Origin of the sequence: Microcoleus sp. w2-18bC1, from assembly GCF_036700365.1 — a bacterium.
GTDB lineage: Bacteria > Cyanobacteriota > Cyanobacteriia > Cyanobacteriales > Microcoleaceae > Microcoleus.
The window spans coordinates 141,024-198,472 of the sequence record NZ_JAUBOS010000002.1 but is presented as its reverse complement, the minus strand read 5'-3'; the positions used below and the strand labels follow the sequence as shown (position 1 = coordinate 198,472).

General features: G+C 44.7%; 56 protein-coding genes and 3 rRNA genes. 30 read left to right on the top strand and 29 right to left on the bottom strand.

All coding sequences use genetic code 11. The features are described 5' to 3' along the window. Positions 1-329: 329 nt before the first annotated feature. Together QT979_RS03050 and QT979_RS03045 are read right to left on the bottom strand one after the other, a co-directional pair. Complete coding sequence (locus QT979_RS03050) at positions 330-1,460, bottom strand: serine/threonine-protein kinase (RefSeq protein WP_333308070.1); 1,131 nt, start codon at positions 1,458-1,460, stop codon at positions 330-332. A gap of 474 nt (positions 1,461-1,934) precedes the next feature. After that, positions 1,935-2,603 carry a glycosyl hydrolase 108 family protein gene (locus QT979_RS03045; protein ID WP_333213169.1) on the bottom strand — a complete coding sequence of 223 codons (669 nt, stop codon included), beginning with the start codon at positions 2,601-2,603 and terminating at the stop codon, positions 1,935-1,937. A gap of 99 nt (positions 2,604-2,702) precedes the next feature. On the opposite strand from QT979_RS03045, the gene QT979_RS03040 reads away from it, so the two are divergent. The 5 genes from QT979_RS03040 to QT979_RS03020 all read left to right on the top strand — a co-directional run bounded on the left by QT979_RS03040 (position 2,703) and on the right by QT979_RS03020 (position 8,141). Continuing rightward, positions 2,703-4,883, top strand: a complete 2,181-nt coding sequence (locus QT979_RS03040) for a tetratricopeptide repeat protein (protein ID WP_333308068.1) — start codon at positions 2,703-2,705, stop codon at positions 4,881-4,883. A 73-nt stretch (positions 4,884-4,956) separates the two neighbouring features. Beyond that, on the top strand, positions 4,957-5,553 hold the full coding sequence (locus tag QT979_RS03035; RefSeq protein ID WP_333042132.1) for a tRNA isopentenyl-2-thiomethyl-A-37 hydroxylase MiaE: 597 nt from the start codon (positions 4,957-4,959) through the stop codon (positions 5,551-5,553). Positions 5,554-5,640: 87 nt separating this feature from the next. After that, positions 5,641-6,135 (top strand): GNAT family N-acetyltransferase, encoded by a 495-nt coding sequence (locus QT979_RS03030; protein WP_333213155.1) that lies wholly within the window; start codon positions 5,641-5,643, stop codon positions 6,133-6,135. 22 nt (positions 6,136-6,157) lie between these two features. Continuing rightward, the gene (locus tag QT979_RS03025) at positions 6,158-6,676 is read left to right on the top strand and encodes an MAPEG family protein (RefSeq protein WP_333308066.1); all 519 of its coding nucleotides are present in this window, start codon (positions 6,158-6,160) and stop codon (positions 6,674-6,676) included. 76 nt (positions 6,677-6,752) lie between these two features. After that, positions 6,753-8,141 (top strand): cytochrome P450, encoded by a 1,389-nt coding sequence (locus tag QT979_RS03020; protein ID WP_333213157.1) that lies wholly within the window; start codon positions 6,753-6,755, stop codon positions 8,139-8,141. A gap of 66 nt (positions 8,142-8,207) precedes the next feature. Here QT979_RS03020 and QT979_RS03015 read toward each other — a convergent pair whose 3' ends face one another. The 3 genes from QT979_RS03015 to QT979_RS03005 form a co-directional block, all read right to left on the bottom strand. Continuing rightward, positions 8,208-12,050 (bottom strand): PAS domain S-box protein, encoded by a 3,843-nt coding sequence (locus QT979_RS03015; RefSeq protein ID WP_333308064.1) that lies wholly within the window; start codon positions 12,048-12,050, stop codon positions 8,208-8,210. Between the two features lie 121 nt (positions 12,051-12,171). Next, the gene (locus QT979_RS03010; protein ID WP_333213159.1) at positions 12,172-13,563 is read right to left on the bottom strand and encodes a malic enzyme-like NAD(P)-binding protein; all 1,392 of its coding nucleotides are present in this window, start codon (positions 13,561-13,563) and stop codon (positions 12,172-12,174) included. Between the two features lie 853 nt (positions 13,564-14,416). Next, on the bottom strand, positions 14,417-14,812 hold the full coding sequence (locus QT979_RS03005; RefSeq protein WP_333160784.1) for a hypothetical protein: 396 nt from the start codon (positions 14,810-14,812) through the stop codon (positions 14,417-14,419). Positions 14,813-15,161: 349 nt separating this feature from the next. Between QT979_RS03005 and argS the strand changes: the two genes are divergently transcribed. Further along, positions 15,162-16,919: an arginine--tRNA ligase gene (gene argS / locus QT979_RS03000; RefSeq protein ID WP_333308062.1), complete on the top strand. Its 1,758-nt coding sequence runs from the start codon at positions 15,162-15,164 to the stop codon at positions 16,917-16,919. Between the two features lie 173 nt (positions 16,920-17,092). Here argS and QT979_RS02995 read toward each other — a convergent pair whose 3' ends face one another. Both QT979_RS02995 and QT979_RS02990 read right to left on the bottom strand, forming a co-directional pair. Continuing rightward, the gene (locus tag QT979_RS02995; RefSeq protein ID WP_333308060.1) at positions 17,093-17,506 is read right to left on the bottom strand and encodes a hypothetical protein; all 414 of its coding nucleotides are present in this window, start codon (positions 17,504-17,506) and stop codon (positions 17,093-17,095) included. Positions 17,507-17,585: 79 nt separating this feature from the next. Then, positions 17,586-18,608, bottom strand: a complete 1,023-nt coding sequence (locus tag QT979_RS02990) for a hypothetical protein (RefSeq protein ID WP_333308058.1) — start codon at positions 18,606-18,608, stop codon at positions 17,586-17,588. A gap of 91 nt (positions 18,609-18,699) precedes the next feature. On the opposite strand from QT979_RS02990, the gene QT979_RS02985 reads away from it, so the two are divergent. Beyond that, positions 18,700-19,965 (top strand): hypothetical protein, encoded by a 1,266-nt coding sequence (locus QT979_RS02985; protein WP_333308056.1) that lies wholly within the window; start codon positions 18,700-18,702, stop codon positions 19,963-19,965. A gap of 46 nt (positions 19,966-20,011) precedes the next feature. On the opposite strand, the gene QT979_RS02980 is transcribed toward QT979_RS02985, so the two are convergent. The 3 genes from QT979_RS02980 to QT979_RS02970 form a co-directional block, all read right to left on the bottom strand. Continuing rightward, positions 20,012-20,863, bottom strand: coding sequence for a YheC/YheD family protein (locus QT979_RS02980; protein WP_333308054.1), 852 nt, complete (start codon positions 20,861-20,863; stop codon positions 20,012-20,014). Between the two features lie 87 nt (positions 20,864-20,950). Then, positions 20,951-21,640, bottom strand: coding sequence for an ImmA/IrrE family metallo-endopeptidase (locus QT979_RS02975; RefSeq protein ID WP_333308052.1), 690 nt, complete (start codon positions 21,638-21,640; stop codon positions 20,951-20,953). Positions 21,641-21,655: 15 nt separating this feature from the next. Next, a complete protein-coding gene (locus QT979_RS02970) occupies positions 21,656-21,979 on the bottom strand; it encodes a helix-turn-helix transcriptional regulator (RefSeq protein ID WP_333159648.1) in 324 nt (107 codons plus the stop codon). A 254-nt stretch (positions 21,980-22,233) separates the two neighbouring features. Here QT979_RS02970 and QT979_RS02965 point away from each other — a divergent pair, with 254 nt between their 5' ends. The 6 genes from QT979_RS02965 (at position 22,234) to QT979_RS02940 (ending at position 26,554) form a co-directional block, all read left to right on the top strand. Continuing rightward, positions 22,234-22,500 carry a hypothetical protein gene (locus QT979_RS02965; RefSeq protein WP_006634886.1) on the top strand — a complete coding sequence of 89 codons (267 nt, stop codon included), beginning with the start codon at positions 22,234-22,236 and terminating at the stop codon, positions 22,498-22,500. 88 nt (positions 22,501-22,588) lie between these two features. Beyond that, the gene (locus QT979_RS02960) at positions 22,589-23,293 is read left to right on the top strand and encodes a hypothetical protein (protein ID WP_333308050.1); all 705 of its coding nucleotides are present in this window, start codon (positions 22,589-22,591) and stop codon (positions 23,291-23,293) included. A gap of 59 nt (positions 23,294-23,352) precedes the next feature. Next, on the top strand, positions 23,353-23,721 hold the full coding sequence (locus QT979_RS02955; protein ID WP_333213166.1) for a hypothetical protein: 369 nt from the start codon (positions 23,353-23,355) through the stop codon (positions 23,719-23,721). Between the two features lie 56 nt (positions 23,722-23,777). After that, a complete protein-coding gene (locus QT979_RS02950) occupies positions 23,778-24,755 on the top strand; it encodes a hypothetical protein (protein ID WP_333213167.1) in 978 nt (325 codons plus the stop codon). 76 nt (positions 24,756-24,831) lie between these two features. Then, a complete protein-coding gene (locus QT979_RS02945; protein WP_333308047.1) occupies positions 24,832-25,911 on the top strand; it encodes a hypothetical protein in 1,080 nt (359 codons plus the stop codon). Between the two features lie 361 nt (positions 25,912-26,272). Continuing rightward, the gene (locus QT979_RS02940; RefSeq protein WP_333036187.1) at positions 26,273-26,554 is read left to right on the top strand and encodes a YiaA/YiaB family inner membrane protein; all 282 of its coding nucleotides are present in this window, start codon (positions 26,273-26,275) and stop codon (positions 26,552-26,554) included. 94 nt (positions 26,555-26,648) lie between these two features. Here QT979_RS02940 and QT979_RS02935 read toward each other — a convergent pair whose 3' ends face one another. From QT979_RS02935 to QT979_RS02920, 4 genes are all read right to left on the bottom strand, one after another. Further along, on the bottom strand, positions 26,649-27,119 hold the full coding sequence (locus QT979_RS02935; RefSeq protein ID WP_333215491.1) for a ferredoxin: 471 nt from the start codon (positions 27,117-27,119) through the stop codon (positions 26,649-26,651). Positions 27,120-27,196: 77 nt separating this feature from the next. Further along, positions 27,197-27,583: a DUF1257 domain-containing protein gene (locus QT979_RS02930; RefSeq protein ID WP_242716193.1), complete on the bottom strand. Its 387-nt coding sequence runs from the start codon at positions 27,581-27,583 to the stop codon at positions 27,197-27,199. Positions 27,584-27,622: 39 nt separating this feature from the next. Continuing rightward, entirely contained in the window at positions 27,623-27,832 is a 210-nt protein-coding gene (locus QT979_RS02925) for a DUF2997 domain-containing protein (RefSeq protein WP_015176940.1), read from the bottom strand. Between the two features lie 386 nt (positions 27,833-28,218). After that, positions 28,219-29,076: an ABC transporter permease gene (locus QT979_RS02920; RefSeq protein ID WP_333160813.1), complete on the bottom strand. Its 858-nt coding sequence runs from the start codon at positions 29,074-29,076 to the stop codon at positions 28,219-28,221. Positions 29,077-29,317: 241 nt separating this feature from the next. Between QT979_RS02920 and QT979_RS02915 the strand changes: the two genes are divergently transcribed. Together QT979_RS02915 and QT979_RS02910 are read left to right on the top strand one after the other, a co-directional pair. Continuing rightward, positions 29,318-30,646 carry a pitrilysin family protein gene (locus tag QT979_RS02915; protein ID WP_333308045.1) on the top strand — a complete coding sequence of 443 codons (1,329 nt, stop codon included), beginning with the start codon at positions 29,318-29,320 and terminating at the stop codon, positions 30,644-30,646. A 489-nt stretch (positions 30,647-31,135) separates the two neighbouring features. Continuing rightward, positions 31,136-32,164: a C39 family peptidase gene (locus QT979_RS02910; protein ID WP_333308043.1), complete on the top strand. Its 1,029-nt coding sequence runs from the start codon at positions 31,136-31,138 to the stop codon at positions 32,162-32,164. Between the two features lie 192 nt (positions 32,165-32,356). Here QT979_RS02910 and nadC read toward each other — a convergent pair whose 3' ends face one another. Further along, complete coding sequence (gene nadC / locus QT979_RS02905; protein WP_333308042.1) at positions 32,357-33,220, bottom strand: carboxylating nicotinate-nucleotide diphosphorylase; 864 nt, start codon at positions 33,218-33,220, stop codon at positions 32,357-32,359. Between the two features lie 211 nt (positions 33,221-33,431). On the opposite strand from nadC, the gene vapB reads away from it, so the two are divergent. From vapB to QT979_RS02890, 3 genes are all read left to right on the top strand, one after another. After that, a complete protein-coding gene (gene vapB, locus QT979_RS02900; protein ID WP_333215483.1) occupies positions 33,432-33,647 on the top strand; it encodes a type II toxin-antitoxin system VapB family antitoxin in 216 nt (71 codons plus the stop codon). Between the two features lie 2 nt (positions 33,648-33,649). After that, complete coding sequence (locus tag QT979_RS02895; protein ID WP_333308040.1) at positions 33,650-34,036, top strand: type II toxin-antitoxin system VapC family toxin; 387 nt, start codon at positions 33,650-33,652, stop codon at positions 34,034-34,036. A 291-nt stretch (positions 34,037-34,327) separates the two neighbouring features. Next, positions 34,328-34,996 (top strand): hypothetical protein, encoded by a 669-nt coding sequence (locus tag QT979_RS02890; RefSeq protein ID WP_333215479.1) that lies wholly within the window; start codon positions 34,328-34,330, stop codon positions 34,994-34,996. Positions 34,997-35,122: 126 nt separating this feature from the next. Here the strand turns inward: QT979_RS02890 and QT979_RS02885 are convergent, their stop codons facing one another. The 9 genes from QT979_RS02885 to sufR all read right to left on the bottom strand — a co-directional run bounded on the left by QT979_RS02885 (position 35,123) and on the right by sufR (position 39,091). Then, on the bottom strand, positions 35,123-35,524 hold the full coding sequence (locus QT979_RS02885) for a transcriptional regulator (RefSeq protein ID WP_333308038.1): 402 nt from the start codon (positions 35,522-35,524) through the stop codon (positions 35,123-35,125). A gap of 52 nt (positions 35,525-35,576) precedes the next feature. Next, the gene (locus QT979_RS02880; RefSeq protein WP_106332875.1) at positions 35,577-35,795 is read right to left on the bottom strand and encodes a DUF2283 domain-containing protein; all 219 of its coding nucleotides are present in this window, start codon (positions 35,793-35,795) and stop codon (positions 35,577-35,579) included. An 11-nt stretch (positions 35,796-35,806) separates the two neighbouring features. Then, positions 35,807-36,061, bottom strand: a complete 255-nt coding sequence (locus QT979_RS02875) for a DUF4258 domain-containing protein (RefSeq protein ID WP_333215475.1) — start codon at positions 36,059-36,061, stop codon at positions 35,807-35,809. A gap of 323 nt (positions 36,062-36,384) precedes the next feature. After that, positions 36,385-36,501 (bottom strand): 5S ribosomal RNA (rrf, locus tag QT979_RS02870). Positions 36,502-36,603: 102 nt separating this feature from the next. After that, a complete protein-coding gene (locus tag QT979_RS02865; RefSeq protein ID WP_333308036.1) occupies positions 36,604-36,861 on the bottom strand; it encodes a hypothetical protein in 258 nt (85 codons plus the stop codon). Positions 36,862-37,043: 182 nt separating this feature from the next. Further along, positions 37,044-37,160, bottom strand: a 5S ribosomal RNA gene (gene rrf, locus QT979_RS02860). Positions 37,161-37,554: 394 nt separating this feature from the next. After that, positions 37,555-37,671, bottom strand: a 5S ribosomal RNA gene (gene rrf, locus QT979_RS02855). A gap of 195 nt (positions 37,672-37,866) precedes the next feature. Next, positions 37,867-38,274, bottom strand: a complete 408-nt coding sequence (locus QT979_RS02850) for a hypothetical protein (RefSeq protein WP_333308034.1) — start codon at positions 38,272-38,274, stop codon at positions 37,867-37,869. 118 nt (positions 38,275-38,392) lie between these two features. Next, entirely contained in the window at positions 38,393-39,091 is a 699-nt protein-coding gene (gene sufR / locus QT979_RS02845; RefSeq protein WP_333051990.1) for an iron-sulfur cluster biosynthesis transcriptional regulator SufR, read from the bottom strand. Positions 39,092-39,279: 188 nt separating this feature from the next. Between sufR and sufB the strand changes: the two genes are divergently transcribed. From sufB to QT979_RS02810, 7 genes are all read left to right on the top strand, one after another. Continuing rightward, entirely contained in the window at positions 39,280-40,722 is a 1,443-nt protein-coding gene (gene sufB, locus QT979_RS02840; RefSeq protein WP_333103299.1) for a Fe-S cluster assembly protein SufB, read from the top strand. A gap of 333 nt (positions 40,723-41,055) precedes the next feature. Beyond that, positions 41,056-41,847, top strand: coding sequence for a Fe-S cluster assembly ATPase SufC (gene sufC / locus QT979_RS02835; RefSeq protein ID WP_333177138.1), 792 nt, complete (start codon positions 41,056-41,058; stop codon positions 41,845-41,847). Beyond that, positions 41,844-43,187, top strand: coding sequence for a Fe-S cluster assembly protein SufD (sufD, locus tag QT979_RS02830; RefSeq protein ID WP_333308031.1), 1,344 nt, complete (start codon positions 41,844-41,846; stop codon positions 43,185-43,187). The genes sufC and sufD overlap by 4 nt, the downstream gene beginning before the upstream one ends. A 193-nt stretch (positions 43,188-43,380) precedes the next feature. Beyond that, positions 43,381-44,643: a SufS family cysteine desulfurase gene (locus QT979_RS02825; protein ID WP_333215462.1), complete on the top strand. Its 1,263-nt coding sequence runs from the start codon at positions 43,381-43,383 to the stop codon at positions 44,641-44,643. 188 nt (positions 44,644-44,831) lie between these two features. Beyond that, on the top strand, positions 44,832-45,227 hold the full coding sequence (locus tag QT979_RS02820; RefSeq protein ID WP_333215460.1) for a deaminase: 396 nt from the start codon (positions 44,832-44,834) through the stop codon (positions 45,225-45,227). After that, a complete protein-coding gene (locus QT979_RS02815; protein WP_333215458.1) occupies positions 45,227-45,655 on the top strand; it encodes an Imm1 family immunity protein in 429 nt (142 codons plus the stop codon). The genes QT979_RS02820 and QT979_RS02815 overlap by 1 nt, the downstream gene beginning before the upstream one ends. 185 nt (positions 45,656-45,840) lie before the next feature. Beyond that, the gene (locus QT979_RS02810) at positions 45,841-46,473 is read left to right on the top strand and encodes a Uma2 family endonuclease (protein ID WP_333215456.1); all 633 of its coding nucleotides are present in this window, start codon (positions 45,841-45,843) and stop codon (positions 46,471-46,473) included. Positions 46,474-46,570: 97 nt separating this feature from the next. Here QT979_RS02810 and QT979_RS02805 read toward each other — a convergent pair whose 3' ends face one another. Beyond that, positions 46,571-47,395, bottom strand: a complete 825-nt coding sequence (locus tag QT979_RS02805) for an NAD-dependent epimerase/dehydratase family protein (protein ID WP_333308028.1) — start codon at positions 47,393-47,395, stop codon at positions 46,571-46,573. A 108-nt stretch (positions 47,396-47,503) separates the two neighbouring features. Here QT979_RS02805 and QT979_RS02800 point away from each other — a divergent pair, with 108 nt between their 5' ends. Further along, positions 47,504-48,358: a DUF1232 domain-containing protein gene (locus QT979_RS02800; RefSeq protein WP_333308026.1), complete on the top strand. Its 855-nt coding sequence runs from the start codon at positions 47,504-47,506 to the stop codon at positions 48,356-48,358. Between the two features lie 158 nt (positions 48,359-48,516). Here QT979_RS02800 and QT979_RS02795 read toward each other — a convergent pair whose 3' ends face one another. Next, positions 48,517-48,831, bottom strand: a complete 315-nt coding sequence (locus QT979_RS02795) for a zinc ribbon domain-containing protein (protein ID WP_333052014.1) — start codon at positions 48,829-48,831, stop codon at positions 48,517-48,519. A 154-nt stretch (positions 48,832-48,985) separates the two neighbouring features. Here QT979_RS02795 and QT979_RS02790 point away from each other — a divergent pair, with 154 nt between their 5' ends. The 3 genes from QT979_RS02790 (at position 48,986) to QT979_RS02780 (ending at position 50,557) form a co-directional block, all read left to right on the top strand. Beyond that, positions 48,986-49,159 carry a hypothetical protein gene (locus QT979_RS02790; RefSeq protein WP_333308024.1) on the top strand — a complete coding sequence of 58 codons (174 nt, stop codon included), beginning with the start codon at positions 48,986-48,988 and terminating at the stop codon, positions 49,157-49,159. 41 nt (positions 49,160-49,200) lie between these two features. Further along, entirely contained in the window at positions 49,201-49,782 is a 582-nt protein-coding gene (locus QT979_RS02785; protein WP_333084571.1) for a hypothetical protein, read from the top strand. Positions 49,783-50,083: 301 nt separating this feature from the next. Next, positions 50,084-50,557, top strand: a complete 474-nt coding sequence (locus QT979_RS02780) for a TspO/MBR family protein (RefSeq protein WP_333215446.1) — start codon at positions 50,084-50,086, stop codon at positions 50,555-50,557. A gap of 352 nt (positions 50,558-50,909) precedes the next feature. Here QT979_RS02780 and QT979_RS02775 read toward each other — a convergent pair whose 3' ends face one another. Both QT979_RS02775 and hslO read right to left on the bottom strand, forming a co-directional pair. Beyond that, positions 50,910-52,973: a hypothetical protein gene (locus QT979_RS02775; protein ID WP_333308022.1), complete on the bottom strand. Its 2,064-nt coding sequence runs from the start codon at positions 52,971-52,973 to the stop codon at positions 50,910-50,912. A gap of 246 nt (positions 52,974-53,219) precedes the next feature. After that, complete coding sequence (gene hslO / locus QT979_RS02770) at positions 53,220-54,119, bottom strand: Hsp33 family molecular chaperone HslO (protein ID WP_333230499.1); 900 nt, start codon at positions 54,117-54,119, stop codon at positions 53,220-53,222. 581 nt (positions 54,120-54,700) lie between these two features. Between hslO and QT979_RS02765 the strand changes: the two genes are divergently transcribed. Next, the gene (locus QT979_RS02765) at positions 54,701-55,354 is read left to right on the top strand and encodes a Crp/Fnr family transcriptional regulator (protein WP_333215617.1); all 654 of its coding nucleotides are present in this window, start codon (positions 54,701-54,703) and stop codon (positions 55,352-55,354) included. 18 nt (positions 55,355-55,372) lie between these two features. Here QT979_RS02765 and QT979_RS02760 read toward each other — a convergent pair. Next, positions 55,373-57,449 (bottom strand): CHAT domain-containing protein (locus tag QT979_RS02760; protein ID WP_333308019.1); only part of this gene is annotated, 2,077 nt, incomplete at its 5' end.

Here is a 57,449-nt window from a genome sequence, read left to right as displayed (position 1 = left end):
AAATTTTAATAAAAAATTCCTTGTTCCTTGTTCGTTGTCCCTTCGATTTCGGAAATTGGCGGCCGAATCATCGGCAAGACGGAGTGTTTTTACTCAGTATATCGAGGGCTAATGGTAGCGGATGAATCACTGTGCAACAAGATCACTCGCATTGTAAATCGGCTGCTATGGCTGTGGGAAATGTGGCACAACAGAGAAGACTCGGCGGTTGAAACCGCTACTACAAAAACAAAGTCCCAACAGAGAGGGACTATCATAGGGGATATTAAAGTCGGAGTTGGTAACTGTCAACTGTCAACTGTCAACTGTCAACTGACAACTGACAACAGTCAACTAACTCCCAAGTTTTGAAGTGCTTCCAAAGCTTCGGTTGCTGACGGGTAACGCTGGGGGAAAGCGTACAGCACCATCTGGTCTAAAACGCAAGCCAACTCCGGGGTGACAGTTGCATTTTTCTGCCAGATGAGATTCCCTAAATTATCAACTCTGAGTTGTTTCGGGCGCATTCCTGTCAAGGCTTGAATCCCCATAAGCCCGACAGCATAGATGTCACTGCACAATTTCGGGGAACCGATGGCTTGTTCCGGGGGAATATAATCTTGCTGAGTACCGCCACGCGATTTCGTTTGACCGATGCTGTTTTGTGAAGTGTTGATTTCTTTAACGGCCCCAAAATCAATTAATACCATTTTGTTATCAGATGTGCGCCTGATTAAGTTTTGAGGGTGAACGTCGCGGTGAATTACATCTTGTTTGTGAACAAAAACAAGCACTTCCAAGATATCTTTCAACAAAGCAATAACCTGATGCTCTTCCCAGGGTTGACCTTCGATTAGTTCTTGATACAAGGGTTGCCCTTCGATGAATTGATAGACTAAATAAAAATATCCATCTTCTTCAAAACGAGCTAACAATTCTGGTATCCGATCGTGTTGGCCCAATCGATATAAAACCCGCGTTTCTCGATCGAATAACTGGCTGGTTCTCTCAGACTGGCTTTTCAGGCGCTTGACGAGGCACAAAGGTCGATCGGGCAAATTTTCATCTTCAGCCAGATAGGTATCGCTGTACTCGGTGTTCACCAAATGTTCTCTAATTCGGTAACGCATCCGCAGCAGCTTTTGCAACATGGGATCGACAGAATTAGCTGGTTGTGTGCCTTTTTGTACAGCTCTCATGATGCAGTCCCAAAGATTTGCTCCGACTACTCTTTCTTCTTGTCCAATAATTTCTGCTTGCTTCAGTACCTTGGTGAGGTCTTTCCACAAGTTGTAGCCGACATACCGCCCCAGGTAGCCCACTGTGTACCCGCGGGCGATCGGATCGTTTTGCTGAATTTCTTGGTACGTCAAACCCCCTACAACACCTCGAATTATCGACTGTTGCAACCGACTCAGGTGTTTTTCCGTTTGTTCGTATACCAGATTGTCCAAAAAAATTATTGCTTCTTCTACCGTCATAGTTTCATGGCTTAAGTTAGTTGTGCAGCAGCAACACATTTGGTTTTTATATTTCTGTTATAGACGGTTGGGTTAAAATTTACTAGGTTTTTTGATTGGTGAAATATATCTTGATAAATATGACTTTTATGAATCAAGATTGTGAATTATATGAAATTCATTTACTTGACAAATGGTTGATGTGTTAAGTTGAATAAACTGATTTTTCTCAGAGAGGAGCTTAGAGATATAACAATCCTCGCATCATTTGTGAATTTCTTACGGACTCCCAGCGGGTTCGGGGAGGGTTGGGGTGGAGTAAAAAATTTACGACTCCTGCAAGGATTGCTATATAAGGGTTATTTAAGCCGACATGATAATCTGTGGTGCATTGAGATGGGAATTATCGGGCGGGCGCTCCTGGCCACCCGACAATAGTTTAAAGAAACAAGATAGTAAAAATTAGATTCGCGCCTGCTTATTAACAGTTAACTGTTAATTCTTAATCTTGTTCACATAGCCCCACAAACTGTAATCGCGACTCAGCCAACCCCGGAAAAAAGCCATCTGAGTCGGATCTTCTTGCACCCTTTTGTAGCGGTAAATAATTCGTTCATTAATCATTTGCAGCGCGGTATTTCTGTTATTTGCCCCTTTCAGCGCTTCCTTGGTGCGCGGGTCAAAAACTCCCGTTTGTGGCAATCCTAATGCTTGCTGAAGAAAGGTAATTGAGTTATTAATACCGAAATTAACGGCGGTGTCAAACATGACGATCGCCAAAGCCGGCTGCATCGTGCCCGAGAGGCTCGAATCCCAGTAATATTTATAAATTTCTAGGAGCTCTGCTTCCGACATCTGCGTCACGTCAAGGGGCGGAAGCCCACGACTGTAGCGGTAGGCGTTGTATTCCGTTTGCAAGACGCCCCGATAAGTTCTGCCGCCCTTATCGGCAGGGTGATTGCTGAATCCACCCTCAAAATATAGGGTGAAATAAAGAGCAGTTTGAAATAATTTCTGCCGAAAGCTGGCTGTCTGCTGCTGCTGTGCGAAAGTCTTTTGGGCAAAGGGTAAGGGGATTGCTAAGGTTAACAAGAGTATCCCCAGCAGGAGGTTTGGTTTCCACTTGATCTTATGTTGGCGCTGTGTCGCTTGCTTGTCGCTCATAAATTCTCTGTGACGATCGCCCGTAATTCCGCTAAAACTGCTACTCTGCAAAATAATATAGATTCAACCTTTAACTTGATAGCACAGATAGGCCGCAAAATGAATTCCGATTTTCGCAACCAATCCGAAACACCTCAGTTTGAAGATGCTGCATCGCTGACAGTCGCTGCAGAAACCTATTACTCTCAAGGCAATTTAGCAGCAGCCGTCGCTGCTTGTCGCCGAGCTCTGGAATTGCAACCGGATTGGGCGGCGGCTTACGTGACAATGGGCAATGTGCAGCAAGCAAGCGGCCAAATTGAGGAAGCGATGCGGTTTTATTCCGAGGCGATCGCTCTGAATCCGGATTTTGCTGAGGCTTATGCTAATTTGGGCAGTATGCTTTACAAACAAGGGCATTTGGTGGAGGCGGTTGTCAATTACGAAAAGGCGATCGAACTTAAACCGAATTTGGCTGCTGCTTACTGGAATTTGGCAGGGGCACTGAAGCAGCAGGGGCAGCAGGATGCAGCGGTAGCATACGAGCAAAAAGCTCTCGAACTCAATCCCCACCTTGCTCAGGTAGATTTTCACTTAAATTTAGGAGATACATTAGCGCAGCAAGGGAAGTTAGATGAGGCGGTGGCTGCATGGAAGCAGGCGATCGCATTCAAACCCGATTTAGCCGAAGCATACTGTCAAATTGGCCGAGTTTTGCGCCACCAGGGTCAATTTAAAGACGCAATACCCAACCTTCAAAAAGCTCTAGAAATTAAACCCGATTTTATTTCTGCCCACCAACATTTGTGCGACATCCTCAGAGATAGTAGCGATTTAGCTGCCGCGCGGCAAGCCGTGCACCACTACAGCCAAATGTGTGCAGAAACCGATCCAATTATGACCGCGATTTACTTCATCAGCACCTATCAAGTGTCGGGATTAAATCAAATTGCGGGCGATCGATTTTTAGAGCTAGAGTCGTACTTAGAGCAAAACTTAGAAACCGCTAGCCCGGTGGAAATTAAATCGCTTTATGCAAACTTGTTATTCAGCACGCCCTATTTGCGAGATGACTTGGCGGCCAACTCCAAACTTTACAGATTAATTGCCCAAAAGTATATCGACCAATGTATTAAACCTAATTTTTCTCAACCCGCAAATTACAGCTTCAAACCAACGGTTCCATCCAGCAAGTTAAAAATCGGCTTTTTGTCCAATCACTTTAGCCGCCATTCTGTAGGCTGGTGCAGCGCGGACATCATTCGCGAATTGTCCGACATCACACCCAATGTGTACTTGTACGCTTCGGAAAAAATTATTCCTGACGCTCTCACTAAGCAATTTGAAACTTGGGGAAAACTCACTTTTCCGACCACCTACCCGAACGGACTTGCCAATTCCGCAGAAATTATCGACCAAATTCAGCAAGATGAATTGGACGTTTTAGTTGATTTAGATTCTCTCAGCGTACCAGTTCACGCTGATATTCTCTACCAAAAACCCGCACCAGTTTGTGTTTCTTGGCTGGGATTTGACGCCCCTTACATATCGCCGGAAAATTACTTTCTTACAGACTGGCACTCGCACCCTGCAGACAGGGAAAAATATTATGACGAGCAGCTAATTAGGATGCCTGATTCCTTTGTCGCGGTGTCGGGTTTTCAGAGATATGGAGTCGATCCCGTTGCATTGAGAAGATCGCATCGAATCGGTTTGGATCAGATAGTTTACCTGTGCGTCGCTCCCGGCAGAAAATTCAATAGCGAGTTGGTAAAAGCACAAATTGCGATTCTCAAAGAAGTGCCGAACAGTATCTTAATTCACAAAGCTTTAGGCGATGCTGCCGTGTTTGAGGCTGCATATCACCAAGCTTGCGAAGCTGAGAAAGTGAGCAAGCACCGAATTAAGTTTTTGCCGAGGTTTGCTACTGAGGAAGAACACAGAATTATCTATTTGCTGGCAGATGTTTTGTTAGATTCTTATCCTTACAACGGAGGAACTCAAACTTTAGAGGCTTTGTGGTCTAATTTGCCAGTGGTGACTCGCACAGGAGAGCAATTTTTGTCGAGAATGGGTTATTCGTTTTTGCAGACTTTGGGAATTGAAACAGGCGTGGCTTTGTCTTGGTCGGAATATGTGGAAGTGGGTGTAAAATTGGGCAAAGATCGTGAATTGAGAAATGCAATTAAAGCACAGTTGGTGAAATCTAAAGATCCAGCCAATTTGTCGCCACTGTGGAATCCGAAAAAGTTTGCTGGTGATATGTATGCGGTCTTGGAAAAATTATGTAAGATCGGATAAATGCTGGCTAGTGACTGCTGACTAATGACTACTGACTAATGACTAATGACTAATGACTAATGACTAATAACTAATGACTTCAACACTGCCAACTATTAAGTTTTTGAAACAGCCGACTTCGGAAGCTTGGGTGCAACAGGCGATCGCCCATTTGGATACAATCTTATTAGACCATTCTCACTGCGAGCGGAAAGCGGCAGGAGTAGCGTTAAATTTAATGTTTCGCTACCCAGCAAGGGAAAAATTGGTGAGGATGCTAACGGCGATCGCCCGCGAAGAATTAGAGCATTTCGAGCAAGTCAACCAGCGGTTAGAAAAGCGCAGCATCGCTTTGGGCCCTTTGGCCGCACCTCCCTACGGTGCAGGTTTGTCCGCCCAAATTCGCAAGCAGGAACCGGAGAGACTTTTGGATTCTTTGTTAGTTTCTGGTTTGATAGAAGCGCGCAGTCACGAACGGTTGGGGCTGCTGGGCGATCGCTGTCCCGACGCAGAATTAGCTAAGTTTTACCGCAGTTTGATGGCTTCGGAAGCGCGCCATTACGGGGTATATTGGATTTTGGCAACAACTTATTTCGATCGGGATATTGTGATGCAGAGGTTGGAGGAATTATCATTAGTAGAGAGCGAGTTGCTGGCAAGTCTTCATCCTGAACCGAGAATTCACAGTTAAAAGCTAGGTGCATTTAAAAACTGTAAAAAAAATTAGTAAGTTTACAGTTGCTAAAGTCAACAAATAAATATTAAGTTGCAACCACCCATGAAAACCCAACATCTGGATTTTTTAATTCGTTCCTGGGAAACGCGCGATCGCGCTGAGGCGTTCTATTTAATTAGGGATGTTTTAGCAGAGTACGGTTTAAAATGCGAACCTCACGGGGCAGATCGAGATGTCTATGATGTAGAACTACATTATCATAATCAAGGCGGCGAATTTTGGGTAGTTGAACGGCAGGATAAAATAGTGGGTACGGCGGCTTACTATCCGATTGAGCGCGGAAATCATGCTGTGGAAATTCGCAAAATGTATATTTTGCCAGCAGCAAGGGGACAGGGTTTGGGGAAATTTTTACTGAAAGAATTGGAAAGTAAAATTATCGCTCGTGGCTTTGAGGAAATCTGGATAGAAACTGCTAGCATTCTCAAAGAAGCTGTGAAAATGTACGAAAATAGCGGATATCTACCGACAACTGGTGTGGAGACGCCAAGGTGCGATCGGGTTTACGTAAAATATCTAGGTATACAAAATATATAATAAGGTTGGGTTTCTGTAAACAATGATTAATTTACTCAGTTTCAATGCACAACAGCAAAGAGTTGTTTGGCGAGGCATTTCTGCCTTAATCTTCTGCCTTACTTTCGTACTGATTAGTTATTTTGTGATAGCGCTGCCCCTACCGCCCTTCCATAGCGCAGAGTCGCGCCTAATCTTCGCCCTTCGCTGCCCAATTTTTCCGGTACTGATGTTATTGGCCGGCATAGTTGCAGTTGGTAATGGTAGATTTAGCAGCCCAGCCATCAACCCTTTAGCAAATGCCGAATCAGAAGCAATGCGGATTAATTTACGTTGTCTGAGCAACACTCTAGAGCAATTTGTGCTGTTTTTTGTAGGCAGTTTAATCCTTTCTACCTTTTTAGATACTTACAGCATCAAGCTGATGCCAATTTTGGCAATTGTGTTTGTTTTGGGAAGAATGGCGTTTTGGATAGGCTATCTCAAAGAGCCGATAGAACGAGCTTTTGGCCTGGGAGTTACTCTGTATCCTACTATTGCCGTACTATTTTTCAATAGCTGAGGGATTTGAGATTTTTTTGAAATAAGACTTATGCTTTGATTCGTCCTGTGAAACCATAAAATTAGGAGAAAAACAAATGACTATCCTCACCAACAACTCTCCATCTCAAAATCATGAGACCAACAAAGTTTTAGACGGCCCTAAAGATAATAGATTTGTTCAGACAGTGCGGGGGATTTTAAATCCTCTGTATTATTTAGAACGAAACTATAAAAGCTACGGTGACATTTTTACCAGCAAATTCAGCAATTTTCCGCCCCAGGTAATTATTAGCAATCCTCAAGCTATTCAAGAAATTTTTACAGCGGATTCCAAACTTTTTGAATCCGGTACGGGAAACCAGATAGCGCTACCTTTAGTAGGCCCCAATTCGTTATTGTTGTTAGATGGCGATCGACATTTGCAGCAGCGCAAACTTTTAATGCCACCTTTTCACGGTGAACGCATGAAAGCTTACGGACAAATCATCCGCAATACCACCGAAAAAGTAATTAATAATTGGACTCCAGGTAACTCGGTTATCGCGCAATCAACTATGCAGGAGATTTCCTTGGAAGTGATTTTGCACGCGGTGTTTGGGCTGAGCGAAGGAGAACGCTACCAGCAAATCCAGCAACTTTTTGTTAAGATGTTAAATTTTTTTAGCAATCCTTTGAGCGCGACATTTTTGTTTGTGAAGTCGTTACAACAAGATTTAGGTGCTTGGAGTCCTTGGGGAGGATTTCTGCGACAAAGACAGCGTTTAGATGAACTGATTTATCAAGAAATACGCGATCGCAAAACTCTATCTCAACCACTGGGAGAAGACATCCTGAGCTTGTTAATTTCAGCTCGTGACGAAGCGGGACAGCCGATGAGCGACGTTGAATTGCGGGATGAATTAATGACGATGTTATTCGCAGGACACGAAACTACAGCCACAGCTTTAGCCTGGGCTTTGTATTGGATTCACTACCTCCCAGAAGTCCGCGAGAAACTGCTGCAAGAACTCAATTCTATTGATTTGAAAAATTCCGATCCGGCGGAAATAACTAAACTCCCGTATTTGAATGCTGTCTGTTGCGAAACGCTGCGGATTTATCCGATCGTATTTTTTGCATTTCCGCGCATTCTGCAAGCTCCGATGCAGTTAATGGGTTATAATCTTCCCAAAGGAATGATAGTTTCTTCCTGTATTTATTTGGTTCACCACCGTCATGATATTTACCCGGAACCAAATTGTTTTAAACCAGAACGTTTTCTCGAACGTCAATTTTCGCCTTACGAATATTTGCCGTTTGGGGGAGGAAACCGCCGCTGTATTGGGGCGGCATTTGCCATGTTTGAAATGAAGTTAGTATTGGCAAAAGTGCTGTCACGATACTCTTTAGAACTTACAGAAAATAGTCCCGTGGTGCCAGTACGTCGCGGTTTGACAATGGCACCCGCTGGTGGTGTGCATCTGACGGTAAAGAATCGGATTTGAATCATATCAAATCCCATCGCTCGATGGGATTTGATATGATATGATATGATACCGATACAACGGGTTTTAATTTAATTTTTGCTGCAGAGGAATCTCGATCGCAAATTCGGAACCTTCTCCCACTACAGAATTGCAAGAAAGCTTGCCGCCGTGTTTTTCTACTATAATAGAGTGCGAAATGGCCAACCCTAAGCCAGTTCCTTTGCCAATGGGTTTAGTAGTAAAAAACGGGTCAAACAAGCGCTTCTGGACATCTTCGCTCATCCCAGGCCCGCTGTCAGCTATCCATATGGCAACGCTGTTATTGTCGGTTACTTGGGTGCGAATCGTAATTGCGAGATTTTTGGCGGTGCGATTGGATTCCTTCATCTCCATTTCCAATGCGTCTAACGCATTGCTCAACAAATTCATAAATACTTGATTTAACTGACCGGGATAACATTCAACTAAAGGCAAATTACCGTATTCTTTAATCACATTAATTGTCGGGTGATCAGCTTTATGTTTCAGGCGGTTTTGCAAAATTAGCAGCGTGCTTTCAATACCTTCGTGAATGTCAACTTGTTTTTTTTCGGCTTCGTCAAGTCTTGAAAAAGTTCGCAGGCTCAAAACTATGTCGCGGATGCGATCGGCTCCGACTTTCATAGATGCTAAAATTTTTGGTAAATCTTCAATGAGATAATCAATTTCAAAGTCATCCCTTGCATCTACAATTCTTGCGCTAGGCTGTGGGTATTCTTTCTGGTAAAGTCGCAGCATTTTTAGCAAGTTTTGAGTGTACTCGCTGGTGTAGCTGAGATTGCCGTAGATAAAATTAACTGGGTTGTTAATTTCGTGGGCGACACCTGCTACTAACTGTCCCAAACTTGACATTTTTTCACTTTGAATTAATTGAGTTTGGGTACGTTTTAGTTCGCGCAAAGTTTCTTCTAGCTGTTGAGTTTGAGCTTGAGCTAGTCGGGCCGCTTTGCGGGTTTGGGTGTACAGTTCAGCGTGGTCGATCGCGATCGCAATTTGATCGACCACCGCTTGCATCAGTTCGACTTCAGAGTCGCTCCAATTTCGCATGGACACAGCCTCATAGCAGGTAATTGCCCCAATATCGCCTGAAGCAGTTTGAACTGGCAGCGACAGCACTGAGTTAATTTTTAAGGCCTGGAAATTTTCGCGCACTTCTAAATCTTCAAAAGTGCTGACATCATCAATTCGCAGGATGTGTCGCTGCAAAATCTGTGGCAGGGCGACACTAGATTGATCCTCTACAGAATAAGTACCGAGCAAACTCGGCAAAGCTTCATTCTTCGCTTCGCAAACTATTTCCCAAACCGGAGGATTGCGGTTTGGGCGATACCAAGTGAACAGGCACCAATCTATGTGCATCAAATTGCGAATTTTTTGAACTGCGGTTTCTAAAATTGTGTCTAAATCTAAAGATGTGCGAATCTGGTTGGCAATTTGATTGAGCAGTTGTTGTCGTCTTGCTTGCTGTCTAAGGGCTTGTTCCGATCGCACTAATGTTTCTTCTGCAAGTTTGCGATCGGTTAAATCTTGGACGACTGCTTGGATCATTCTTTCATTTCCAACCTCGATGATTGTCAGCACGACTTCTGCGGGAAAATCAGTACCGTCTAAACGCTGATGAACCCAATCAAAACGGTGCTTTCCCCGCTCAAAAGCGATCGCTATCATGTCGTCAGCCATGCTCAAAGAATCTTTGCCGTTGGGTTGGAAAAGAGGTGAGAGTGTGCCAGGGTTTTGGCAGTACAACTGTTGCGGGGTAGTACAGCCGAATAGTTTTAGGGTGGCTGTGTTAGCATCGGTGATGGCATTGTCACATAGCATAAAAACAGGCAAACTGGTTAATTCGTAGAGCGATCGAAATTTGACTTCCGACTGCTGCAATGCGGCTTCTGTTTGCTTGCGATCGGTAATATCAGCAACCATTGCCAAGGCACCCACATAGCGTCCCTGTTTGTCGGCCAAGGAATTAGTAGAAACCATCGCCCACAAGTCCCTCCCGTCTCGGCGACGGAACTTAAAATCGAGCTGTTCGCGAATTCCTTCACGGCGGCGTTCGAGACTGATTTGTGCGATCGCCATGCCTTCTGCATCCATGAAAGCAAATAGCGACTGCCCGATCATTTCCTCTGGGCTGCAGCAGAGCAGATCGGCCATTTTTTTGTTGACAAAAGTAGTTTTACCCTCCGCATCTATGATCCAAATTCCTTCGTCCGCTGTCTCGACAATGCACCTATATTTCTCCTCGCTTTCTCTGAGTGCTTCTTCTGCTAATTGGCGAGCGGTAATGTTTTGAGTCATTAGCAATCCGCCGATAATTTCTTGCCGTTCGTTTCTGACTGGCAAAGCATAACCGAGGTAAACGCGATCGCTGTAAAAAAATTCTGTAACAACTGTTTCTCCTGCCAGTGCCGCCCGATAAGTTGGCTCGATATCAGTACAAACATCTGGCTCGAATACTTCCCAGATTGTCTTGCCTTCCATCAATTCTTTGACAAGCCCCACTGCTGCTAATTCTGTACCTTCTACTAGCGTGTAGCGCAGTTCTGGATCGAACAACATCACCGCACCGTTAGGAAAGTTGCTTGCCATAGTGCGGTAAAGCTGTTCGCTTTTTTGCAGCGCAGCTTCTGCTTGTTTGCGATCGCTAATGTCAACTACAACTGCACCGATGCCGATCGCCTCGCCATCTTTGTCTAGCAAGGGAAAATAAGAGCCTGTCAGGTGTCGGACAAACCCCGGCTTTCTTGGATTATCACCACTGATCTCGATATTAATTAGGGGTTGTTTCGTCCTCAAAATTTCTGCGTACAAATGCTCTATTATTGGAGCCATATTCGGCAATATTTCGCGTACAGTCTTGCCAATGTGTTCTACTGGACTCAGGCAATTTATTTCTGCGAGAAATTGATTAACTTGCACATACTGCAGTTGGGAGTCCAAAATGCAAAGTCCCGCCGGCGCCTCCTTCAAAAAGGCATCAAATAGTGCTTGTCTCTGTGCTAATTCTTGTTCTAAAGCTTTGCAAACGCTCAGATCTGTCAAAGATCCCATCATCCCCACAACTGCTCCCGTTTTGTCTTTCAATAGCGACAGCATCAGGTTCGAGGAAAATTTTTCTCCTGATTTACGGTGTGTTATAACTTCAATTTCATGCTCGCCTTTTTCTTGTAGCGGCTTGATGACTTGCTCTAACAAAAATTCTTGCTGTTCTGGCGGGTAAATTAGAGAAATGTGCTGTCCGATAGCCTCAGTTGCTTGATAGCCGTATAACTTTTGGCAGGCTTGATTCCAAATGGTGATCGAGCCGTCCATATCTGTAGAAATTACCGCCTCATGAATTTGGTCAATAATTTGACTTTGGAGACGTAATTTTTCTTGAGTTTGCTCCAGTTCGGAGATTTTTTCTGCGAGTAGCTTCTGAGTTTTTTCTAGTTCGGCAGTCTGCTTTGTCAGCAATTTTTCTAGATGTGAATTGCTGTGTGGCGACGCTGATTCCAGCGGAGCGCTATTTTGATCCCGATTATTAAAGATTTCTTCAACACTTAGCCAAATCGCGGACAGTCCCTCTGCTTCAATGGCCCGCTCGGAAACTCGCACGGGTACGAGATGCTGGTTTTTATGTTTGTATGCTGCTTCGCACAGGTGCGTGTGGCTATTTTTTGCTTGACATTCTAGATATTTTTCTGGGCCCGCGCACTGTGTTTGCTGAATTTCCCAGTAGTTGAGGTGGAGAGTTTCTGCAACTGTGCGGCCGATAATACTTGCAAAAGCTGGATTTACGTCGAGAAAAGTCCCGTCCGTCCGGCACAATGCCAGCCCTATCGGGCACAGTTCTAACAATTGGCAACAGGAGCGATTGCGCTTGGCTTTTCCTAACTGGCTTTGCATCTGACCTAGCTGGACTTGGTTTATTTAATTATATCTTTATTATCTTGTTTATTGCTGTGAGTTTTATCCTTGATTAAGGAAGAGAGAAGAAGGAAGAAGGAAGACTTCCTTCTTCCTTCTATTAATCGCGGGCAATACCTTCGGATCGGGCAGCCAACTGCACTGCACCGGCGACTGCAATGGCAACTCTTTCGTCAAAAACAGACGGTATAATGTGTTCTTTGTCAAGCTGAGAAGGACTGACTAAAGAGGCGATCGCATAAGCTGCTTCCAAATACATACTGGGCGTAATCGTGGTTGCTTTGCAGTCCAAAGCACCTCGAAATATCCCTGGAAATGCCAAAACATTGTTAATTTGATTCGGGTAATCGCTGCGTCCGGTTGCTATAATCGCTGCATCTTCCATAATTAATTCTGGCTGAATTTCGGGAATGGGATTAGCCATTGCAAAAACAATGGGATTTTCGGCCATCGAACGCACCATCGATCGGGTGAGTACGCCGGGGGCGCTGACGCCTAAAAATACATCGGCACCGGCGATCGCATCTTCCAAAGTACCGCTCGAAGGCACAGCAAATTCTAGTTTTTCTGGGTTCATATCCGTGCGGTCTTGGGAGAGGACGCCTTTGGAGTCACACATGATGATGTTTTGGGCACCTGCTTTACGCAGCAAGCGGGCGATCGCGACTCCGGCCGCACCGGCTCCGTTAATCACGATACACACTTCTGCGATGGTTTTTTTGACGATTTTCAAGGCATTAATTAATGCTGCCAAACTAACAATCGCAGTGCCGTGCTGGTCGTCGTGAAAAATCGGAATATCTAAGGTTTCCCGCAATCTTGCTTCGATTTCAAAGCAGCGGGGAGAAGAAATATCTTCGAGGTTAACGCCGCCAAAAACCGGGGCGATATTCTGCACTGTGCGAATAATTTCCTCGGTATCTTGGGTATTCAAACAGATAGGAAAGGCGTCAATACCTGCAAATTCTTTAAATAGCATGGCTTTGCCTTCCATGACTGGCAGTGCGGCGGCTGGGCCGAGGTTTCCCAGTCCCAAAACTGCGCTACCGTCGGTAACAATGGCAACAGTATTTTGTTTGATTGTGAGGTTATAAACTTGTTGCGGGTCATTGGCGATCGCAGTGCAGATGCGGCCGACTCCTGGAGTGTATGCCATGGCCAAATCCGACTGGCGTTTGAGGGAAATTTTGCTAACTACGCTGATTTTTCCGCCGCGGTGCAAGTTGAAAGTGCGATCGTACACGTCGATCACTCTGATATCTGGCAGTCCTTTCACTGCTTGCACTATTTCTTCGTTGTGTTCGAGGCTGGAGGCATCGACGTTGATATCGCGAACGGTAGTGGCGCGGGTTTGCTCGATCAAGTCGATTTGGCCGAAGTTGCCGCCGACAGATGCGATCGCGCTGGTGACTCTTGCCAGCATTCCCGGCTGGTTCGGCAGAGCAACCCGAATTGTTAAACTAAAGCTGGGGTTCGGTGTCAGTTTTACCATGATGTCTTGATTTCAGATTTGAGAATTTCAATCTTAGATTTTATCCCCAATGTTAGGCATAAAATTTAATAATTCAAATTTTCAACTGAAATTTTTAACAAATTCTATGAGCTTGTGGTACGATCGCTCTGCACTGCCAGGGGTGGCGCTGGAAAACAGCTCTTTTTTTCAGTAAAGCTTTGCTTTTTTTCTAGCTGGTTACCAGGAATTTCTTGATGGTACCCGCCACGTGATTTATCCGTGGAATCAATCCAAAATCAAAAATCAAAAATCCTCAAGCCCCCGCATTTATCCGTGGGGTCAATCTAAAATCTAAAATCTAAAATCTAAAATTGATTGACTCTCCTACAAACAGTCTATTTTCTGTCAATTTCCCAGCGAACCGCGAATATGAAGCGCGGGGGTAGAAACCTGGTTTCTGAGGTAAACCTGCGGAACTATTATCTATTTTTGAGAATATTTCTGCTTATTCTGAACCTCAGCAGATATTTCGCAAAAATCTATTTTCCAGCGATACCGCCAAATTCCTGCTGCTGTCTTTTGAAGCGAGACACCGAGGAGAGTTGATGCGGCTTTTTGGTGGCCTTTATTGGGAATGTAAAAAGTAGATGCACGGCTGTTTGAGCCGGCAGGTAAAAATCTGAGCTACTGACAAGCGGGCCTTTGATATATATTTTGTCTGCTTGTTTAACACTTGCCAAGGATTGCGAGTGCAACCTTGCAAACGATCGAATTACCTACACGCTTTGCCCGATAATTCCAGGGACTGTAACTAACAGACAATCTACCCCGCGCCACCACGAGCACAGCTTGGGCCGAACCGTGTTGAGTTGCTGGTTGCTAACTGTCAATTTTACCGATCGGCCGCAGCATCGGCCCATATAATTGTAAAGAATTTGCAAGCCAGACAATCTGGGGGAACTTTTTCTAAGTCTTGCAGATCTACCGGTTGCTCTGCTTCGCTGCCGGGGGGAACTATGCACAGGGCAACTTGTCCGACTCCAGCCATGAGTTCGGCAACTCGCTCCAAAATACTGTCCATTTTTTTCATTAGTTGCTCTGCTGCATCGAGACTCGGCGCGATAATGAAAAAGGTTTTGACTCCATCGGGACAGGGAGCGAAGCCGAGGGTACAGTCTCGTAATAGTGCTTCGGTGGAGAGACTGAAACCGTTGTAGAAGCGATCGATTACTGCTTGATAAAAGGCGATTGTCAGAGAGCGATCGCCAAAAATTGGTTGAGATAACATAACTACTTCCTTTCGTAGGATTTTCGGGTGCATTGAAAAAATTTTAACATACCTTAATGTAAGCGATTTAACTAAATGATCTAGCGATCGAGATCATGGACTTGATGTGACATTTTTTAATTTGTGTAGCGATCGCAACTGTGATAAAATGTACTCTGTGCTATCACGGCTAATGATTTTGATCGCATCCGCAGCTCAAAGCTAAGTACAAAATTTCCTACTAGGTGAGGAGAGGGGGATAGGCCCAGAGGGAGAGAACCAGAGGGAAATTACCTAAGTAGTAAGAGTATTATTGCCACAAAGTGCTTAATCTAGAGTTTAAAATAAACATCCAATCAAAATATTCAAGATGAACTCGATCGCCCAACAGTTAAAAGCAAAATTTGAAAAAGCATTCACCGCTGCATTCGGCGAAAGTTATGCAGGTGCAGATCCGATGCTAGCCGCCGCCAGCAATCCCAACTTTGGGGACTTTCAGTGCAACGCCGCGATGAGTTTGGGGAAAAAGTTAGGAAAGCCGCCACGGGCGATCGCCTCGACAATTATCGAAAACCTAGATATTACGGACATCTGCGAAACCCCAGAAATCGCCGGGCCAGGTTTTATCAATTTGAAGCTGAAACCGGCTTATTTGGAAGCGCAAATTAGTGCGATCGCCGGCGACTCGCGTTTGGGGATTGAACCGGCGAAAACGCCTCAGACAATCGCGATCGACTTTTCGAGTCCGAATATAGCAAAAGAAATGCACGTCGGACACTTGCGATCGACAATCATCGGAGATGCGATCGCCCGCATCCTCGAATTTCAAGGCCACGACGTACTGAGAATCAACCACATCGGCGACTGGGGCACGCAATTCGGTATGCTGATCGCATACTTGCGCGAAGTTCACCCCGAAGCCCTCACAACCGCTGACGCCCTAGATTTAGGCGATTTAGTCGCATTTTACCGCCAAGCAAAACAGCGCTTTGACACAGACGAAACCTTCAAAGAAACCGCCCGCCAAGAAGTAGTAAAACTGCAAGCAGGCGCCGAAGACACCCGCCGCGCTTGGAAATTGCTGTGCGATCAATCGCGCCGCGAATTTCAAGTAATATACGACTTGCTCGATATCAAATTAACCGAACGCGGCGAATCGTTTTACAATCCATTATTGCCCGCCGTAGTGGAAGATTTAACCAATCTAGGTTTGCTAGTAGAAAGTGACGGCGCAAAATGCGTTTTTGTAGATGGTTTCACCAATAAAGAAGGCGAACCGCTGCCGCTAATCGTGCAGAAAACCGACGGCGGCTACAATTACGCCACAACAGATTTAGCAGCAGTGCGCTACCGGATACAAAAAGACAATGCAAAGCGCTTAATTTATGTTACAGATTCGGGACAAGCGAACCATTTTGCCCAAGTATTTGCAGTAGCGAGAAAAGCCGGTTGGATTCCTGATGATGTCGAAATTGTCCACGTCCCCTTCGGTTTGGTATTGGGAGAAGACGGCAAAAGAGCCAAAACTCGTTCTGGGGATACAGTACGATTGCGAGATTTGCTCGATGAAGCGATCGTCCGCGCCACCAAAGATTTGGAAGACAGATTAGTCACAGAAGAAAGACAGGAAACTAAAGAGTTTATAGCTAACGTAGGTCGCGTAGTTGGTTTGAGTGCAGTTAAGTATGCAGATTTGAGTCAAAACCGCGCCAGCAACTATGTATTTAGTTACGACAAAATGCTCGCATTGCAGGGAAATACGGCTCCTTATATGCTATATGCTTACGCGCGCGTGCAGGGAATTCGCCGCAAAGGTGAGATTAATTTTGATAATTTAGATGCTGGTGCGAAAGTGATTTTGCAGTCTGATGCAGAGTTGGTTTTAGCCAAACATTTATTGCAGTTGAGTGCAGTGATAAATGCGGTTGAGGGCGATTTGTTGCCGAATCGGATTTGTCAGTATTTGTTTGAATTGAGTCAAAAGTTCAATCAATTTTTTGAGCAATGTCCGGTTTTGAAAGCTGAGGAACCGTTGCGGACATCGCGGTTAATTTTGTGCGATTTGACGGCGAGGACTTTGAAATTGGGTTTGGAGTTGTTGGGGATTAAGGTATTGGAAAGAATGTAAGTTTTTAACTCTTGTGAAACAGGCAAGATTCAGGCGATGTAGGGGCGGGTTCACTAACAATAATTGCCTGAAACCAACCATCTCGAAAACCCGCCCCGGCCTGATTACTTGCTCTTTTATTTTAATGTCAAGAGAATTGTATTTTTCCCAAAAGGAAGGAAGGGTGGCAGATTTCATAACTCATTGAGTCTCATTTCCTGTGCCTTTCCTTCAGCAATTTCTTGTTTTGCGCGTTGGGCAGCAGCCACAAGTTGTGGTTGCGTTTTCTCGAAAGATTCCTCCCATTGAAGCTCATCTTTTAAGTCTGCGATATACTCTTTCAAGTATTCTGCTACTTGCTGCTGTAAAGTTTCTGGCAGAGACTGCATCATCTCGATCGCTGCATCAATTCCTTCCCACAGTTCAGAAAGCGGTACAGTCTCTCCTGTCATTGCTTCGTGCCATCCTTGGCGAAAACAGTCTTCGGTTGACTTCAGCGGTTCCTCATCCGCAAGAACAATAACGCGAACTCGGCGATCGGCAAATCTGGATGATTGGGCGAGAATTTCTTCCCACGTTCCCTCTAGTTCGAGTATTTTTGCTGTCATTTTTTTCATGGAATTGTGACTAAGTTTATTTTAGCGTGTGAAGAAGTGCGATCTAGTATAATGACAGTAGCTTAAGGAATTAGGGAGAAGAATTTAGAATTACTTTAATACCTTTTTCCAGTCTCTGAATTTCTGTCCATTGCGAATCAATCCAGTTTCTTTCAGCCTGACGTTGTGCAGGTGTTTCTTTCTGATATCTATCTTGCTTTTCGAGAAATTCATTGTAAAATCTCATGGCTTTAACTAAAGCTCTACTTCCATGGTATAATCTGTCATCAAAGATTGAATTGATGCAATTATCGACCGCGGTTGAAACCTGCTTTTTGAAATTTACAACCTCTTCCCAAAAAAGATCGCCTAAACGGTATTTCGATAAATCATCCAGAGCCGAAATAAGTGCAGACCTCAGTGATTGGGTATTCCCAGGCAAGTAAACATTCGGCTGCTCAAATTTATTTGCTATCTGGCTAAAAGTTGAATTCATCTGATGATTCCACACATCTTTTGTCTGCTTATCTAAATTTTGGAAATACTGGGTAAGCACTTTTAAGTTAATCGTGCTAAGGTCTTGATAAACCAGATCCAGGCTGCGCTTAATGATTTGATCTATTTCCATACAAACAAGATTCATCACGATGGGAATATCTTTAATAAAATCATCTTTTTCTTTCCAGCCAATTCCTTTTTTTTGTTTTTTGGCTGCATCAATAAACCACTTCTGTTTCACGCGGACATCAAATATTTTATCCCAATAATCTTGAGATTGAGCGAGCGCCGAACTTTGACATTGACGACCTAGTTCATTAATTCTGACATGACAGCCGCTCAGTTCCCCAAGCTGTTGCCATATTTCCTGTTTTGAAGCTTGGATAATCCCAAGTTTGCAAGTCCAAACGTCTTCAGCGTGATCGATATCGTTTCGGCATTTTTGCACAACTTTCTCAAGTCTGGTGGCTGATTCCCTCAATTCATCAAACCCAGGCTGGACAGACTTAATTACGGTTGTAGCAGATTTCTTAATTTCTAAGGATTTATCATCATCCGCCGCGACGAGAGCCGAATATTGGGCGATGTTCTGAAATGCTTGCATGAATTCGTTCATTTAAATAATTCCACTGTAGACTGACAGAGTTAACCATAATCAGATAATATATTATAATGTGTAATATTAATCGCTATTCAGGTAAAAAAATATGGTTTTTGTGTTTCCTCCTCACATACAGGCGGGTATTATCTCCGGCACTTATGAAGTCGTGAAGAATAGTGCAGGAGTATTATTGGGAATAGCTAGAGACAGGGCAACAGGTCACTTTGTAGGTGCCGCAATTGGGATGGTTGCCGAGCCGTTGTTAGCTATTCCAGATTTTGTATTAGGTGTAGGGCAAATGGTTCAAACAGATATGGGTTTTAAAGAAACTTACAGAAGACTAGATGTGATTGAGTATGGCTTAAAATCTCTTTCGGCTAATGTGGGCATTCTGTCAGCCTCTACTGCCGTCATTGGTGTCGGCGTGGTGGCCATCGCGGCATTGTCAGCCGTCAACCTTCATCAGACCTTGAAAATGAGGGAAGATATTAAGGAATTGAAGCTAACAGTTACACACGGCTTTATTGATATAGCGGCACTGCTGAAAGACGAGAAAGCAGAAGTTATTGCTGAAATTAAACTGTTAGCTGACAGCATTAATTTTGAGCAACATCGTTTAATCTTAAGTCGAGCTTATGAGAGATTTGCGATGGCACAGAGACTAATTCAAGATGCTTTATTAATGGAAGATAAACATACCAGAAATTCTACCTTAACAAGTGCACAACACATTTTAGCTAATGCTTTAGCTGACTATAATAATCCTGAGTTATTCAAAGCCACTTGTGCCGTGGGCTATCTTCGTAGAGTTGAATGTGCTTGGGCAATTGAGCAGACAATTTCATTAACTTATCAATTGCTGAACGAGCCTGCGTCTGTAAGTAATTCCCTTTCCCACCTCCAAGAAAGAATACGCCAAGACATTCTCACTGTGATTGAGCGCTGCACAAAAGATGAAATTGATTTTATATTTCCAGAAATCATACGAATTTACAATCAGGATCTAGCAGTTTTAAACTCTTGGCAAAATCAGGTAGATTGGATGCTAAGTTTATCGGCTGATGAGCGTAAACAATTGGCTAGTTTAAATATGGAAACGACACCAGTTTCAAATACTAATCAAGAAGTTGCTATAGTGGCAGAACCAGAAGAAATTGCGCTCTACGAAAACTTGCAGCAAAAATCCCACTTTAAATCACTACGCGATCAATTGCGATTTTTGATAAAACCTAGCTTGCGTCAACATCACGAGTTTTATATCAGTCAAAAAGCCAATACCTCTGGCTATAAAGCTTTAGCCCCCTCAAATTGGCAAGAAGTCAATGATTTAACTATTGCTAACCTCTACTGGTATTTTCAAGGAATGGAGTGAAGTTCAAAATATGTAGGTTGGGTTAAGGTTCTCGTTACTCAACTCTTCATTTCAAATAAGGCGTTTTGTTAACAACCAAGCTATCCAGAATGCCTTTAAACATTGTTACGACAATTTGGCGATCGTTATCTCTGACAAAAATATCGTAATTGGGACTTGAGTTAATTTCAATTAACCAATATGCTCCGTTTTTATCTAGCGCGATGTCAAACCCAGCATAATTAATCGCAATTTCTGCAAAAACAGGTTTAACAAAATCTTCAATCTCAGACATGAGATTGGGATTAATTATATGTTTGGCTTTTGCACCTTCCCAGTGCAGCGGGCTTAAATTGCCCGCAAATTTAGCCTGAGATTTGTCCTTATCGTACAGCAAAACTAGCTTTTCTTTACAGAATACAGCCCGATATTCGTGGGCAATTTCGATATATTCTTGAGCTAGCGCCACATGGTCATAATCTTTGCTGTTGACGTTAAATATAATTTCTAGGGCTTCTTTAATTTGCTCTGTAGTTTTACACAAAAAAACATTGTTGCCACCAGCACCGCGATTTCTTTTGAGAATCACCGGGAAAGCGAATTTTTGGTTTACTTCTAAAACAATTGATTCAATATCTGGGAAACTCAAATACTTTTTATACTTCTCCTCGCAGCGAGGCGAGACAAAACCGAGAGTTCTGGGAGTATTTATTTTGCCGTTTAATAGTTGATAGGTATATTCTTTGTCTTTAAAAATCTCTGCTACTGACGCGCTGTTAAATGGCGTCATGTAATTAACAAAATAATATTCTTCGCCGCCCTGTTTGAGTCTAATCAAGTTTTGGGAAGGATGCAGGATTTCGTAAGGGATATTTAATTCCTCACAAGCTGCCAGCAAGATTTCAATATTGGTTAGCATAAAATGTAACTTAATTAAAAATTAATTTTAAAGATTTGAGATTAGAGAATCGCTTCCAAATCTCAAACCTCAAATTAGATCGCACTTTTATCCAAACAACCGCTGCTGTCCGTTGGCGGCATCTTTCCCGGCATAAATCTCCCGCGTTCCCTTGGGAATGTAAATCCAATCGAATTCTTGCAAGCGGTTTGTTAAATTGGAAATGCTCACTCCCAATTCATCTCTCATTTTGTATAAATGCGACCACTTTGTTAAATCGCGTCCCTGTCTTTTTTCCTCCAAAATACAGCGAGGCATCAACAAACAGCTTGCAAAATATTGCGCTTGCCATTCGATCGACAAAACCTTATTATCAGCACTCGCACCCCGACAAACAAACGGTTCCTCGACATCCTGGGCGGTTTTTTCTTGATCGCCCAAGTTTAATTCCAACTGTTCCACAGTGCCGTCTGCTTCGTCTTGATTGACGTGTAGCACCCAGTGGCCGATTTCGTGGGCGATCGTCGATTCGATGAACCCCGGCGGTTTTTCGAGAATCTGTTCGTTGATTTCGATTAACCGCTGCTGCGGCAAAATCCTCGCCGCGATCGCACCTTCTTCATCCGGCTCAATGCACTCCCAAACTACGCCCAAATCCAGAAAATCAGCAACCGTTGTCGCATCAAAAGGCCATCTCGGAGCAAAATTTTGCGTTTTCTGCATCTGCATCAAGATGTCATTTGCCAAACGCTCGATCGTTTCTTTGGGATAGAAGCAATACGGTTTAAAAATACTCACTATGAGGGGCCTCTCTTACGCTTCAAAAGATTGTTTGAGCCAATCTGGATTTTCTTGCATCCGGCGGAAAAGAGCCTGCATTTCCTTTGGATTCTGCTTCAGCAGCGCTTCGTACTGCTGCGGCAGCCTCCCCGCCAAGAAAATCAATTCCTCTTCGTTTATGTCTAGATTCCGCGCTAGCGATCGGATTACCTCCTCTTTTGGCGCATAATCCGCTCGATCGTTCTCCAACTTCGACAAATAAGTAAAGTCCACACTTAGCATAGCTGCTAGCTCACGTTGTGAGTAAGCTTTGTCCTTGCGAGCTTGACGGATCAGTCTTCCAAATGTTTGTTCCACGGTTTTTCGCCTCCTGACAAGCATTCTAGCCTGTTTTGATGAAAAGTTCAACAAAATACTTGACGGGAAAATCAACCCGCGCTACCATGAGGTTAGTTGACGGTTTAATCAACCAATTAACCCGGACTGGTAGGGTTAAGGGTGCAAATTAGCCTAGCTCACACGCTACATATAGCGTCGTCAACTTCAGAGGAGTGAGAAGCGCTGGGCGTCAAAACGCTTGTACGCAGCAAATAAGGAGGAGCAGATCGCAAATGCTGAGAACCTGGACAGACACGCATTACAAGCTCGAAGACGATGACTGGCTATACATCGCCACCCACGAAGAACAAAGCTCAGCCTCACTGGTTTGTCCCGGCTACGCGCGGGATGGCGAAGGCTTCAGCATCCACTTCACCCCAGCGCACTTAGAAACGTTAGAGCATTTGCTCGCCGCGCTGCGGATTATTAAAGCTCAACAAGAGGCGATGCTTGAGTATACCTATCCAGAACCAAAAGCAACAACACATCTTATTAGGTAATCGAAGTTCGGCCACGAGCAATGTACAAGATTTAACGGATTACCAGTTCCCCGTAAAGCAGCAATAAATAACTAAGGAAAAACGAACAATGACTACTAAAACACAAGAAAGACCTACATTTTCAGTATTTGGTGCCAAACCGAGCAATGCTTTGCTAGTACCAGAAATTCCGATCGCAGTACGTAACAATTGCCAAAGTGGCCAGTGGGCGATCGGCGATACAGACTACGGTTCCAAGTGTTCCATGACAATCCTCAAATTCTCCAAATTCTTCGGTTCCCTCGGTCAAACTTCGCACACATTGTGGGGTCAACTGTGGTTTGTCGCAGAAAGTGGCGAATTACCGCAAGGAGTAGTCATGGTGACATACATCAAAAACCGCAGCTTGAACGATTTTAACCGCTTGGTAGCATCAGTTCAATCTCGCGGCGTAGAACCTGCAACCGGAATTTTTGTTCCCGAATTTGTTAAGCATTCCGGTCAGAAACCAGACGACAGCGGAGTAGTAAAACCGATAAACTACTACAGCTTGAAATGGTCTTGGAACGAGCGGAAAGATTGGGCTGTGATCGACCAAGCTGCAGCAGTTTTGTCAGATTCTAGCAATCAATCGCGGATGATTGACTTAGAAGGAACAAAAGCTATGGTGTGTTTAGATAACCTGCCGGCGCAGCAAGTAGCCTGCTTGATGGCTGCTCACGCTGGCGGTGAAAGCGATGCTATGGCTTTGAATTCCAACGGCAGTATGTCGCTACCGCCAGCCGAAGACCAATTAACTGCTGACTTGTTCTAATTTTGTTGTAAAGGCGCGATTTAATCGCGCCTTTGCCATAACTGTTACAACCGACTGAAATGAAGAAATTAACCAAGCTGAAAACCAAACCAAACCTGCAAGAAAGTCGTTTGCAAGAGAATCTTGAGCTGCTCGACCAAATTCGGGCAGATGCAGTTAACGACATCGAAAGTCTCACAGAAGACTTCCAGCACATGACTTTAGTTGCCGAATCAGTGCAGCGGAATTACCGAGCTTTGTTAGCCGAAAATCAATTGCTAAAAGGCACACTTTTAAGTATAATTGATGAGTGCGGCTGCTGGGAAGGAAATCGGTGTGATCGCTGCTGGAAACTTCTCAAAATGCTAGCCAGCGATAATTCAGAAGAAAAACCCGACGCAGCCAGCAAGTACCGTTCCATTCTCAGCCAACTCCGCAACTTAGAATAACTGAAAACGTTTCAGTCACAAGTGTCGAAAAGTTATAATCAGGAGAAGCCAACATTATGACAATAGCAACTGCCAAAGATAGCAAAGCCCAAATTTTGCAAAACTTTCAGCAGATTTTAGCCGACAAAAAAAAGATCGAATCCAAAGTCGAAACCAAAGAACAGTCAGCCGAAAAAGCCAAAAACAAACAACTCCTAGAAGTCGCTTCTACCTACACAATTGACAGCATCGTCAAAGGCTTGGCTGACTTGCAATTAGATTTTGGCAGTACCATCAGCGGACTTTCGGAAAAACTAAAGGCAGAATCTTCAAAATTAGACGAATTAAAACGCGCGATCGAAATTGAAGCCACACAATTGCAAGAGTTACAGCAAATCAGAGTTGTAGCAGACGCCCTCCACATTTTAACTCAAGAGCACCGAGAAAAACTGACCCTGCTCGAACAAAACAGCGCCAACCAGCGCGAAATAATCGAAAAAGACACGACCCAAAAACGCAAGGTTTGGGAAAAAGAACAGCAAGAATTTGATGCAGCAGTTCAAGAAGAAACTGCACTCCTCACTAAAAAGCGCCAAGAAGAAACAGCAGATTATCAATACGAATTACAGCGCACTCACAAAATAGAAATCGACGAATACGAAGAAACGAAGCGCAAACTAGAACGGGACTTGCAAGAATCTACCCGCGAAAAAGAGAAAAATTGGGTGGAACGGGAAAAAGTCCTCAGCGACAATCAAGCGGAGTTTGAAGAGAATCAAAGAAAAGCCGCCGGATTTGAAGAAGAGCTCAAACAGGCTTATGTCAAAGCCAAAGAAGAAGCAATTCAAGAAGTTTCCCGCGAAGCTAAAGTCAAGGCAGATTTAGTGGATAAAGAATGGGAAAGCACTAAGCAAGGATATGAATTGAAAGTGCAATCTCTACAGCAGACAATTGAGCGACAAACCCAACAAATTGCCGAAATATCCGCGCAACTGCAAGCCACGATGAACCAAGCGCAAGATTTGGCAATGAAAGCTTTTGCCAGCAAAGCTTAAAACCTAGTAGGGTGTGCAATACACACCTTACGAAAAAATGACATAAATTTTCCACCTTATTAAGAAATGAAAAGTCATGAACAAAAAAGTTAGCGACAAAAGCACCAAGGCGGAAATCTTAGAAGCGTACAAGGAAGCAGCGCAAGAAAAAGCGCAGTTAGAATTGCAAATCCAACAGCTAAACGCTTCCCAAAAGCAAACATCAGTCCCCGAAAAACCTATTGGGGAGGCACAAAAATCAATGGCTTTAACTCAAAATTCACAAAAAATGCAGTCTACAATCGACAATTTGATTTTGCTGCAATTTGGCTTTGGTGGTGCTGTCAGCGAGTTGTCGGAAAAATTAACTTCGGAAGCTGCTAAAGTCGAAGAATTGCGGCGCACAGTGGGTGAGGAAATTCAACAACTGCAAGAGTTGCACAGTTTAGAAGATGTTGCAGAGGATACGCTGGACAATTTAATTCAACAGTACGAAGAAAGCGCGAAAACTTTTGCTGGCGAACTCAGCGAACAGCGCGAAACTGTTGAACAGGAATTGTTGGAACGCCGACAAGCTTGGGAAAAAGAGCAGGAACTCCACAAGTTGGCTATTAAAGAACGCAATGAGCATCACCAAAAAGCTCGCCAGCGGGATGAAGAGTTGTATGATTATGAGTTGAATCTTCAGCGAAATCTGGACATCGAAGAATACCAACAGCGCCAGAAAAGGCTGTATCAAGAAATCGAAGAGTTTCAGCAAGAACAGGAGAAACAGTGGGCGGAACGCGAAAAATCTATTTCGGAACGAGAAAAACTTTATGCTGAGGTTAAAGCGAAGGTAGAAGCTTTCCCGAAAGAACTGGAAGCTAATATCAAGAACGGGAAAGATAACGGCCGCAATATTGGCAATTATCAAGCTAAAGTTAAGGCGGATTTGTCTGCTAAAGATATCGAAGGGCAAAAGCAAAATTATGAACTGCAAATTCAAGGGATGTTGCAGACAATTCAAAATCAAGATGCGCGCCTTGCTAGCTTGTCGAAACAACTGGATTCTGCTTTGAAACAGGTTCAAGATTTGGCGGTGAAGGCGATTGAGGGTTCATCGAATTTGAGTTCTTTCCAAGCAGTGAGGGAAATTGCGATCGAACAAGCGAAGACTCAGCAGAAAAATAAGTAGATCTAACTCGGCGGTTTAAACCGGGGCTACACAAACCAAGTAGATAAGAGTCGGGGCTTGAAACCGCTCAAAAGTCAAATTCTCGTCAGCGGAGGCGGAGTGGGAGAAGTAAGGTGCCGCCCGGCGCACCTTACGCTATTTTGAGAAAAAACTAGCTTTCCTTAGTGGAGTTTTCCAACTGTCTACTCCCACCCTGTCTTCCTTGAGCCTTAAACCCTATCTACAGCGTTCTAATTTTTAGTAAAAAGCCCGATCGCACTGTTCACTTATCGAAACTGTCCCTTCCTCTCCTGACCGCTTCACTCACGCTATCTATTCTTTAAGTTAATCAACCAAAAGATATATTTGACTTCGAGGCACTATGCAGAAACAAATCATACGCCAAAAAGATACTAATGCTTGGATACTTCAGTGCTGGGTTTCTTTTATTCTTGCCCTTTCCGCAACTACTGTAGGTATCATTTATTTACAGGTAGACCCCTGGCAAAAAGCTTTTATGGGTATGGGTTTAACTTTTTCAGTCGGCTCGTCTTTTACTTTAGCAAAAACCATTCGCGATAACAACGAGGCAACAACATTAACTGCCAGAATCGACGAAGCTAGAGTTGAGAAAATTCTCGCTGAGCACCATCCTCTCAAATAAATTTGACTATATAATGTATACAAAAAACAGCCCGCGCGGGCTGTTTTTGTTGTTTGAGCCACAGGTTTCAAGCTGCGGATGTGAATTGGGGATTTCAATGGCTACCTTTGAACTTACGATCGCCCAACTTATTCTTTTGTCGCTGGCGAATACCGGCCTTAACCATCGCAAAATCCACCGGAAAACCAACGACAGGAATCACCTGATCCTTGCGTTCTTCTTCCAGATTCTTGAGTTCGGTGTAATCAACCCAGTGAATGCAATTCACCGGACAAGTGTCGATCGCCTCAGCAATCAACTCTTCAGAATCCCCGTCTTGTCGAACTACGCGCGATCGACCGTAATCCGGTTCAATATAAAAAGTATTGCGAGCAACGTGAGCGCAGTGCTTGCAGCCAATGCAGGTAATTTCATCAACATAGACACCTTTTTGGCGCAACACCCCGCCCAACTCCGGTTCCAAACCAGAGCGATCGGGCGCATCCCGCAAAAATCCCCCCAACTCCGGCTCTAAACCAGAGCGATCGATTGCTGTATCTATTCCGAGTCCAGAAAGCTCAGACATTTAGACCCCCACAATAGTAAATAAGTCCGCGCAGGCGGACTTTGATGAAACAAGATTGCAAAAATCTCGAAAAATTATTAAGCGCACCAGCGTTGCACCACCAAGCGGAGCGAACCGTCTTGATTTTGCTTTTGCTCAGAAATTTGGAAACCCTGCTTAGCGCTTTCATTCACCACAGTATGGTAAGCGTAGCGCTGAGTCACCTTATTCAGAAAACGGTCTACAGACCAAGCTTGCTGCCAAAATTGCAAGTCAGCCACCAATTCATACTCAGTCCCGTTCCAGCTAAAACCTACGTCGTAGCCGTTTTTTTGCTCAATCACGACCTCAGCGGTGCTGGTTAAGCCGCGATAGCCACGCACCTCAGTTGGGCCAGACTTCCAGTCAATACCCAAGTCAGTTAAAGCAGCTTCCAAAGAATTCAAATTGCGGATCTGGGTCTTAATTTGGCTAAAATGTGACATGGTGGTTCCAAAAAAATTTAAGTGAACTCAACAAAAAAATTACCAATCGCTAAAAGCCACTTGGGCGGTCGCTTCGGCTGACTGATGCAGCGCTTGCGTGAAATATTCAGATGTTGACTCTTGATGAAGCACCACGCCGAGCTGAGCTTCAATTGCAGCCGTTACCTCAGCACAGGAAGCACCGACAATGCCGGTGACGGTTTCCTGTACGCGGCCATCTGGATAGATCACAAACTCTAGTGTTTCCATAATGCGGGCTGACTGAATAGGAATATTGAGAACAGACACCGACACCAGCAAGCCAGGGACGATGCCTCCTGAAGTAGCTTCTTGAGAGTTGGCTGACTGACAAAGCGCTATATCAATTTTGACTAATTGATAGGTTTTGAGTCACAACTTAACAGAACTTATTAATAGGTAGAAGCAATACATCAGTTGTATGTAAAGTTTCGCGTAGATCGTGACAGCAGTCAAGTCGGTCGATTTTAGATTTTAGATTTTAGATTTTAGATTTTAGAGGGAGGAGGAAGGAAGAGGGGATGAACCGCAGAGGGCGCAGAGGGCGCAGAGGGAAGAAGGCAGAAGGTAAAAGGCAGAAGGCAAAACGAAAAAGTATAAATTCCCCCACTCCCTCTCTAATTCCCTCTGGGATCTAAAACGTCTCGCAGGCCATCGCCCAAAAGGTTGAAACCAAGAACAGTCAAGGTAATCAGCAAACCTGGAAACACGATCGTCCAAGGAGAAGAAAGAGCGTATCCGCCCTTAAAAGCATCCGAAAGCATCGTCCCCAACTCAGGAACCGGCGGCTGTGCGCCCAAACCCAAAAAACCCAAACCAGCAGCTTCTAGTGTCGCCGTACCAGTAGAAAGAGTTGCTTGTACAACTAGAGGCGCCAGACTTCCCGGCAAAATGTGGCGAAAAATAATCCGCAAGTCGCTGGCGCCCAAGGCCTTGACAGCCAAAACAAATTCTTGTTCCCGCAGAGACAGCACCATACTGCGAGTTAAACGGATGTAAATCGGAATTTGCACGAGGCTGACGGCGATAATTACGCTTTGCAGGCTCGGCCCGGTGACCGTAACAACGCCGATCGCCAGTAAAATCGAAGGAAAAGCTAGCAAAATATCCGCCAAAGTGCCGATCGCAATTTCCAGCAACCCCCGAAAATACCCGGCCACCAGCCCCAAAAGCGCTCCCAAAATTAAACCCACACCCACAGAAACCAGGCTGACGAGTAAAGATATTCCCAATCCGTGCCACACCCGCACTAACAAATCTCGCCCCAAACCGTCGGTGCCCAACCAATGCTTAGCGCTAGGAGCCACTAAGCGCGACAAATAATCTCGATCGACCGCCGGATCGTAAGGAGCAAGTACGGGGGCTAACAGTGCCGATATCATCAGCGCTAGAGTCAAAATTAAGCCGATTTTCCCCGAAGTTGATCGCCAAAATCGTTGAAAAGCTGCTTGTGGAAATACTAAGTTGTTATTCAATCTTCGATTTTCCATCGAATGCTGTCACCAAAAAAACTGAGGACTTGGGCAACTATTAGGATAAATTAACGATCGCGCTCGCAGAAATACGTTAACAGGACTTGCTCTAGGGATACGAAAAACTCGGTGCGTGCATTACCCTCCATACCCAAAGTCGCATTTTTTGCCCCAATGCCCAATGCCTGAGCTCTTCCTTAAAGACCCTTTAAGATATAGAGAACAAGATCAATTTAAAAGCCAAATGACATCAACCCTGCTCAAAACCTCAGCCCGATCGCCCCTCAACGCCCCAACAATCCGCCATTTCCCCAACGGCCTCACCGTTATAGCCGAACACTTGCCGGTCGATGCTGTTAACCTCAGCGTGTGGCTCAATTTAGGCTCAGCCGTCGAACCAGACGACATTAACGGCATGGCTCACTTTTTAGAACACATGATTTTTAAGGGAACTCCGAGCATTCCCAGTGGAGAATTTGAGCGCGCGATCGAACAGCGTGGCGCTGTCACCAATGCTGCCACCAGCCAAGATTACACTAACTATTACATCACCACAGCTCCTAAAGATTTTGCCGAACTAGCTCCCCTGCAAGTCGATGTGTTGCTCAACGCCAGCATTCCCGACGACGCCTTCGATCGCGAACGGCTGGTAGTCTTAGAAGAAATTAGACGATCCGAAGACAATCCCCGCCGCCGCACCTATCAGCGATCGATGGAATTAGCATTTGAAGTTTTGCCCTACAAGCGACCGGTACTCGGCCCGACTGCGGTAATCGAACAGTTGACAGCCCAACAAATGCGGGATTTCCACAGCAGCAGATATCACCCAGGGGCCATGACAGCCGTAGCTGTCGGCAATTTGCCAGTCGAGCAACTAATAGAAATTGTCGCAGACAGTTTTGCAGCAAAAAGTACAGCACAAAACAACAAAATAAATGTGCCTGCTGTCGGCAAATTTCACCCAGAACCCGAAATCCTGAACTACGGCCAAGAATCTCCATTTACAGAAACAGTCCGCCGCGAATTTGTAGACTCTGCCCTTCAGCAAGCCCGACTGATCGTGATGTGGCGCGTGCCAGGTTTCATGGAAATGTCCGAAACTTATGCCCTCGACGTTTTGGCGACAATATTGGGTCACGGCCGCACAACTCGCTTGGTTCATGATTTGCGCGAAGAAAAAGGGCTAGTTTCGTCAATTTCGGTCAGCAACATGACTCAGCGACTCGGTGGCATCTTCTCCATTTCCGCTCAACTACCGACAGAAAACTTGGCAGCAGTGGAAGCTGCGATCGTCCAACACATCCGCACTCTCCAAACCGAACTGGTGACAGATGCCGAAATTTCCCGCATCCGCACTCAAGTAGCAAATCGGTTTATCTTTGGTAACGAAACTCCGAGCGATCGAGCAAGTTTGTACGGTTACTATCAGTCGATGGTAGGAGATATCGCTCCCGCCCTCAACTATGCCGCTTGCATCCAAGCTCAGACTGCCGAGGATCTCCGAGAAGCCGCCGTCAAATATCTCTCTCCCGACGCAATGGGTGTTGTGGTAATTCGCCCCGACGAAGCATAAATCTGACTTCGCCTCAACAGGGAAATTCTGCCATCCCTCTGCTTTTGAGGCATCCAACAGCATTCGGGATTCGGCAGAAACAATGTCAACTCGCACGAGGGATTTTTAGTCAATAGTGCGTGAAATTCGATCGGCCCGCGCCTTGAAGGTTTTGTATCAAATAATTAATATGAAGCCTTTAAGGTACGTGCGATCGGCAAAATTACCGTAATTTTAGGAGACGATAAACTGGGAATTTTTGACGAGCAAGCAATTTAGTCGAGGGAAACCGGGTTTATCGGCGATCTAAAATTTAAAATCTAAAATCTAAAATCTAAAATCTAAAATCTAAAATCGAGTGAGCGGCAAAATTACCGTAATTTTATGAGACGATAAACGGGGAATTATTGACGACTCAGCAATGTAGTCTCGGAAAACCGGATTGATCGGCATCGTAATTCTAAAATCTAAAATCTAAAATCTAAAATCGATTGACAGGGGCACGCAAGCATGAAATTACAAAACTTTCTCAACTCAAACATTAGGTACGATGCCAAAGCAATTGCTGCAGACGACGAACTCAGTGCCCAAATTCAAAGCCGCCTCATTGACCTGGGTTTACTGAAGCCTCCCGTAGACGGAATTTTTGGCCCTCTCTCTACCGCCACCCTCCACCGATTTCAAACTCTGATGAAGTGCGGCGAAGCGGGTTTTTTGGGAGCAGTCACAGCCAAAAAGCTGATTGAAACCAAACCAGAGGAGATTCCCACACATCCCCTGATCCTGAAAACGCTCAGAGACACTATTTTTAAATCAAAACCGCTGGCGTCTTCTCAACTTCAGGACTCGGAAAAACAAGTAATACCAGCCGGAAAAGAGTTTGAAATCTTGGCTTTTGCCCCGGCTCGCGGTCACATCAGAGTTGCTCTCCGCAACGAGTCTTTCAAAGATTCAGGAATTTGGTATGTTTTCGGAGCACACGCTCAAGTTACTCAAGACAGCGTTCTGTTTTATCCCAAACCGAATCCTCCAACGGTCAGGCTTGGCATTCCTTATCTATCGCAACTGGATAACTTGAATAATCCTACAGGTTCTTGCAATGTAACTTCATTAGCGATGTGTATGGACTTTTTGAGGGTGCCACGGCGCAAACAAACCGGGCAATATGAAGACGAACTTTACGAATATGCGATCGCCAAAGGTTACAGTCGCTGGGACCCCTACGATTTAGCAAAGATTGTTAGAGATTACGGCGCTCAAGATTTCTTTACCGAGAATGCAACTATTGATGACGTTCAAGATTGGCTCGCCACCGGAAATCCCGCTGTCATCCACGGATACTTTACGTCTTTCGGTCACATTATAGTTGCATCAGGCTACGACAGCGAGGGATTCTTCGTCCACGATCCCTATGGTGAGTGGTTAGGAAGTGGCTACGATACAAGTGTCAGCGGTGCCTACTTGCACTATCCCTATCGCTTAATCCGCAGCGTGTGTATGCCTGACGGGAATTTTTGGGTTCATTTTATCTCTAAGTAATCGTTAAGAGTCATTAGTCCTTAGTCATTAGTCATTAGCTAAGAGATAAGTTGCCTCTTGAATTTTTCGGCGATTCAAATCGCTTAAGAGTCCACGAAATCCGAGCAGAAGGGGGCTAAAGAGTAAAATGGGTATTAAATCCTGATTTGGTATTAGCCATATTTTCTCTCACTAATGACTGCTGACTAATGACTAATGACTATTAATTTTCATGCTCAAATCCAGCCAAGTCGATCGCGTAATCGGAGCACTGGTAGAAATATAGTCAACTCCGGTTTCGGCTACACTTCTAATTGTTTCTAAAGTAACATTGCCGGAAGCTTCAATTTTTACCCGATCGCTCTTTTCGCGAATTATTGCCACAGCCTGCCGCATCAAATCAAAGGACATATTATCTAACATGATAATATCCGCCTTGTGCTGCAAAGCTGTCTCTACCTCAGCCAGAGTTTCTGTTTCGACTTCGATCGTCAGCGGATAGGGGATAGAATTGCGAATTAGGGCAATCGCCTCTGCAATTCCCCCAGCCGCCGCAATGTGATTGTCTTTAATCATCACCGCGTCATCTAATCCCATCCGGTGATTGCTAGCACCGCCGACTTGAGTTGCGTATTTTTCCAACAATCTCAATCCGGGCGTTGTCTTGCGCGTATCCACTAATTGCACGGGCAAATCGGCAATTTTGTCAACATATTTCTGAGTCAAAGTAGCGATGCCGCTCAAACGCATTGCCAAGTTTAATGCTACTCTTTCTCCGGTTAGCAGCGCATCGAAATTGCCGGAAATCTCGGCGATTACTTCTCCTTTTTCGCACAGTTTCCCTTCTGGTACTTGGGGGATGAAACTGAGGCTGCTGTCTAAAAGTTTAAATGTGCGATCGGCAATTGGCAATCCGGCAATGACTCCAGCTTCTTTGACAATCCATTTAGCTGTACCCTGGATGCTGTTTGCGGGAAATAAGGCCGATGTTGTGCGATCGCCCCTACCGATATCTTCTAGTAGCCAGTTGTGCAATAGGGAGTCTAAAACTATCCAAGGCGGTAATATTGCTGTCATGTTTTTGTCGGTTGTTATATCAAGATGATATCTACTAGGAACAATAGTCGATCGGGTAATTTTAGGCAAGTTGCACAATTATGATGGTGTTAGTGCGATCGGGATTTGGGTAGAGTGAGGGCGATCGGGCTAGATAATGGGGTATTCTGTTGCTGACTTTGGGTGTTAGTGCTTTAATGGAGTAGATGGGTATCGATCGCGAGAAGAAATCATGATACAGCCAGTCATTTTAGAAAAATTAGCAGAACTCCCTGAGTCTCTTCAGACAGAAGTGCTTCATTACATTGAGTTTTTGATTGAAAAGCAGGCTAAAAACTCAACCCAAGAAAAGCCGACAAAGCGAGGCGGACTTGGTATTTGGAAAGGTAAAATCTGGATGTCTGATGATTTTGATGAACCTCTTGAAGATTTAAAGGATTATATGTAAACATGAATATTCTACTGGATACCCATACTTTTCTCTGGTACTTGGAAGACAGTAAACAATTAAGTTCTCAAGCAGGAGAAATTATTGAAGATCCAAGTAACGCTCTCAGGTTGAGTATCGCCAGCTTATGGGAAATTTCCATTAAGCTTGGTTTAGGAAAACTTAGCTTGCAAAACTCATTCTCTGAGTTAGAGGAAGTGTTGCAACAATTAAAAATAGAGGTTTTGCCTATCACATTCTCTGATACAGAGTGCTATCTTAACTTGCCGCTGCATCATCGAGATCCTTTCGATCGCATTTTGGTAGCACAGGCGATTAATCGTTCCCTTGTTTTGGTTAGTCGCGATGTGGCTTTTGATGCCTATGACCTTCAGCGGTTATGGTCATAGCTGCGGCAGGTATTCTGTTGCTGACATTGGGTATTTGTGCTTTAATGGACTATAGCAAAACCATTTGATTTGTAAACAATCGATTCAATCATCACAAGCGTTTCAGGTTGTTTTACATTCACGACTCAAATAGACTTGCTATAGATGAGTATGGATTAATAGTTAGACCTTTGAGCTGGGGGCTTAGTTAAGAAGGCTATCTGTGGGCAGCAAGGCTCAAGTAGGCGGAAGCTTTTGGTTTATGGAGTTAAATTATTCAAGTGTGAAGCATTCCTAAAGGAGAATCATTAAATGGTGGAGCTTTCTGACAAAATAATTGAATTAGTTATTGACAAAGTTTTAATTGGCGGTATCGTTTTAGCAGCAGGTTATTGGCTCAATAAAAGATTCGAGATATTTAAGAACGAGACTAACGAAAAATATCACCAGAGACAATTAATTGCTGAACTTGAAAATCAACAAAAGCAACAAATCTCTATATTAGAAGATCAGATTGCTATAGCCCAATACAATGCAGAACTGGAACTTATAGAAAGACAGATTTCCGAGTTTTACTGGCCTATATATTTAAGATTAGAAAAAGATAATGTAATGTGGAAACGAATAAAGTCTTTGAGCGCTGAAAAAAATGTTTTACCCGAATCTGCAAGTGAAGCTATAGAAAAAGAGTTCATCCTTAAGAATCACCAAGAAATAGTTGAGATTATAGAATCTAAAATACATTTAGCAGAAAATTCCAATGACAGCAAAGAGTTGATAAATGAGTTGCTGAAGTATATCAAGCACGTTGCAATTTATAAAACAATCCGTTCTATAAAGGAACTTCAAAGATTTAACCCAATTGACCTGAATGAGCCATTTCCTGAAAGAATTCATCCCTTGATTGAAAATAAATTTCGAGAATTGCAGAATAGATATGAACACCTTAAAAAGGTTAAGTTTGGAGAGCTTAGGAAATAAAATTACTTGCACAGGTAGCGATCACCTTAGTTATCACTTAAATCGATCACGAACGCTTAAAACAAATGATTAATCAGCAGGAGAGCGAATATCAGCAACTCCTACTCAACAAGTAGCAGCTCGCCCTTAAAGAAACAAACTAATATCAACTTGGAAAAAATCGGCTAATTTTCTGGCTTCATCTATTTCGATCGCCCTTCCGCTAACAAAAACTTTATCAACCTCTGTTTCCGTTCCTAAAACAGGAATCAAATCAGATTTGTCCAAATTTCTCGCATCCATTAAATGTTGCAACATTGAAGCAGCATTTCCTGCAGGAATTGGATAATTTTCAGATTCAAATTTTTCAATCAGCGTTATCAAAAGCTCCAGAAATAGCTCTTCCTCCAGCGATCGCATAGGGCGGTGTTCCAGTTCGCAAGCGAGAGCGATCGCGGCCTCGTTTTCTGCTTCATTTGCGATCGGTTTTGGTTGATACCGAACAAGTAAATCTGTATAAGATTTTGCATCATCAAAAGTACGGATCATTTTTCCACTCATCCTTACTTATATTTACACAGGTAGCGATTGATTTCCCTATTTAAGCTACAGTAAAAGCTATATTTTCTAGCACTACATTAGGTACATTTCCACTACCTAAAACCTGTGTAGCATCTAAAACTTCTATCCCTACCAATAACTCATTTTCCCCAATATTTAAAGCGATTTCGTCAGTTAACTGTAAAGTACGACACTGATGCTTACCTTCTACAAGTCTAATGTAGAGAGCATCAATTTCGGAATCATAACTAATCTTCATAAACTTTTACCTCAAAAATAAAATGTATACACTGTGATAACAACTAACTCAGTATCAGTCTCGGCAACAATAGGTACTACTTTCTTGAGAGAATAGAACTTATCCTGCCAATCATTATTATACTGAAAAGTAGCTTGATATTTGTACCTACCATTTTTAGCAAGTTGTCGATTACCTGTCATAATGGTATCAATAATTTCGGCTTCATTAGTACCTCTTTCAATCGCTTGTTCCTGGGCATGATTAGTTAATCTAATAGGTTTCACTATTTCTTGTCCAATAAATTAAAATTTTAAACTCCTAATTCACATGGATATTTACAGTTTCCATGCTCTTAAAAAACTAAGTCCATAAACTAACTTTAGTCCAAGGCGGATGGTTGTGCAAGAGCTAGTTCATCAGCGATACTTGCAGGAGATGATACCAAATCCTGATTTAATAACCTCTTTATTCTTTAGTCCGCGGAGGCGGACTTCGTTTGTTTAGCAGCGGTTTCAACCGCTAAGCCATAAAGAGAATGACTAATAACTCACCAAAAAACTAAAGCCCTTTTCCGTTGTTGCGGGAAAAGAGCTTTAATTTATTATTAACCTGGCACTGAGCTATTTTACCGGGCAGTGACCCGCCGAGTATCTTCGCCATAGCAACGTTTAACAACCGAGTTCGGGATGGATCGGAGTGGTTCCATTACATCATAAGCACCAGGAAAGCTTTGAAAACTTTTAATCCTGTGTCTGCGTTTAGCTTAATTCTAAGCTTGATGCGCTGCATCTCTTTCGCTCGACTTAATTACCTTATCAAGTTTTCCCTAGTCTGTCAACCCCTTTGTCAAAACTTTTTTTCGATCGCCCGAAACAGCCCCCAATAGCCGAGTTCGACGTATTATTTGCCAGTGGGGCCGATCGACCTTTAACTCACAAGTCCAAAAAAGCCGCCTCGGTTCCCTGGTGCGAATCTTCCCATCCTTCACAAACCACACCACAACCTGCTTAACTGTTAATTGTTCGATCGCGCTTTCAGATTCTGTCGCAATTTGCCTCAACGGCCGCAAAGACGCAATTACCAAATTCGTAAAAAAGTTTTCAAAACTCGAATCAAGTTCGATCGACCCAAAATCTGTTCCTGGTAGAGAATATTGAGATTTCTACAAAGGGCGCAAGACTTGCTGTGGTATAGATGCTTAATAACTCACCAAAAAACTAAAGCCCTTTTCCGTTGTTGCGGGAAAAGAGCTTTAATTTATTATTAACCTGGCACTGAGCTATTTTACCGGGCAGTGACCCGCCGAGTATCTTCGCCATAGCAACGTTTAACAACCGAGTTCGGGATGGATCGGAGTGGTTCCATTACATCATAAGCACCAGGAAAGCTTTGAAAACTTTTAATCCTGTGTCTGCGTTTAGCTTAATTTTAAGCTTGATGCGCTGCATCTCTTTCGCTCGACTTAATTACCTTATCAAGTTTTCCCCGGTCTGTCAACCCCTTTGTCAAAAGTTTTTTTGCTCGCCCGAAACAGCCTCCAATAGCGGAGCTTCTGTCGCAATTTGCCTCTCATGCCGCAAAGACGCAATTACCAAATTCGTAAAAAAGTTTTCAAAACTCGAATCAAGTTCGATCGACCCAAAATCTGTTCCTGGTAGAGAATATTGAGATTTCTACAAAGGGCGCAAGACTTGCTGTGGTATAGATGCTTAATAACTCACCAAAAAACTAAAGCCCTTTTCCGTTGTTGCGGGAAAAGAGCTTTAATTTATTATTAACCTGGCACTGAGCTATTTTACCGGGCAGTGACCCGCCGAGTATCTTCGCCATAGCAACGTTTAACAACCGAGTTCGGGATGGATCGGAGTGGTTCCATTACATCATAAGCACCAGGAAAGCTTTGAAAACTTTTAATCCTGTGTCTGCGTTTAGTTTGATGCGCTGCATCTCTTTCGCTCGACTTAATTACCTTATCAAGTTTTCCCCAGGCTGTCAACCCCTTTGTCAAAAGTTTTTTTTGATCGCCCGAAACCGCTGGAATTATAGGGGTTTGAGGCCTGGTTTGGGGGTGGGCCGCTCGACCTTTAACTCACAAATCCAAAAACGCCGCCTCGGTTCCCTGCTCTCTGCGAATCTTCCCGTCCTTCACAAACCACGCCACGACCTGCTTAACTGTTAATTGTTCTATCGGGAGCTCGGCTTCTGTCGCAATTTGCCTCAAAGGCCGCAAAGACGCCACCACCAAATTCGTAAAAAAGTTTTCAAAACTCGCATCAAGTTCGATCGACCCTTTAATACTCTCATCATTCTTAATCCAATCCATCACCTGCCCATTAGTCACCTCAGCCACCGGCTTCCCAGTCTCCCCAGCAATTTGCTTGAGCACCCTCAAAGCATAAATTGCCAGCCGCGCCGAAAACTTTTCCTTCGACGACAGCAGCGCCATATCAACTTCGGCGCACTCTTCCGGCTTTAAAAAATCTGCTAGCGGTTCCATATATTAAAAATTAGTAATTGCTAATCGGTAATCGGTAATCCGTGACATCCGTGACATCCGTGACATCCGTTACACTCATCCGTTGTCGAACTTCCATGCGTGACATCCGTTACATCCGTTACAAAATCCGTTGCCGAACTTCTTCCTTCCTTCTGGCAATCAAATAACCGCAGCGGTGTTCCCCATCAATAATCCAGTGAGTTCGCTCCACAATACAATCCGGCAAAACCGCTGCAAACATTTCCAACTCATTACCGCAGACACTCGGAAAAGTTTCAGCAACATTAGAAATCGCGCAATTGTGTTCCATCAACACAAATCGATCGCCCAAACCAGTGCGATCGCAGATCCCAACCTCTACCGATTCTACAGGATAACACTCAGCCATATAACCTTCAGCCCTGCGGAGTTCCATTAACTTAGTCACCCTCTCTTGCAGCGAACCCGCACCCACCAGCCGCCGATACTCCGTCGCCTTGCGCTGCCACTGTTTTTGCAAGATAGTAATCACTTGCTCGCGGCCGACGGTTTCCGCCAACGTATCCAGAAAAGAGACAGCAAAATCACCATAACGATTCGGGAATCGATCGCGCCCCTGACTGGTAAGCTCATAAATGTGCTGCGGCCGCCCCATCCCAGCCTGAACCGACTGATACTGAATCAGCCCCTCCGCTTCCAAATCCTTCAAGTGACGGCGAATCGCCTGCGGACTGATATCCAAAGACTCCGCCAACTCAAGAGCCGTCCCCTGCCCCCCCTTGAGCAAATATTGCAGGATGTCTTGTTTCGTGGAAGTCTGCTGAGTAGTCTCCATCATCTTCACAAAAAATTATTAATTTGACTTTGACAATATCACTATTGTTAATGTAGCTTAAAATATAGTAAAGCAACAAAATTGTTGTTTAACTTCCCAGAGCAGTCCAGCAGAACTCGCTCAAGCCCAGACAGGCATTGCCCCGTCTGCCATCCAGAGAGCATTATCTAGAACACTGAACACGCAAAATAATGAGTTCTACCACAGTCAAAACCTTAGTCAACCAGCCGTATAAATACGGTTTCGTCACCGACATCGAGTCAGACACCATCCCCCGCGGCTTGAGCGAAGATGTAGTCCGCCTGATTTCCGCCAAGAAAAACGAACCGGAATTCATGCTGCAATTCCGCCTCAAAGCATACCGGAAGTGGCTGACAATGACTGAGCCCACCTGGCCCCACGTCAACTATCCCGCGATCGACTACCAACAAATTATCTACTATTCCGCGCCCAAACAAAAGCCCAAAAAGCTCAACAGTTTGGACGAAGTAGACCCGACACTGCTAGAAACCTTCGAGAAACTAGGCATTCCCCTCTCCGAACAAAAACGGCTCGGAAATGTTGCCGTCGATGCCGTTTTCGACAGCGTTTCAATTGCCACAACATTTAGAGAAAAGTTAGCCAAAGATGGTGTTATTTTCTGTTCCATTTCAGAAGCCGTCAAAGATTATCCCGAATTAATAGAAAAATATCTCGGCAGCGTCGTACCAGTCGGCGATAACTTTTTCGCAGCCCTCAACTCCGCCGTATTCAGCGACGGTTCCTTTGTTTACATTCCCAAAGGCGTCAAATGCCCAATGGAATTGTCAACCTATTTCCGCATCAACAACGGAGATTCCGGCCAGTTCGAGCGCACCCTAATTGTTGCAGAAGAAAACAGCTCAGTGTCTTACCTAGAAGGCTGCACCGCCCCGATGTTTGACACTAATCAACTGCACGCGGCTGTCGTGGAATTGGTAACAATGGACAATGCGGATATCAAATACTCCACAGTGCAAAACTGGTACGCTGGCGACGCCAACGGCAAAGGCGGCATTTACAACTTCGTGACGAAACGGGGTTTGTGTCAAGGAGTCAATTCTAAGATTTCTTGGACACAAGTAGAAACCGGTTCCGCGATTACTTGGAAATATCCCAGTTGCGTGTTAGTCGGCGACAACTCGGTGGGCGAATTTTACTCCGTAGCGCTGACAAATAACAAGCAGCAAGCTGACACCGGTACCAAAATGATCCACGTTGGCAAAAACACTCGCAGCACGATTATTTCTAAGGGAATTTCGGCGGGAAATTCATCCAACAGCTATCGCGGCTTGGTGAAAATGGGGCCCAATGCTAAAGGCTCTCGAAATTACTCTCAGTGCGATTCGATGCTGATTGGGGATAACGCTCAGGCGAATACTTTCCCTTATATTCAAGTGCAGAACCACACTGCTAAAGTGGAACACGAAGCTTCTACTTCTAAAATTGGGGAAGAGCAATTGTTCTTCTTCGCACAGCGGGGAATTTCCGCCGAAAATGCTATTTCGATGATGATTAGCGGTTTCTGTAAAGATGTTTTCAATCAGTTACCGATGGAATTTGCGGCGGAAGCTGATAAGCTGTTGAGTCTGAAGCTAGAAGGAAGTGTCGGATAATTTTCGCGCGCAAGAAACCCTTCCAGGCCGAGTCCAGCGGTGACAACTTAAGACTGCAAGCCATAATAAATGTCGCTTTTATTCGAGTCTAGATCCCCCTTAAAAAGGGGGACTTTGAGAAGACTTCTTGTGTCCCCCCTTCCTTATTAAGGGGTACTTTAAGAACACTCTTGTCCCCCCCTTATTAAGGGGGGTTAGGGGGGATCGAGACTTCGATACAAACAAGAGAGACGGTAGGTTTAACGTTAAGTGGTCAGTAATAGCCAGAGCCTAGGAACGAGAAGAACGAGAAGAAAAAACTGTAAAGTGCATTGAGGAAAAGGAAAAAAATAGATGATTGTTGAAAATAGTCAAGTGGTGCTATCCGTCCGCGATTTAACTGCGAATGTGGAAGATACCCAAATCCTTAAGGGTTTGAATCTGGAAATTAAATCGGGTGAAATTCACGCGATTATGGGTCCGAACGGTTCTGGAAAAAGCACTTTATCTAAGATATTAGCGGGTCATCCTGCTTATACAGTAACGGGCGGAGAAGTTACTTTTCTAGGTCAAAATTTGCTGGAATTACCGCCGGAAGAACGCTCTTTAGCTGGCGTGTTCCTAGCTTTCCAATATCCTTTAGAAATTCCCGGCGTTAGCAATCTGGATTTCTTGCGCGTGGCTTACAATTCTCACCGCAAACATCGCGGCTTGGAAGAATTGGATGCTTTTGATTTCCAAGATTTAATCGAGGACAAGCTGGATATTGTCAAGATGAATGATTCTTTTTTAGGCCGCAGCGTAAATGAGGGTTTTTCCGGCGGCGAGAAAAAGCGGAATGAAATTTTGCAAATGGCGCTGTTGGAACCGAGGTTAGCTATTTTAGACGAAACTGATTCGGGTTTGGATATCGACGCTCTCAAGATTGTCGCCGGCGGTGTGAATCAGTTGTCAACTGCTGAAAATTCGATGTTGGTAATTACTCACTATCAGCGGTTGCTGAATTACATTATTCCTGATTTTATTCACGTCATGGAAGCCGGTAGAATTATCTTGACTGGCCCGAAAGAGTTGGCGCTGGAATTGGAAGAGCGCGGTTATGACTGGGTTGTGGAAGAGGAAGCTGCAGGAGTGGGCGCGCGATGATGAATACGCAAGTTGCTAGTAGGGAAATGTTTTTGACTGATTTGGTTAATCAGTGCGGCAAGTTGGGCGCAGCTAATAACGAAAGTTCTGCTTACGGGTTGCAGGATTTGCGGGATGCGGCGACGGAATACGTGCTTTCTTCGAGTTTTCCGACGGTGAGGGATGAAGAATGGCGCTTTACTGATTTGTCGTCGGTGTTGCAAATTCCTTTTCATATACCGCAGATCAATCAGTCAAAAATTAAGCTGGCTGATATCATTATGCCAGTGAAAAATCGGGATGATTTACCATTAAGATTGGTATTTGTCAACGGTTTTTATGCGCCGGATTTGTCAACGGTGGAGTCGTCGGTTTTTCCCAATTTGCCGATCGACTTTTATGCAGGTAATCTATCCCATGTACCCGAAAAACATCAGGCGCGCATCAGGGATGTTTTGAGCAAGCACAGACAGCAAACCGAGGTGTTTACCGCGCTGAATACTGCGGGTTTGGCGGATTCTGCGGTGGTGTTCGTGCCGGCCAATATGTCGATCGACCTTCCGATTCACTTGCTGTTCCTGACAGCACCAGGTACATCTCCTACGATGTCCCAGCCGCACTGCTTAGTCATAGCTGAGCCTGGAAGCAATGTGACGCTGGTTGAGGATTATGCAACTATCGGGAATGTCGCTGCATTTACGAATGCTGTAACGGATGTTGTTGTCGCCGAAAATGCCACTGTGAATCACGTTCGGCTGCAGCGGGAAGGTGGAGAGGTTGTTCATATCGGCAAAAGTGCGATCGAGCAATCTCGTAATAGCCGTTACACTTGCCATGCTATCAACTTGGGAGGCAAAATATCGCGGCACAATTTAGAAGTTTTTCAGCGCGGCGAAGCCACTGAAACAACGTTAAACGGCTTAAGCGTAGCCTTTGGGGAACAGTTGTCGGACACTCACAGTTTAATCGATTTTAATCACCCTCACGGTACAAGTCGCCAATTACATAAGTGCATTGTCGGGAACAAAGCTCGCGCTGTATTTAACGGCAAAGTTTTCGTTCGCAAAGCCGCCCAATTGACAGATGCCGGACAATTGAGCCGAAATTTGTTGCTGTCGCCGAGAGCTCGCGTAGATACCAAACCGCAGTTGGAAATTGTCGCCGATAACGTTAAATGTTCCCACGGTGCAACTGTCAGTCAATTAGAAGATGATGAACTTTTCTACTTGCAAAGTCGCGGTTTGGATTTAGAAAGAAGTCGCTATTTGCTAATCGATGCTTTTGCGGCGGAAATGCTCAATCAATTACCGATTATGGGCGTGGCCAAAATGCTTTCTACCTGCGTGGCTATTCAAGAATAAAAGAATCACCAACAGACTGGGGGTGTTTTCTTACCTTTGCAATCAAACCCGGAGATCCCCCCTAGCCCCCCTTAATAAGGGGGGAACAAGAGTATTCTTAAAGTCCCCCTTATTAAGGGGATTTAGGGGGATCTCCGGGTTCAACAATACGCCCTAGAAGCGAGTTTCACAACAATACTAACTTCTGAAAAATATGACACTTATTCAAGAAAAAACACTTGCCTCAAAAGTTCGTGGCGACTTCCCAATTTTGAATGAAAAAGTAAATGGTAAACCGCTAGTTTATTTAGACAATGCAGCTACCTCTCAAAAACCCCTAGCTGTACTCAACGCTTGGCGTGATTACTACGGACAATATAATGCAAACGTGCACCGCGGCGCTCACACTCTCAGCGCCAAAGCCACTGATGCTTACGAAGGTGCGAGAGACAAAGTTGCCGCGTTTGTGAATGCGGCGTCTCGGCAAGAAATTGTCTATACTCGCAACGCCACCGAAGCGATTAATTTGGTTGCTTATTCTTGGGGTTTGAGCAATCTGCAAGCTGGAGATGAAATTATCCTGTCGGTGATGGAACACCACAGCAATCTCGTTCCCTGGCAAATGATTGCTCAAAGAACCGGTGCTGTGCTGAAGTTTGTCGAGTTAACGGAAACTAACGAGTTTGATTTGGAACAGTTTAAAACGCTAATTTCCCATAAAACTAAATTGGTGTCAACCGTTCATGTTTCTAATACTTTGGGCTGCATCAGTCCAGTCAAAGAAATCTGCAAAATTGCCCACAGTTTCGGCGCAAGAGTTTTAATAGATGCTTGCCAAAGCGTCCCGCACATGATAGTAGACGTGCAAGCAATTGATTGCGATTGGCTGGTTGCTTCCGGGCACAAAATGTGCGCTCCGACTGGCATCGGTTTTCTGTACGGTAAACTGGACTTGCTGAGAGAAATGCCTCCGTTTTTCGGTGGTGGGGAGATGATTGCTGACGTGTTTCTCGATTATTCCACCTATGCCGATTTGCCACACAAATTTGAAGCCGGCACGCCTGCAATCGGCGAGGCGATCGCCCTTGGTGCAGCAATCGATTATCTTAGTAAGATTGGCATGGATAAGATTCACGCTTGCGAAGCAGAATTGACTGCTTATATGTTCCAACAATTGTGGCAAATTCCAGAAATTAAAATCTACGGGCCACAACCAGACAGCAACGGCGAAGGTAGGGCAGCTTTGGCGGCATTTACAGCAGGAGAAATTCACCCTCAAGACTTGTCTACCATGTTAGACCAGGAGGGAGTCGCGATTCGTTCCGGGCATCACTGCACGCAAGCTTTGCACCGCTATTTGAACGTTTCATCTACTGCCAGAGCGAGTTTGTATTTTTACAATACTCGCGAGGAGATTGATGTGTTTGTGAAAGCGTTGAAAGAGACGATCGACTTTTTTGCTGGGATTATGGGATAATTTGGTGGGTGATGGTGCGCGGGTAGAAATTGAGAAGCGATCGCCCTTTTTTTAACCGCAGATGCAGGCGGATAGACGCTGATGAACGCGGATGAAGAAGAGAGCGATCGCAATCCCAAATCCCAAAACCAGAACACAATCTGGTAAAATTGGGCTGTCAACCCAAAGGAAAGGCAAAAATACAAAGTGTGTTTGATGAACTAGGTGCATATAGACAAAGCCTAGGTTTACCATCGGCTGGCAGCGAAACCGATAAATCAACCATAGCTAAACTAGAAATAGCGGGTCAAAGTTTTTTTGGCATCAACTCTGGCAGCAACCCCAATCGTCGGCAAATAACCTTTAATGTCAATCCTATCACCAAAACCCACGCTGAAGCCGATGCTTTTCAACAAGCAGCCGATGCGGGAATTAGAGGAGGTAAAGCACGTTTGATTTGCGATCGCGAACTTTGTGCAGCCTGCGGCTTAAGAGGTGGAGTAAACTCTATGGCTTGGCAGTTAAATATAGAAGAATTAGAAATTATTACTCCCAATGGAAGTAAAACAATAACCGTTAAACTCCCAAATACAAGGAGGCGATAATGTTTGTGTTAAACCTATCAGCAGAAAATTGGGTTGGCAACCAGGATGAAGGTGACTTAATAGAAAGTCCTACTTGGAGTCAAATAGAACAAGCCATCCGCGAGTTAAATGGGACAACTAAAACTTTAGTTACCTTGGGTGCAGATGACGAGTGTTATATGAGCATTGGTGGCGGCGAATCCGGCAAATATATTGTTAACGTAACTTTTGATAACGTTAGCTTCCATAATTTAGTAGATCCATCAAAACCCGATGCAATAGAAAAGCTAGTTATCGGCGGACAAGAAGGTAATTATTCCGCCCGGATGTGTGTAAATTTAGAGACGGCACTGTTGGCAGCTCACACATTTACAGTATCAGGACAACTTCAAATATCACTGTCTTGGGAAGAAGAGAAAGAATTAGCGGTGTCATCAAATAAGATTTAACACAACCTAAGTGAAGTGCGATCGCTCTTTCTTCATCCGCGTTCATCCGCGTCAATCCGCCTGCATCTGCGGTAAAAAAAAAAGACCGGGAAGCCGAGCTATCCCGTAAAAAATCGCCCATTTCATAGTATCGGGGCCTGTGGTAAAATAAAACTAGAGTTTTCTCAGCTCAAGGAGATTTTGAGATGATTGCTACTACTTCAAGTTTAGCCGAACAAAGAACACTGCTAGAAAACATTAGCTGGTCAACCTTTGAAACGTTGCTCAAAGAAATAGGCGATCGCCGAGGTTATCGCATAGCTTATGATAACGGGATGTTGGAAATTATGAGTCCTTTATACGAACATGAAAATCCCAAGATTCAGTCTGATCGCTTCATTTTCATTTTAGCAGAAGAACTCGGCAGTGAAATCAAAAGTGCTGGCTCAATGACTCTCAAGCAAGAACAGGCTAAAAAGGGTATAGAACCTGACAATTGTTATTATATTCAAAGTGAACCAGCAGTCAGAGGCAGGCAAGAACTAGACTTAGAAACTGCCCCACCGCCCGACTTGGCAATTGAAATAGATATTACCAGTAGTTCAATTAATAAGTCAGGAATTTACTCGGCACTTGGCGTACCCGAACTCTGGAGATATAACGGGCGAGTTTTAAAATTTTATCAGTTAGCTTCCGAGGACTATGTTGAATGCAATTTCAGTATTGCTTTTCCCTTTTTATCATCAACAGAAATGAGTAGGTTTTTTGAGCAGACTAAAACAATGGGAGAAATTGCATTACTGAAATCATTTAGAATTTGGGTTAGGGAAAAAATCTAAAGCGGTGAATATCGCCCTTTAGTCCATCCGCGTTCATTGTGGCACGGGCGTCCCGCCTGTGAAAAAGATGCGGTTTAACAAAAGAGCGATCGCCCAACTAAAACTCCCTAATCTCAGGATGAACAAACTGATAACCCGCCGCCTTAATCTTTTGATTCGACACCCTCGCATTATAAGGCCGCACGCTAGGACTTCCATCCCAAGAAACTTTAGGCAAATTATTAGCTTCAAAAATGCGATCGAGCAATTCGCCACTGGATAGCGACACATCCCCGACTAAATTGTAAATTCCCTGCAATCGATTTTCCAAAGCAAAGGTTAACCCCCCAACAATATCATCTCGATGCACCCAATTAGTAGCATCTTCCCCCCTACCGGGACGAGTGCTCCCAGCCCAGCCTCCAAAGATTTTAACTAATTCTCGCCCAGGCCCATAAATTCCTCCCAAACGGAGAATGCAGACGTGAAGATTTGGACTAGATGCTGCTAATAAAACCCGTTCTGTTTCTGCGAGAATTTCACCGTTTGGATTAGCAGGCGCGACAGGTGAATCTTCATTTACCAATTCACCTTGGCGATCGCCATAGATAGAATAAGTACCCGTATAAATAACCTGCTTGACTGTCGGTATCTGCTGTAAAACAGCTACTAAAGTTGTCGCAGTATCTAAATAACTCTCCCGATAAGTCTGAGAATTTGGAGCACCGACGCACAGCATAACAGCATCTTGTTCTTGCAATACAGCCGTCATTGCCTCTTTGTCATTTCCCTTGATCACGGCTACCCGCTGGGCGACACCCTCCAACTCAACTACTCGCGTCGCCGTCGTAGTTGTCGCCGTCACGGTATAATCAGATTTGCCGCGTAAATGTTTGGCTGTCGCAGTACCCACATAGCCACAGCCGACGATCGCAACTTTCATAAAAAATTCTCCATTGTGTCATGCTCTCTAAAATTATTGCCGGTTTCTGAAATCATGGCGCGCTGAGTTTTGTGGTAAAATGCAAAGCGTCGCGATCGAAGTACCATCATGTCCGAGAGAGATATTTTTGCCACCTCCTCAGAAAGTGAACTTTTAGCTTTTTATGGTTCTTTGTTTGCGATCGCAGCCGCCGATGGTTCCGTTGATATTGACGAACTAGATTTGTTGTTTAAAACCATAAATTTAGACAAATTTTCTGACTCTGCAAAGACTCAAATCCACTCCTACACAGCCAGTCCCCCATCACTCAGCGACTGTTTGCAAACACTCAGCAAGTCAGAAGAACCGCTGCGTTTGGGAGTCATGTATTTTTTAATTAACATTGCTGGGGCAAATAAGACGCTGCATCCCGCAGAAAATGAGGCTATCCAATCTGCAAAAAAACTGCTGGCGGTTTCCGACTTGCAAATCCAAGCCATGCAGGAATTCATCGCAGACATGAAACACATACGGGAGGGCGCGCCTAATAAAAATCAGGCATCAGCATCCTTCAATTCTGCTGTTTCCCAGGTTAAAAATAAGGGCATTCCTCTCGATTTAATCTACCGGAAAGGAGCCACAACAAACCTCAGCATCCCCAAAATCAACTATTCAGATGAAAGTTTTTGGACTAAACTTAAAAACTTTGCTTTAACCGCAGGAAGAGAAGTAGTTGAAAAAGCTTTGATTCTCTACTATACGGCTCAGAACCCAAACGTGCCTGCTTGGGCAAAAGGAGTTGTAGTTGGAGCTTTGACCTATTTTATATCTCCTGTTGATGCCATTCCCGATATATTAGTCGGTGTTGGATTTACAGATGATTTGGGAGTGTTACTGGCGGCGATCGCTACTGTTTCAGTATACATTAATGCTGATACTAAAGAACAAGCCAAACAAAAAATGAAAGATTGGTTTGGTCAATAATATTATGTCTAATTGAGCGTTTTGTGGTGTCGGCGTCGGACTAATATAATCTGAATAATATAGCTGTTTTTTATAGATAAAATAAAGGACACTGCGCTGCCGTGTCCCTACATAATATCTATAATTCACTCAACTAAAAACTTGATAATTATGGATTCTCAGTCTTTAATCGGCTTACCATCTCGATTGACAATACGGCTTTCACCATCCTTAGCCGTGACATTTTCATAAACCCCTTCATCCCGCTTCACGTACTTGCTGAACCCCTGATTTTTATAATCGGTGTCCGATGTCGGCTTCATCAACCTCGGAGCGCTCAGCAGTCGGCGTACTGGAGCATCTGCGGGAGTCTCCCCGGGTTCGCGCTTAGCCAACTCGCACAGTTGGCCCCAAGTCGAAACTTCCAGGTTCATGCTGTGCCAAACTTCTAACTGCTGGTTGTTTTCGGGACACAAATAATCGTATACAGGCATACTAAGAATCTCGTTTGCAACTACTAAAATTACTAATTGCACGGTTATTCAGAAAATTATAGCTCAACATTACTAAGAATTCAAGGCCAACAATCAAACTTTACTATTTTTAACGGTTGTTGAAACCTTAAATCAGCTATATTATTAACCCTGTGTGCTTGCTCCCGGATGCGATCGAGACAATGCCCAAAAGTACGCTACCCTGAAATCCTCTGACTCGATCCAACGATCGCACGATCGACGGTTAGCAAATGCCCGCAAGACTTACCTCAATGCCGTCACAGGATTGATCATCATTTTCAGACTGTACGCCAATCACAGATTCTAAGTTTCAATTTTATTTATTTACTCACCAGCGAGGATTTACCGATGAGCGATTTCAAAGTTACGCCAGAAGTAGAGCTGAACACAGCTCAAATGTTGGAGCGATATCAACTGCAAGATGAGACAACTCTGCGGCGTTGGGCAAAACTGCACGGCATCAATAGCACCCGTGGTTTCTTCTATCCCAGTGAAGTAGATTTGATGGATCACGCTCACCACCATCTCTACAATTTGGGAATGAGCATTGCGGATTACCAAAGTCTTTTAGATCGGCGCCGCAGCCATTCCCAGACACCGGGCGACCAAAATAAAACAGTAGCAAGTCAAGTTGCTGACGAAGCATACGATGCCATAGAAACGCTAACCGATCAGTATGCTGAAGCTATTGATTTAATGGGAGAACGTATAGCAGACCATTTCATCGATGAACTCGATTTATCTGTGATGAGGCACCTTTCTAAAAAAGTGCAAGACCGGCGCACTCTCAACGGTCAAACCAAAAAGCCTAACCGTTTTCTCCAAGTGATTAAAGCCGTGTTGCAACCGAGCAGCGAAAATACGCTTCTGGTTCCGAAAAAAGAGGATGACTCTAGTTTAGAATTAGAACAGCATCACCGCCTCGGCTAGTAGCCGATTTTTTTGAAAGACTAAGAGACTTTTTGTTCAATTTACTGGTAAATTTTACTAAAAAGCAGACTCGCTCCCTTCCCTTGTCAAGGGGAGGAAGCAAGAGTCACATTCTTTATATTATGAAACCGAATAGAAAAAAATAAATTGAGGTTTCCCAGAAGTCTAAATTAGTTGTCAACTGATATTAGGTTTCGCAACTCTGTCCAATCTAATATAACTAGGCACAGATTGCGCGATCGCCAAAATCCGAGATAATATCTGCTGAATTGAACCTGTCAACCTCGCCCAAGGTAAAAAAATGATTAAATCCTGGATGGTAATTGGAGGCGTCGCCTTGATAGTAGCACTAGCCACTAACATAATCCCGCCCAGCGACATCCAATGGTTCAACCGATTGCAGCGTCCGAGATGGCTAGTAATTGAAAAAGCAATTCCCTTAATTTGGACAGTAATTTTTATTTGTGCAGCTTGGTCAGCAGTGATTGTTTGGGAAAAAGAACCAGGAACTCAGGAGACTTGGCTGAGAATGGGTTTGTACCTGCTTTTAGAAATAGTAACCATGTCTTACACCTCGGTTATGTGCAAAATTAGGAGCCTAAAAGTCGGCACAATAATCGGCGGAACTGGCGCTATTTTAAGCGTAATGCTAGCTTTAAGTGTCTTGCAAGTTTCGGAGCCGGCCGCCCTGTTATTGCTACCTTACATACTTTGGAGTCCGATCGGCACTTACACCACTTGGGCAATGATGCACCTGAATCCGGCCGATGTTTAATTGATCTAAAATTACAGGTAATTGGTAATTGAGCATTGGGAAAAAGGTAATTGCTAAGATGTACCTCACCTAATAGAAAACTGCTATAGCAAGCCTCGTATCAATTGTGAACTCTTTGTCTTCCTCTTCTTCCTTCGCGCTCTTCGCGTCTTCGCGGTTCGTTAAATAGAGATTCTCTGAGTTTTATCGCGTGGTGGGGGTGGCTTTATTTAATTTGTTGGCAATGTGAGTATGATTTGTAAACCCACCCCTAGAAGTTGATTGAGAATGATGGTTGATTTGAGTTTTAACTCAAATCAACCATCATTCTCCGACTTTAAACCTCCGTCCAATGTCGGGCAAACCAGTTAACCTAACGATTGCCAGAGCTGGTCGGAGGCTCAATTTCCGGCGGTTCAGGAGGGGGAGATTCAGACTCAGGAGGATTCAGCGACTCCTCCCAAACTTTGATTTGCGATCGAGCTTGCTCAAAAGCCCGAGTACCCGAAGGAATTTTCTTCAAAGTCGCGATCGCCCCAGCCAGATCCGACGACGACTCTTCCACACCCAGCGCCAAAATCCGCTGGCTCCACTCATCAATCGCCTCACTCGCCTGCCACCGCAGCGAACTCGACTCCGGAACCTGACTTGCCAGCGCAATAGCCGTTTGCAAAGCGTCAGCAGTCCCGGATCGGGCCGTCTGACGGGCGTTCTGCAAACCTTGCTCGCCCTGAAATTGAGCCTCCCAAGTCCGAATGTTCGATCGAGCTTCCTCATAAAGCACCCGTCCCGATCGAATCCGGCGCGCCATCTCAATTGCCCCCGCCAAATTGCCGCTCGCCGCTAGCTGCTGAGCTCTATCCAAAAACGGCTGGTCAACAAGCCGCTGTCTCCTCTCGATCCAAGCTTGAATTTTGGCTTGAGCTTCCACGTAAAGCGCCCTACCTCTACCGATCCGAGAAGCTTGAGCAACGGCGGCTTCCAGAGCATTCGGATCGCCCGTACTCGCTAAATCGTTCGCTTTTTGCAAATAGGGACTGTCTTCCATCAGCTCGATTTGACGGCTCAAGGTGCTAATTTGACGGCGAGCTTCCGAAGCGCGGGGATTTGATTCCGGGACTGTTTGCAATTGCGCGATGGCAGCCCTCAAATCATTTACCCCACCCGGCGCCGCCAGCCTGCTTGCCAAATCCAAAACTTTCACATCAGCCATTTCTTGCTGCCAGCGGCCGACTAAATCTTGAGCTTGTTTGTATAAAGGGCGACCGGACTTCAACTTTTGAGCAATCTCGATCGCCTTGGAGAAACCCTCAACAGAGCCAGTCAAAGCCTGAGAAGTAGCATTCGCCAACTCATTAAAATCCTGTACTTGTTCCCTTAAATTTGCCGACTCTGGAATCTTGTTAGCGATCGCCATCGCCTCCTGCCAATCCCCTGCTTGCAAGCGTTTTTGGGCGATATCCAGAATTTTCTTGCTAAATTCCGCGATCGCCTTATTGGCAGCTTGATACAAATAACTGTTTTGATCAATTCCCTGAGCCAGCTTAATCCCCGTCACCAGATTGTCGAGACCTCCCTCGGAGGCTGTATTCCGGGCTTTTAGCAACTTATTGCCCTCAGCCCGAGTCGTCTGAATTAGCTTAGTCAATTCCTCGTACTTAGCCGATTCCCAGAAAGTATTTCCCAAATCCAAAAGCAGAGTAGCTTGGCTGAAAGCCAGCGGCCACTCTTCCTGACGCAAGTGGTCTTCAGCCGTGCGGTAAATTTTCTCTGCATCGCTCCATATCGACTGCCACTTTTCAATCTGCTTTTCCATCTTCGGGTAAGCCGGAACGTTTTTAGGAACCTTACGAGCGAGCGCAATCGCCTCATCCAGCTTTCCTTCTTGGAAACTAGCATTTCCCAGCCTAATAATATCCTCCGACCACCGATCGATTTGAGTGTTAATTCTCGGCCGCAACGGATGGTTTTGTGGCAAAGCATTCACTAATTCGATCGCCCTGAGCAAATCATCCGCCGTCCGCTTGCTTGCTGCTTCTTGAGCACAAAAAAAGCGATCGTTAGCAGAAGCCGTTGGCCAAAAAATCTTTGAGCAATTGGACTGCGAGGTCAGGTTGAGTAAAGACGCAATTGCCACAAACCCCATACCCACCGATACCATCAAACTCAGCGCCAGCCAAAACTGCCACTTGTTCGACCAGTTCCGCCAAAACGGATTGTGTTCCCCCGGCGGCTGCGAGTTTTCCCCAGACAAATTCGGCGGTAGTTCCAGATGCCCTCCCGGCAGTTTTCCCGAAGTAACCAACTCTCGGAGCTCTTTAAGTCGTTCAGCCCGGTTTTTCCTTGCTGGTAAGCGCACCAGCGACGAAGTATCCTTTGTTGACTCCAAGGATTCTGATGCAGACCAACGGCCTGGTATTTTGCGATCTTGACTCATATCCTCACCACAAACAGCAACCAGCTAGCGTAAGTTATTTAAAAACTGCGAGCGCTGCTATCAACTGCTCTATAAAATGTATTCATCACTTTTACATACTCCCGTCTGCCCTAGACTGCAAGAGCCGATCGCCAAACCGCCAAAATCAAAATTTTGTGATTAGGTAATTGATAATGCGTAATTGGCAATTGGTCAAGGCCATCATCCCTAACTCGCACTCAATAGAGCCAATTACACATTATCGTCTCAAGAACCGGAGTTTGAGCGCAAATCGCCGATCAGTTCCGCAAGTTGGTCGCTATTAGCTTGGTAAACCTCATTGCAGAAATGGCACGTAGCCTCAGCCCCCCCATCTTTTTCAATCATGTCTTGGAGTTCGGCTTCGCCCAACATTTTCAAAGCTCCCAAAACTCGATCGAACGAACACCCACAGTCAAAGCGCACCATCTGAGTTTCCGGGAAAATTTCCAGGCCCATATCTCCCAGTAACTCTTCGAGAATCTGGTGGAGCGTTTTGCCCGATCGCAGCAGCGGCGTAAAGCCCGACAATTCAGCAACTCTAGATTCTAAAGTTTGCACCAATTTTTCGTCGGTTGCCGCCTTGGGCAGAACCTGCAACAGCACACCCCCAGACGCTTCTACCCCGCCCGCCCCTACAAACACCCCCAAAACCAGAGCCGAAGGCGTTTGCTCCGAGGTTGCCAAATAGTGAGTTAGATCGTCGCCAATTTCGCCGGAAACCAATTCTACCGTACTGGAATAAGGGAAGCCGTATCCAACGTCCCGCACCACGTACAAATAACCGTCACCTATTGCCCCGCCGACATCGAGTTTGCCTTTAGCATTGGGCGGCAATTCGACTTCGGGATTATCCACATAACCTCGAACCGTTCCATCAAGTCCCGCATCCACCAGAAGCCCGCCCAGCGGCCCATCTCCTTTGATGCGAATGTTGACTCTCGATTCGGGCCGCTTCATGCTGGAGGCGAGTAACAGCCCCGCCGACATTGTGCGGCCGAGGGCGGCTGTAGCCACATAGGAGAGCTTGTGCCGCTGTCTTGCTTCTTCGGTGAGGCGGGTGGAAATGACGCCTACAGCGCGAATTCCGCCCTCTGCGGCTGTAGCGCGAATTAATTGATCGGCCATGAAAAACCTTGCTTTTGTCTTTTGATACCTTCTTGAACTATTTTATAAGTTCTTGAAGGTTGTGGCAGCAGAGAGCAGCAGTTGACTCGGCGGGCCTGGGAGTGCGATCGAACTTCCAAACTCGCCTTTGTTTTCTATAAAACCTTGATTAACTGAGGATTTATTAACAAATAGTCTGATGGATTATTCGATATCAATATTTATTTGAAAAGCCCAGAATAACGAGTGCATTTATTGTTACCACGCCAGCTTGTTCTCAGTCTATTTATAACAATTAACAAATAACCACTAATAACTATATTCCTGAACGCACTCGGAAGATATAAACCGGTTTTTTTAACCGATCTAGAGGCTTTTAATCCCGTGTATTTAATCTAAAAAACCCGATTTCTGGCTACCGATGCCTAAGTCCTAAACTAATGACTAATAACTAATAACTAATGACCAATGACCAATGAATAACAACTAATGACTAAAGCTTATCTTGCCGCTAACCAGACGATTACCAAACCTTTACCTTTGCCGGTTAGAGTCAGAGGCGTAGGTCTCAGACAAATGTTTTTTAGCTGGAAATAAGCGATATGCCACCAACATCCAAAGCACTTTTAGCGGAAATCCAGCATAACACAGGAGCGAGCCGAAACTTGCATTTTTATGCCAAGGGCGAAACCATTCCTATGATGTCGCATGGCCTTTGGCGAGTCTGTCAAGGTTTAGCACAACTGAGTACGCTTTATCCAAACGGGGAAGAAGGACTTTTGGGCTGGGTTGGGCCTTCGATGTGCTTCGGTTTGTGGTTGACAAACTTGCAGACTTACCGAGCTACGGCGACATCAGATATTTATTTGATGTGGTATTCTATGGTGGAAATCGAAGCTTCTCCTCAATTGGCTCACGAGTTGCTGCCTCAAATGGTACGGCGGCTGCGGCAAATGGAAGCAATTTTAGCGATCGCCGGACAGCGGCGAGTAGATGACCGTTTGTATCAGCTACTGCTATTATTGCAACAGGAATTCGGTCAGCCTGTGGTTGAGGGAACTCGTTTGAATATTCGCTTGACACATCAAGATATTGCTAATGCGATTTGCACGACGCGGGTAACAGTAACTCGAATGCTGGGAAAATTGCAGCAGCAAGGGTTAATCAGTCGAGATGGCGATCGGCATTTAATACTTAACAAAGATGTTTTTGCGTCAACGTCTGATTTGTTTGGCTGCAACCCTCAAGCAGTGTAGCAAGCGCCGAAAAAAATCTTATTCTGCTTCGCCAATCAGGGTAAATGCTGCCCAATCTTGCGGAGTTGGGTGCATCTTCATTGTCATCAGCATCGCTTGCCGCAAAGCTTGAGCTTTATTCGGGTTTTTCTGTAACTGGCGATAGAATTCTGCCATTAATTCCGCTGTCGGCTCATCGGGCACTAACCACAGAGAAACGATAATAGTGGAAACACCAGCACTAATTAAAGCACGAGATAACCCAAGCACGCCATCGCCTGTGATGTTTCCTCTGCCAGTATTGCAAGCACTTAATACCACTAATTCAGCATTTAATTTTAAATCCAAGATTTCGCTCGAAGTCAGCAATCCGTCATCATTTCCTGATGGCGCAAGGGCGATCGCTCCCGGTAAATCTCGCCTCTTCACTTCATTGAGTAATCCGTGAGTTGCCAGATGAATAATCCGGGCTTTTAGCATCTGTTGAACAATCGATGCTTTAGTCGCTTGAGAGCCTGTAATCGGTTTAGTCTTCAGAAGTTGGGCAATTATAATTGCTTCCCGTTCGCTGCCCGGTAAGGGCTCTAATTGGTGCGGCGGAGTGCCAATTTTGGGCATAATTGGATTGCCTACAACTAAGTTATTCTGGAGAGAAAGTTGTCGGACTTTTTGCCGTGATTGGTGGGTAAACTGCAAAATTTGAATGGCGGGAGCGGTGAGGATGGTATGTTTTTCAATCAGATATTGACCTGTCGGATCTTGTAAGGCGACAAAGGGAACTAAAAACAGAGATTGATGGGGAATGAAGATGATAGGAGCATTCGGGTCAGTAGGTAAAAGATCGGCAATGGGTTGAATCAGTAGTTGATAACTTTGCTGTAATTTGGGGTAGATTATGCGAGAATTAGCAGGGGTAGAAGCAGGGGGATTAGCTGTTTGTTTATTGGCAATGTCCCCCGCCGATACACCCAGAGCATCGCGAGTGCCGCGAATCACCTCAGCTAAGGCGGTATGTTGCTCATTTAATCCTCTCGTCCCCAAAGCAGCAGATACTCTTGTCTGTTCGGTGGCTTCGCGTAGATTGACGTTAAGAGATTTGAGGTCAACGGAGCGAAAGGTAATTTCACCAGTCGGCTTGATGACCCAAATATAAAGGGCTTCATTCCAAATAGTTGAATACTCGACAAGGGTAGCGTTTTGCTCTTTAGCAATTTGTTGAATTTGCTGGATATTGGGGGGGTTGATAGTAGTTTGGGCAGATGCAGATGGGGCTTGGCGAGATGCCAATAACTCCACAAAAGCTCTGGCTCTACCCCGTTCGGCAATTTCTAAAGCCTCATTAGTTTTTTTCTGAGCAATGAAGACTTTTTGTAAAATGACGTAGGGGTTAGTTTGGGTTTCAAAGATTGACACTTTATTGGCATCGTCTAATCCAGCACGGAGAGATTCTGAAACTTTAATACTATCAAGTAGCGTTGTCTCGGCTGCTGGGAGATTGCCCGATTTGTAAAGAGCAAGTCCCAGATTTCCTAAAGCTATCCCCTCGCTTGGGCGGTCTTTAATTTCCCGGGCGATCGCCAACGACTGCTGTTCGTACTCAATCGCTTTGGCGTAGTCGCCGAGTTCAGAGTAAGCAATTCCCAGACTTCTCAAAGCTCTCCCCTCGCTTTGGCGGTCTTTAATTTCCCGGGCGATCGCCAACGACTGCTGAGTGTACTCTATCGCTTTGGCGTAGTCGCCGAGGGTATAGTAAGCATTTCCCAGATTTCCCAAAGCTTTCCCCTCGCTTTGGCGGCCTTTTATTTCTCGGGCGATCGCCAACCACTGCTGTTCGTACTCAATCGCTTTGGCGTAGTCGCCGAGGGAATAGTAAGCATTTCCCAGACTTCCCACAGCTTTCCCCTCGCTTGGGCGGTCTTTAATTTCTCGGGCGATCGCCAAATACTGCTGAGCGTACTCAATCGCTTTGGCGTAGTCGCCGAGGGAATAGTAAGCATTTCCCAGACTTCCCAAAGCGGCCCCCTCGCTTTGGCGGTCTTTAATTTCTCGGGCGATCGCCAAATACTGCTGAGCGTACTCAATCGCTTTGGCGTAGTCGCCGAGGGAATAGTAAGCA

What these genes read in the sequence shown, in the direction of transcription:
- QT979_RS02850 (WP_333308034.1), bottom strand. Translation starts at nt 38,274, where the DNA reads ATGGAACCGCTAGCAGATTTTTTAAAGCCGGAAGAGTGCGCCGAAGTT.
- QT979_RS02810 (WP_333215456.1), top strand. Translation starts at nt 45,841, where the DNA reads ATGATTGCTACTACTTCAAGTTTAGCCGAACAAAGAACACTGCTAGAA.
- QT979_RS02885 (WP_333308038.1), bottom strand. Translation starts at nt 35,524, where the DNA reads ATGATCCGTACTTTTGATGATGCAAAATCTTATACAGATTTACTTGTT.
- QT979_RS03015 (WP_333308064.1), bottom strand. Translation starts at nt 12,050, where the DNA reads ATGCAAAGCCAGTTAGGAAAAGCCAAGCGCAATCGCTCCTGTTGCCAA.
- QT979_RS02780 (WP_333215446.1), top strand. Translation starts at nt 50,084, where the DNA reads ATGATTAAATCCTGGATGGTAATTGGAGGCGTCGCCTTGATAGTAGCA.
- vapB (WP_333215483.1), top strand. Translation starts at nt 33,432, where the DNA reads ATGATACAGCCAGTCATTTTAGAAAAATTAGCAGAACTCCCTGAGTCT.
- QT979_RS02990 (WP_333308058.1), bottom strand. Translation starts at nt 18,608, where the DNA reads ATGAACGAATTCATGCAAGCATTTCAGAACATCGCCCAATATTCGGCT.
- QT979_RS03025 (WP_333308066.1), top strand. Translation starts at nt 6,158, where the DNA reads ATGATTAATTTACTCAGTTTCAATGCACAACAGCAAAGAGTTGTTTGG.
- QT979_RS02955 (WP_333213166.1), top strand. Translation starts at nt 23,353, where the DNA reads ATGAAGAAATTAACCAAGCTGAAAACCAAACCAAACCTGCAAGAAAGT.
- QT979_RS03005 (WP_333160784.1), bottom strand. Translation starts at nt 14,812, where the DNA reads ATGTTATCTCAACCAATTTTTGGCGATCGCTCTCTGACAATCGCCTTT.
- sufC (WP_333177138.1), top strand. Translation starts at nt 41,056, where the DNA reads ATGATTGTTGAAAATAGTCAAGTGGTGCTATCCGTCCGCGATTTAACT.
- QT979_RS02950 (WP_333213167.1), top strand. Translation starts at nt 23,778, where the DNA reads ATGACAATAGCAACTGCCAAAGATAGCAAAGCCCAAATTTTGCAAAAC.
- QT979_RS02980 (WP_333308054.1), bottom strand. Translation starts at nt 20,863, where the DNA reads ATGCTAACCAATATTGAAATCTTGCTGGCAGCTTGTGAGGAATTAAAT.
- QT979_RS03050 (WP_333308070.1), bottom strand. Translation starts at nt 1,460, where the DNA reads ATGACGGTAGAAGAAGCAATAATTTTTTTGGACAATCTGGTATACGAA.
- QT979_RS02765 (WP_333215617.1), top strand. Translation starts at nt 54,701, where the DNA reads ATGCCACCAACATCCAAAGCACTTTTAGCGGAAATCCAGCATAACACA.
- QT979_RS03045 (WP_333213169.1), bottom strand. Translation starts at nt 2,603, where the DNA reads ATGAGCGACAAGCAAGCGACACAGCGCCAACATAAGATCAAGTGGAAA.
- QT979_RS02930 (WP_242716193.1), bottom strand. Translation starts at nt 27,583, where the DNA reads ATGTCACATTTTAGCCAAATTAAGACCCAGATCCGCAATTTGAATTCT.
- QT979_RS02895 (WP_333308040.1), top strand. Translation starts at nt 33,650, where the DNA reads ATGAATATTCTACTGGATACCCATACTTTTCTCTGGTACTTGGAAGAC.
- QT979_RS02985 (WP_333308056.1), top strand. Translation starts at nt 18,700, where the DNA reads ATGGTTTTTGTGTTTCCTCCTCACATACAGGCGGGTATTATCTCCGGC.
- QT979_RS02960 (WP_333308050.1), top strand. Translation starts at nt 22,589, where the DNA reads ATGACTACTAAAACACAAGAAAGACCTACATTTTCAGTATTTGGTGCC.
- sufD (WP_333308031.1), top strand. Translation starts at nt 41,844, where the DNA reads ATGATGAATACGCAAGTTGCTAGTAGGGAAATGTTTTTGACTGATTTG.
- QT979_RS02795 (WP_333052014.1), bottom strand. Translation starts at nt 48,831, where the DNA reads ATGCCTGTATACGATTATTTGTGTCCCGAAAACAACCAGCAGTTAGAA.
- QT979_RS02945 (WP_333308047.1), top strand. Translation starts at nt 24,832, where the DNA reads ATGAACAAAAAAGTTAGCGACAAAAGCACCAAGGCGGAAATCTTAGAA.
- QT979_RS02785 (WP_333084571.1), top strand. Translation starts at nt 49,201, where the DNA reads ATGAGCGATTTCAAAGTTACGCCAGAAGTAGAGCTGAACACAGCTCAA.
- QT979_RS02880 (WP_106332875.1), bottom strand. Translation starts at nt 35,795, where the DNA reads ATGAAGATTAGTTATGATTCCGAAATTGATGCTCTCTACATTAGACTT.
- QT979_RS02915 (WP_333308045.1), top strand. Translation starts at nt 29,318, where the DNA reads ATGACATCAACCCTGCTCAAAACCTCAGCCCGATCGCCCCTCAACGCC.
- QT979_RS02940 (WP_333036187.1), top strand. Translation starts at nt 26,273, where the DNA reads ATGCAGAAACAAATCATACGCCAAAAAGATACTAATGCTTGGATACTT.
- sufB (WP_333103299.1), top strand. Translation starts at nt 39,280, where the DNA reads ATGAGTTCTACCACAGTCAAAACCTTAGTCAACCAGCCGTATAAATAC.
- QT979_RS03010 (WP_333213159.1), bottom strand. Translation starts at nt 13,563, where the DNA reads ATGGTAAAACTGACACCGAACCCCAGCTTTAGTTTAACAATTCGGGTT.
- QT979_RS02935 (WP_333215491.1), bottom strand. Translation starts at nt 27,119, where the DNA reads ATGTCTGAGCTTTCTGGACTCGGAATAGATACAGCAATCGATCGCTCT.
- nadC (WP_333308042.1), bottom strand. Translation starts at nt 33,220, where the DNA reads ATGACAGCAATATTACCGCCTTGGATAGTTTTAGACTCCCTATTGCAC.
- QT979_RS02815 (WP_333215458.1), top strand. Translation starts at nt 45,227, where the DNA reads ATGTTTGTGTTAAACCTATCAGCAGAAAATTGGGTTGGCAACCAGGAT.
- QT979_RS02775 (WP_333308022.1), bottom strand. Translation starts at nt 52,973, where the DNA reads ATGAGTCAAGATCGCAAAATACCAGGCCGTTGGTCTGCATCAGAATCC.
- QT979_RS02965 (WP_006634886.1), top strand. Translation starts at nt 22,234, where the DNA reads ATGCTGAGAACCTGGACAGACACGCATTACAAGCTCGAAGACGATGAC.
- argS (WP_333308062.1), top strand. Translation starts at nt 15,162, where the DNA reads ATGAACTCGATCGCCCAACAGTTAAAAGCAAAATTTGAAAAAGCATTC.
- QT979_RS02925 (WP_015176940.1), bottom strand. Translation starts at nt 27,832, where the DNA reads ATGGAAACACTAGAGTTTGTGATCTATCCAGATGGCCGCGTACAGGAA.
- QT979_RS02800 (WP_333308026.1), top strand. Translation starts at nt 47,504, where the DNA reads ATGTCCGAGAGAGATATTTTTGCCACCTCCTCAGAAAGTGAACTTTTA.
- QT979_RS03020 (WP_333213157.1), top strand. Translation starts at nt 6,753, where the DNA reads ATGACTATCCTCACCAACAACTCTCCATCTCAAAATCATGAGACCAAC.
- sufR (WP_333051990.1), bottom strand. Translation starts at nt 39,091, where the DNA reads ATGATGGAGACTACTCAGCAGACTTCCACGAAACAAGACATCCTGCAA.
- hslO (WP_333230499.1), bottom strand. Translation starts at nt 54,119, where the DNA reads ATGGCCGATCAATTAATTCGCGCTACAGCCGCAGAGGGCGGAATTCGC.
- QT979_RS02805 (WP_333308028.1), bottom strand. Translation starts at nt 47,395, where the DNA reads ATGAAAGTTGCGATCGTCGGCTGTGGCTATGTGGGTACTGCGACAGCC.
- QT979_RS02910 (WP_333308043.1), top strand. Translation starts at nt 31,136, where the DNA reads ATGAAATTACAAAACTTTCTCAACTCAAACATTAGGTACGATGCCAAA.
- QT979_RS02890 (WP_333215479.1), top strand. Translation starts at nt 34,328, where the DNA reads ATGGTGGAGCTTTCTGACAAAATAATTGAATTAGTTATTGACAAAGTT.
- QT979_RS03030 (WP_333213155.1), top strand. Translation starts at nt 5,641, where the DNA reads ATGAAAACCCAACATCTGGATTTTTTAATTCGTTCCTGGGAAACGCGC.
- QT979_RS03040 (WP_333308068.1), top strand. Translation starts at nt 2,703, where the DNA reads ATGAATTCCGATTTTCGCAACCAATCCGAAACACCTCAGTTTGAAGAT.
- QT979_RS02995 (WP_333308060.1), bottom strand. Translation starts at nt 17,506, where the DNA reads ATGACAGCAAAAATACTCGAACTAGAGGGAACGTGGGAAGAAATTCTC.
- QT979_RS03035 (WP_333042132.1), top strand. Translation starts at nt 4,957, where the DNA reads ATGACTTCAACACTGCCAACTATTAAGTTTTTGAAACAGCCGACTTCG.
- QT979_RS02825 (WP_333215462.1), top strand. Translation starts at nt 43,381, where the DNA reads ATGACACTTATTCAAGAAAAAACACTTGCCTCAAAAGTTCGTGGCGAC.